This is a genomic window from Brevibacillus sp. AG (assembly GCF_028369215.1).
Taxonomy (GTDB): domain Bacteria; phylum Bacillota; class Bacilli; order Brevibacillales; family Brevibacillaceae; genus Brevibacillus; species Brevibacillus porteri.
Genome location: NZ_JAQMYO010000007.1, coordinates 288,357 through 346,027 on the forward strand (window position 1 = coordinate 288,357; position 57,671 = coordinate 346,027).

Below are 57,671 nucleotides of genomic sequence, written 5' to 3' on the forward strand. Positions count from 1 at the left end.
TCATCAACAAGCACCTTTTTCATATCCGTTTTCTTAATAGATGGATCGATACTGCATTCGTTCACGAGGGCCTGTAATGTTTCCTTGAGCGCATCGTTGTCATAGGCCGGATGGGAGAGTAAAAATTTCAAATCGTACAAGTCTTTAAACCTCGGCCTGACGATTGTTTGATGCAGCTTCCAAGCAACCTGGATAGACAGGGGCACAGTGTACGGAACAAGAAAGCTTTCTCCAAAGACAGGTTGGTACTCGAGCGGAACCGGGTCTGCATCCATTTCCAAGTGAAACGAAATATCCAGATTCAGCTCATTATAGTCATCCGCTTCCCTTGGTTGACCTTTGAAATAATAGGCAATATCCGTATTGATCGTCGGAAAATCATCTGCCATAGCGTAGTCGATATATCTCCAAAATGCATTCTTTCGAAAACTTCTAAACACGACGCCATCGTTCAGATCCATTTCGGTTACTTGAATCATCCATTGTGTAAATACTTCATGGGCATGTTCGACGTCCCTGATTTTCCCCGCATACAATAAGTCGATATCATCTGCATCCCGAATCTGGCGGTTGTCCAAATATTGTCTGGTTAGAAGGCTGCCTTTTAATACAAAGGGCATATTCACTAGAGCAATTCTTCTCAACAGTGCTTCCAAAACAACGAGCTCTCTCGCTTCATATTCCAACTCTGCTACATCATCATACGTAATCATCATGATCCTCCATCTAAAAATTAGGAAATCCAGCCGCTGTCCAGTTCTTCGCGGCTGTCATAAATACATAGTTCATATTGTTCTTTGATTAGCCCGATCTGATTTGCTTGCAAAATGGTATGTATCTTTTCTACTCGATCGTAAAACTGTTTCGGGCTCTCATATTCTCGGACGGTGATAAATCTCACTTTTCCATTCGCATTCAAAGAGTTTCTCGAAATATGTCCACCATGACCCTCACATAAATTTCGTAACGTGGCGACATCATCGACCTGTACTTTGCCATGCCATTCGAAGTAAGGCTTCGAGTTTATGATGGGCTGGTGAAAATACGTTTCTTCTTTTGGAGAAATCTCTACTTTTTTTCGGACGATGGTAAAACCGTTGTTTTGAAACGTAGCTGCAATCTTTTCCATCTCTTTATTCACTTCATGAAAATCAGGTCGTTTGATTACTCCTGTTATCATCGGTTGATTGATGTAATTTCCCTGATCCAAGACGATCATGACCGGCTTTACTTGTTCCGATTGGCAGAGATCGATAAATGCTTCCTTTTCATCAAGCTGTAGATCGTTAAAGGTAACATGAAACTCAAATTCCATTGCTTCACTCCCTGACTTTCCTTGTATTGCACAATCAATTTATTTCCTTTTCTTCCTATTTGTATCGACATATCATTTCTATTTCTTAACCGTTTTGTTTATAACATAAAAAAGTAGAGATACGCTGAGGATCTTCTCTCAACATATCTCTACCTCGAATGAGTCCTAGTTGCTAACCATTTAGCTTGGTGGTTACTGAAAAGTCCAGAGAGTGTACTTTTATTGACCAATGCCCCAAGATTTCATCGATTCTTACATCTTGAACCCTAACCTTTGAGCCTAAAGAGCTTTGACCCGTAAGTTTTGAAATCTGAACGTTCATCTTTGAGCTTTCATCCTCGTATTCGCCAAATAATTTGTAGGATGGCCTAGTTAACCCACTAGGCAAGGGACTCTCGTTTATCAGCTATTCAAATGACTAGCAGACCACACTGTTAATCCACAAGATTGATTTTGGTCATCGTATTGGATTCACTTAAGATAAAATCGACTTCACACTCAAACTCATCGATTTCTTTACTAAGCGTATCCATTTTCTCTTTCAACTTCAAGGGGTCTACGAGCTTCGCTTCATTTTGCTCTTTAAACGGTTTAGAGATCGCTTCCATTTCCGTATCCTTCACCTTGGAGTCTTTGCCAAAGTTCGCTTCGAGCAGCCTTTCCAATCGCAGCTGTACTTCTTCATTTTTCTCTTCAACCTGCGTGACGGCGTGGTTGTAATCTCTTCTCATTTTCTCCAGCAGTGATTTCTCATATTGAATGGATGTTTTTCGCTCGATTGCTTCTGCCACTGTCATTCTCTTGCCACTAATCGTTACCATCGTCTTTGCGTTGGACTCGACGATCAGCGACTTAATGTTTTGTCTTCTTTTTATTAGATCAACAACGGATTGGTAGTTTCGCTCTGTCGTTTCCTCATATAGTTCTGTTGACGTGTAACCAGATACTGGCTTAGGTCCAATTGCGGAAGACATGAAAGTCGTTTCATTGATTCCTTTTTGGATTCTTTTATCGAGTAATTTTAATTCTGAGAGTCCTCTTGTAATAGACATTTCCATCGTGTCATTCCTCCTCGTGGAGTTTTGATAGAAGAATTGTTTATGTATATAAGGGGTTACATTTGGTAGTTTACTATACAACTATATGTAAATAGCTGTCAAATTTCTTAGGGGATTGGTTTGAAAATTTCCACTTAAACTATCGTATCTAAATGATATGCAATTGGCTTCTGTTCAATTTTTTCTAATAACAAGGTTTTTCTTGTCATAACATCATCGAATTGTTCCAGTGACAGTTTTTCCTTTAGTTGTTGCATATCTAAACGATCCAATTCTTTTAAAAGATACTCTTTGGATTTGTGAAATACCTCCGAATGGGTTAATAATATCACTCCATATGCAATCATTACTATGGATTTTTCAAAGATACCAAGGTTCATCGTTGTTTCAAATTCACCAAGGGTCCTAGATAGCGCTTCAGTACTCCTCATGATTTCTGCTCTATATCCTTGGTACATTTCATTGAATGCCTCAAACAACTCCTCGTACTCCCAATACATATAAAATCCTCCGTCTATTCTCATGCAAAAAGACTCATTCCCCCTCATCATTCAAGTTGGAATAAGCCTTTCGCAATTTATGAACAGTATCAAAGCTGCAAATATAATCGATACAGCATTCGCGCAGCTTCCCCGCGAGTGACAGCCTCGCCAGCTCTAATCTGTTTATTAGCAGGAACATCGATCAAGCGCTGTTTCACAGCCAAAGCCATCGTTGGTTTCGCCCATTCGGAAATCGTGTGTTGGTCTGTGAATTGATTCAAGTAGTCCTCTGTATTCGAAGGGTAATAGTAATTCTTCTTTTCATGTAATGATCTTGCGCCAATCGCAGCCATTTCTTCCCGGGATATGGTATGATCCGGCCTAAACGTGCCATCCGGATAACCTTTCACGATATCCTTTTTTTCGGATGAAGCGATAAATGGAACATGCCATTGTGGCGGATTCACGTCTGAAAAGCTCTCCGTCGCCGTTTCGTCCAAAGCGTAAAAAGCTCTTACCAGCATCGCCGTGAACTCAGCACGGGTAAGTGGTGAATCAGGCTCAAAGTTGCCATCTTCTTTCCCGGTTACGATTCCTTTCGATCCCAGAAATTGTACGGCTTGCTGTAGCTCAGGATCCCGGTTGTCAACATCAGGGAACGTTTTGGTATTATCGTCCACGAAATACGTTCCGGAACGGTTTATTTCAGCTTCCATACCGTTATTGTACGGATTGAACTTTCCACCGATAGGCTGCGTGCTTTTCCCATTCGAATAGAACACGCTATTATTTGTCGCGTCCGCCTGATTTGCAGGCAGAATGAGCCGGATGTTGCTTGATACGTTCGAAAGCTCCTGCCCTTGTTCATCTAAAAATTGTACGTGATATCCGCCGTTATTGTTTTCGACCAAGCGAATAACGATAACCGGGAGCGAATGGAACAGGCGATTTACAGTCGCAAGGTTCAACGTCAGTTTCGCATCGCCCGTATGGACGGTAAGATAGTCGACATCCTTACGATTCGTGAAGCTATCCTTGTAAAGCTTGATTGTAAAACCGTTTTGGTCAGGCAACGACAAAATTTCCCCATTCACGACCAACTCTCTAGCAAGAGCAATGTTGTTTTCCGATAGCGTCTGCTCCACCGCAGTCTTAGCCTTTCGCGCATTGTCAGCTACGCGGTCAATCAAGTCAGAAGTAATGACGAGTTGGCCGTCAACAAGCTTTGGCTTTTCGCTGCTTGCGGCTGTAATCACAAGCTCTCCTGCTTGGGTCAGTCCCTCCACAATAAACGGACGCTGTCTGTCAGCGACAGGTACTGATCGGACGGCAGTGTAATACGTCTCGGACAACGTGTTACTGTCGACGACATACAACAAAAAGAAAGCGGTCATGTCCGGAGAACCAGCTCTGCTTGCAGTTGCCCGTACAATGGTCTGCCCGGGTTTGTTCGCTTTTACGACCTGTGTGCCATTCACATTCGATAAGGTTCCTATACTCGGATCGTCAATGGTGTACGTCATTTTTGTCCCGGGAAGCAAATTATTTACCGCAATGAACTGTTTGTTCCCAGGTTGCAGCATCGTGATATACGGATAGAGACTCATTTCCGGCGTAGTTCGTATCACAGGCTGAGCTGTTGTTCCAGGGCGATTGCCCGTTGGTTTGTCTGCTGTCCTAGGGCGTTCGGCTGTTGGTTTGTCTGTTTTCACTGGGCGATTGCTAGTTGCCGTTTCTCCCGTGAAAACAACTAGCTTCGGCAAGGCAATCGAATCTGCCCAAGCCCACAAAGTCTGATCCTTTTTTACTACATAGTAATACCTTTTGGGTGGGGAAAAGTCGCTATGGTGTATAGAAGCGATGTCTGTAAGCTCTGGGAAAACTTTATGGTTGTTGTCCACTGACCAAAGCTGATCGTCCTCTCGGAGGGCATAAGCTTCGTCGATATTCCGATCTCGAATGGAATCCAATTGGACCATCGTTCGCGCGTCTTTTGCTGCATGCAAATACAAGGGATGCTTATTCGTGTCAGCGGTTGACCAAGACAAGACTGTGCCATCTTTCATATAAGCATAGCTGGTAGAAATGCCCGGCTCTATCTTGACGATATCAGCAAATCCGTTCATCTGCTCTGGACTTGTGTTTTTCGAGCGGTTATTCGGCAGATACGAGTTTGCCTTCCACCTCCAAACCGTACCGTCCTTTTTCACAGCGAATACGATGCCATTCGCCATTTTTATGGATACGACATCATCTAGTAGCTTTGTTCGGACTGTAGTAGGTGAGCCACCCTTAGTGGTACCTATTTCACTTCCCAAACTCCATACGGAACCGTCTGATTTTAAGACGAACAAGACTTTGTAGGCACCCGTATAATGGGCGACTAGTGACGTTCCATTTTTCAAGTCTTTGATTTGCTTCGGAGCACTTGCAGAACTCGTTTCAAGGGTAGTGACGGGGGCGGAGTCCCAATACCACACCGTACCGTCTTTTTTTAGCGCCGCATAGTTAACAATATAGTTACCCCGGGCCGACTTCCTTTTGACTGTCATCTCTTTGACATCCTGCAAGCCCGGAATTTGCATCAACTTGGCTTCATAGAATGGATCTGAAGCACTCAGAGGATGTCCATAGATGTACCAAGTCCATACGGTTCCATCTTTTTTCGACAGTAGCACATTATCGTTCAGGATGTGGTAATCCTCCCCGATACGTGTATACTGCTGTTCGTAAACGTCTCTTGTGTCGTTCCCTTTGGCTTGAACCGTATTAGATTGCGCCGTCAGGATTAACACAAGGCTTAACAATGCTGCCATCCATCGTTTCATAGTTTTCCTCCACCAATACTCTCCTTGATAGTCTCCTTGCTCTGTCTCTTTAGATTTCCATAATTTGCACCACGCTTTATATTAACAGAACAAGAAATATTTACAATGAACTACCTAATCAGGAAAAGCAAAAAGCCAGGGCCTACTCTCCCTGGCTGTCATACGTTACAGAAGTCCTTCCTTTTTTCCTTTTTGTACCGCGTCATCCCGATTCCGCACTCCGAGCTTGTCATACAGAGCAGATGCATAGTTACGCACTGTCCCGTCTGACAAATACAGCTTGGAAGCGATTGTTTTATAGCGCATGCCTTGGGAGAGCATCTGCAAAATCTCCAGCTCCCGCTTCGTTAAACCATAAACATTCTCGTCTTTTTCGCTTATTTTCGGTGCAACGAGTAAATCTTCCTGTTCGTTTACTGGCTGTGCATCCAGCATTTTATGAAGTAGGTCTTGTGCAATCATCGTACCGCCGCGATGGACTAGGCGAATCGTTTCCGTTAGCTCGCGTGATTCAATCGATTTCAAAAGATAGCCGTCTGCACCACTGCGCATGATTTCTTTGGCTTTTTCAGTATCCTGAAACGTAGACAGGACAAGAACACGAATACCCGGCCATTTTTCCTTTATTCGTTTTGTCGCAGTGATCCCGTCCATATTCGGCATTTCCAAGTCCATCAGCACTAGGTCTGGTTCTAGCTCCTCGCACAGCTCCACAGCCTGCGCCCCATCCTCGGCTAACCCGACTACCCGCAGGTCCCGCTGTCCCTCGAGTATGGTGCGCAAGCTTTCCCGAATAAACGAGTGATCATCGACGATAAACAAACGAATGATTTCATCCGCGCTCTCTACCAGCCTCGGCACAAAACAAGTAATGATCGTTCCTTCTCCCCGCTCTGAGTATACGGATACTCTTCCTTGCAAATGAGCGGCCCTCTCTTTCATCGTCGTGATCCCGAAACCATCCTTCCAATTTTCCATCCCGTGACCGTTATCCTGTACTTCCAGCCTCGTCTGTTGCGGCTCAAAATAGAGAGAAACGACGATGTCCGTAGCCTGCCCGTGGCGTACCGCATTCGTCAAAGATTCCTGCAAGCAGCGAAACAAGGTCATTTTCACCTGCTTACCAACAGGATACTCTTCTCCGATCGCACGAAACCGTACATTCACCTTTGCATGTGTCTGAAACTCCTCCGCAAGCTGCCTCAGCGAATGAACCAAGGGAAGCGTCTCTTGCGGTGACCCCATCTGATGCAAGTACCCTCTCACTTCCTTCATGCCGTTTCTCGCAAGCTTCAAGAGGGAGTCGAGCTTTTGCGTCCCTTCCTGCGACACCACATCCTGACGCAAGGTTTCCAGCCCCATGATGATCGAGACATAGGAATGCCCCATTGTATCATGTAGGTCCTTGGAGAGTCGGTCCCGCTCCTCCAGCAGAGTCACTCTCTCGATTTGGGTGAGGTATTGCTCCAGCACACTGTTTTGCTTGCGAATAATTTCATTTTGCCGATGGTTGACGATGAGCAAATGAAAGGCAAACCCCAACACATAAGCAAGCCCGACTTGCGGAAAAATCTCGAACACATCAATTTTCCCCGAAAAAAGCACAATCAGCAGTGGAAGGAAAACAATCGTAATGGGAGCCGACCAGCGAAACGATTTCTCCGCACTATTGGCGGCAATCAAAAAAGCTGGCATCAAAAAAGTAAGGTACGCCTCCGGAAACAAAGACGTGAGATAAATCGATAATCCGCCAAACAATAGCATTTCAGCTATCAGATAGTAACGATAGCTCAGCATTAAACAAATCCACGGGACGGAAAAAACCATAATCTCCCAAAGTATAACCATCCATAAGGGCAGAGTGAGATGATCTCCAAACTTTACAGTCGTAACGGTGAGTGAAAAGCAAACGATCAGACGTAAAAAAAGCATCACCCAGTCATACCAGGCCCATTGTTTTACGATATCTAACAAACCATCATCCCCTAATTGCTTTGAACATCAAGCGCGTGTACCCACCAACTAATTGTACCAGTACGTTCCCGAGCTTGGAGCACCCGATCATGAGTATGAATCCTAAACTCATTATTTGCAATGCCTTCAGCTCTGAATCCACTACGCTCCCGAAAAAATGTAGCTCCACGAAAGGATAGAGCAACGGTACGATCGCAAAACATACGGGTGCAATGTAGATGAGCACTCCGATAATCAGGCAAATGCACCCTAGGACGAATTTTTGCATCAGCCAATAAACAGATATCCAGTTTCTTACATTCGTTAATTCCGCCTTTGCCTGCATCCATTGATTTCCCGCTGCTCTTTGTCTCATTGCCAACGGTTCTATGGAAATATCGGTATAAATCTTCGTCTGAATACGTTCATGCTGGACAAAGGTTTGAGTTGTACGCAACACATTGGTGAGCAAAGGAATTCCCACTACGGTAAATGACAAGGCCAAGCCAAGCATGATACTGACCAAGTAAAAACATAAATAAAATACTCCCGAGACGAATGTAAACAGCAAAAAGATAACATTTTGAACGTTACGCATAATCGCTCTTTTCATCTAAACTAACTCTCTCCTATCTATACCTTTTCCGACACATTGATGACGGTCTGCCCTTACCGTAATCCGCTGCACGTCACATGAGCCAGTACCAAAATGTCATATAACTGGCCAAGTCATGTCACTTCATCACAGAGACAGCAGCTTTTTTGTAAATCGGAAAAGTGATGACAAGAAGTAACTACCGAGTATGACACGAGCTTTGCCATACTGTGCTCAAGCGCTCACTCTTAGAGTCGGTGCGTCAAACCATGTTGCCAACACAAAAAGGAGAATCACACATGAAAAAAGTGATACAAAAAATGAGTCTCGTCGTTTTTCTTCTCTCCACAACCTTGATTTCCGCATGCACGCAGTCGCTCGGTGCTGTGGAATCCACTCAGACTGCTTCCATTGCTGCCCAAGGACCGGTGGATGCCAAAGAAATAGAAGCGTTTGCCGATCCACTGTTTGCAGAAAAAATGAAAGAATATAATGTGGCTGGTTCCAGCTTTGTTGTCGTCCGTGATGGCAAAGTCATCGTGAACAAAGGCTACGGCTTTGCTGACAAGGAAAAGAAAATCCCTGTTGATAAAGACACGGTGTTCCAAATTGGCTCAGTATCGAAAACCTTTACCGCCTTGGCTACCATGCAGCAAGTCGATGCGGGTAAAATTGACCTGCATGGCAATATAGAGGAATATCTCGGTGGGCTAAAAATTCCTAATAAGACAGGAAAACCCGTCACCATGTACGACTTGCTCACCTACACAACCGGCTTCGCATTTCCTGACGAAACTACCTTTACCGGTCCACAATACATCGGGCAGGACATCTCTATGGATGAATTCCTTTCAAAGCACACACCGACCGTCATCCGACCACCTGGCGAAACCTATACGTATGATAATACAGGATTCTTGCTCGCTGGCTACGCCGTGGAAAAAGCAAGTGGAATCCCCTTTGCCCAGTATATGGATGAAAAAGTGTTCAAGCCTCTCGGAATGACCTCGACCAGTGAACGTTTGAAGCCTGAGCTCATGAAGAGAATGGCTGCCAATTACGATCTTAATGGCGAGCCACGTCCGCTAGAAGGAACCGCTCCAACTGATGGTCCGCAGGGAAGCATTATATCAACAGCAGAAGACATGGCAAAGTACATGATCATGCAGCTGCAAAACGGAAAATTTGACGGCAAGGAAATCGTCAGCCAGAAAAGCATGGAATTGATGCATACGCACCAGATTTTCGCGGATGACATCCCGATCACAACCGTAGGCTTTGAAAACTATTTTCCAGAGTATACAAATGGTCAGCACGTTGTTTTGAAGGGCGGAAACATGCCAGGCCATTCTTCCCTGATGGTATTGATCCCGGAACATAAAACCGGCTTTTTCATGTCCTACAACAATGATTCAATGGTTAGCGCTGATATTTACAAAGAATTCATGGATCATTATTTCCCAGAAACAGAAAAAAAAGCTGAGCCTGTTTACTTGCCCTTGAGTGAAGCGGATGCGCAAAAATATTTCGGGCTGTATCAAAATACGCGTGCCTATTGGACACGCACTTCTATTACCTATGAGAATGGATCACTCGTGCTTGAGGGTGAGGAAAACGGAAAACAAAAGCTGCGAATGATTCGCCCATTGCTATTTGTAGATGAGGTAGGCGAAAAAGTCGCGTTCAAGGAAGACAAAAACGGTAACATCAAATACTTCTATCATACAACGCCAAAAGGCGTTAGCCTTGCTGGCGAATCACAAAAAATGGAAATGGAAAAGACCTACTCAGACGTCCCTAACACTAGCAGCTATAAGACCCATATCAACAACCTCAGCGCCCTTTCCATTATGGGAGCGAAATCAGGAAGTAAATTTGATCCTACAGGGACCATGACACAAGGCGAATTTGCTGACGCCCTGATCAAAGCAGAAGGCCATTACGTAATGGCCGGGATGGAAGACGGGCTTAGACAGCAATTGGCCGCGGGCATCCCTAATTTGAACCCATCGGCACCAATCACAAGACAAGTCGCTGCTACCATGATCCAAAATTTAAAGCAGCTTGAACCTGTGGCAACCAGCAAAGTGACGCTGCAAGACACAGCCGACGCATGGGCAGCAGATGCGATCACTGCTCTTGTTTCACAAGGCATCGTCGATCCTGACACGAAGGTAAACGCAGATGGCTCTTTCACATTCCGCGCAAAAGATTTACTGAAGCGTCAAGAAGCCAGTGCCTTGCTTGACTTAGCATTTGGTTACTATTCATTGCCGATTAAACGATAAGCATCCTTTTCCTCTTTTTGGGATAAAGTAGGGACTTGTTGTATACCCTACTCCTTTGAGGGAGGTGACTGGTCGTGGAAAATAGCGATAAACACAGGGGACAAGCTGAGCAAAGAGATTCAAGTGACTTGAATGAGAAGGAAATCGAGCTTCAGCATCAATATCAAATGTTCCCTACCCCAGATGAAAAACGTGCTTCAAAAGTAATTACAGAGTTGAAAGATTAATAGCTATTCTCCCCCACTTTAAGGCTGTCGAGAAACTCGGCAGCCTTTTTCATTTGCTCCGTAATCCGTTGAGCATGCCGTGAGCGAGTGCAAAAATGTCATATGACACAAAGTAACTACCGAATATGGCGCTAGCTTTGCCATACTGTGCTCAAGCGCTCACTCTCGGAGTCGATGCCCCAAAACGTATTAGCATAAATCAAAAGGGGAATCTCGCATGAAAAATGTTTTTCAAAAAATGAGTCTCACGGTTTTTCTTCTCTCCCCGACCTTGATTGCCGTATGCACGCAGCCGCTCGGTGCAATGGAAATAAATCAGACTGCATCCATTGCTGCCACCACCATAAAAGGACCGCTGGATGCCAAAGAAGTAGAAGCGTTTGCCGATCCACTGTTTGCAGAGAAAATGAAAAATTCAATGTGAATGGTTCCAACTTTGTTGTCGTCCAAGATGGCAAGGTTATCGTGAACAAAGGCTACGGCTTCGCTGACAAGGAAAAGAAAATCCCTGTTAATAAAGACACAGTGTTCCAAATTGGCTCTGTAACGAAAACCTTTACCGCCATGGCCGTCTTGCAGCAAGTCGATGCGGGTAAAATAGACCTGCATCATAATGTAGAGGAATATCTCGGCGGGCTAAAGGTTCCCAATACGACCGGAAAACCGCTCACCATGTACGACATGCTTACCTACTCAAGCGGCTTCGATATGCCTGACATCACTACCTTTCTCGGTCCACAATACACCGAGCAGGACATCTCGATGGATGAATTCCTTTCCAAGAATAATATGCCGACCGTCATCCGACCACCTGGCGATGTCTATTCGTATGATAATACTGGATTCTTACTCGCTGGCTACGCCGTGGAAAAAACAAGTGGAGTCCCTTATAACGAGTATATGGATGAAAAAGTGTTCAAGCCTCTCGGAATGACCTCGAGTAGCGTACGCTTCAAGCCTGAGCTCTTGAAGAGAATGGCTGCCCATTACGGTCCTAATGGCGAGCCACATCCGGCAGATGGATTCATTCCAACTGATGCTCCGCAGGGAAGCATTCTATCAACGGGAGATGACATGGCCGAGTACATGATCATGCACCTGCAAAATGTAAAATTTGACGGCAAGGAAATCGTCAGCCAGAAAAGCATGGGCTTAATGCATTCTTACCAGATTTTCGCGGACCACAACAGTCGGCTTTGAAAACCTTTATAGAGATCTGACAAATGGTCAGCACGTTGTTTTCAAGGGTGGAAACATTACTGGACATGCTTCCCTGATCGTATTGATCCCTGAACAAAAAACTGCCTTTTATATGTCCTACAACAATGATTCGGACATGAGAGCCGAAATTTTCAAAGAGTTCATGGATCATTATTTCCCGGAAAAAGAAAAAGCGGAGCCTGTGTATTTGCCCTTGAGTGAAAAGGACGCGCAAAAATATATCGGGCTGTACGAAAATAAGCGTGCTTTTGGAACCGTACTTCTATTGCCTACGAGAATGGCTCACTTATGGTGGAAGATGCAACGATTGGAAAACAAAAGCTGCACATGATTCATCCACTACTGTTTGTAGTGAGGAAGGCAGTAAAATCGCATTCAAGGAAGAGAAAAACGGTAACATCAAATACTTCTATTATTCCACGCCAAAAAACGTCTCACTTGCCGTTGCCCATTCACAAAAAATGGATAGGAAAGAGACTTACTCAGACGTATCTAATAGCAGTAGCTATAAGACCTATATCAACAATCTCAGCGCGCTTTCCATTATGGGAGCAAAAACAGGAAGTAAATTTGATCCTACAGGGACCATGACACAAGGCGAATTATTGACGCTCTGATCAAAGCACATGGCTGGTACGGATTTCCCGGGGATGAAGCCATCAATAGACAGCAATTGGCCGCGCACATCCCTGATTTGAACCCTTCGGCACCTATCACAAGACAAGCCGCTGCTGTCATGATCCAAACTTTGAAGCAGCTTGAACCGGAGGCAACCAACAAAGTGAAGCTGCAAGACTCAGCCGATGCATGGGCAACAGATGCGATCACTACTCTTGCTTCACAAGGCATCGTCGATCCTGATACGAAGATAAACGCAGATGGCTCTTTCACATTCCGCGCAAAAGATTTGTTGAAGCGTCAAGAAGCAAGTGCCTTGATTGATTTAGCGTTTGGCTACTATTCTTTGCCGATTAAGCGGTAAGCTTTTGGGATAAAGTAGGTAACTTCTCCCTTGAGGGAGATGACTGTTCGTGAAAATTAGCGATAAACACAAGGGACAAGCTGAGCAAAAGAGTCAAATGAATGGATTGAGAAAGAACTCGAGCTTCAGCATGAATATCAAATGTTCCCTACCCCGGATGAAAAACGTGCTTCAAAAGTGATTACCGCGTTAAAAGATTAATAGCTACGATGAAAAGAAGAATATTCCCTCCCCCCATTTTAAGGCTGTTGAGAAACTCGGCAGCCTTTCTTCGTCTCGAAAGAAGAGTCCGCTTATGGGAGATGGATTCTCGCGAGTACCTTCATCTCTTCGTAGCTCTCGTGAATTCTGAGAGTGCCCCTTTCACTTCATCTATGATTGCCTCACACTCTGTTTGTGCCTGTACAAATCATCCTACCTTTTCCTGTACCTGCTTTAACATCTTCCTATTCCCCCTTTAATTTTGGGCAAGCAAAAAAGCTCATTCCTCATCATGGTTCAAGTTGGAATAAGCCCTTTGTATGTAGGTCTACACGTGTTTGTCAGTTTGAGGCCTAATCAGGCTGTATTCTATAATTTACTCAATACTTCCTTTATTCGAAAAGACAGATCTGCCTTCTCATCTTCTGATAATTGTTCACCTACATCATTTATATCGAACTGCTCTAATTCGCTCTTAATATTTTTAATATGTGAATATGCACGAATATTATTTAATAATAGCAATTCAACTAAAGTTGTTTTGACGGTAATGTTTTCGCTTAACGTATTCTTACAATCCCTCTTAAATCGTTCCAAAATATTATTAACAAATTCTTCTTCACTGTGTGTTTCAAAATTTTGATCTTGAAAATACTCCTTAACATTATTTATTACTTCAAAATAATACCATCTCACTACAGGATAATAATCTAATGGTTTTGTATCTATTTCTTGTAAGATTCTATTTCTACGGTTAAGTAAATCCTTAAATTGCTCATCTGTTACTTCGTTGTTAAGCTTATTTAAATCTAGTGAGAGCAAATCTTCTTTTGTTCTTTCTTTTGCAATATCTAGTACCCTTGATTTCTTTAGTAATAACTCTCCATATAAAATGTGGATAATTGCCTTTTCCATCTCTCCGTGGTTTTGAAGTGATTCATATACATTGAATGTTCTTGCAAGTGATTCAGCATCACTCATATTTGCATTTTTATATGAAGTATAATCTTCCATAAAAGACTCAAATAATTCCTCGTATTCCCACTTCAAACTCATACTAGAATTACCACCTTTTAAATTATTTATCGGGTTTAGGAAGTTCTTTAGGAGGTACTAAATCTCCACTATTATGAATTACCTCAATTTAAAATTTTGGATATTTTTCTTGAAATTTACCAATTATACTACCTCTGCTACCACCATGTCTTTCTTATACTCATTCTGGCCCTTCGCATAGCTCTCGTCTTCCGATCTGGTCCACAAACCGCCGTTAAACAAGCTTTCTTGTTTGTATTGGACGTCCTTCGCGAATGGATCGAGATACTCGTCGTAAAGCCCTTCTCCCAGCTTCCCTATATCTGAAAAGATTTCATCGCCCGACTTCTTGCCCGAAAACGTATCTCCCACACAATTCAGCGTGTTGTTTACGCCTTGCTCTATGCCATTGCGTTCTCTCAGTGTGCCAACTTCTTCGCCGCTTACAAATTCATATATATCTTGCGTATTCTCTTCTCCCGCGAGTCCTGTCAGCAGCATGTCCCCGGCATCTACTGCGGTATTCCACACCCCCGCCAGTGTATCTCCAAAGGCATCTAACTTCTCTTTTACCTCAGCAACCTGGTAGTAGAAGGCTCTGCGGGCCATAATGGCAGCCACACTGCTTCCCTACAATCCCCTATTCAAATTCGAAATTATTTTGCAATATAACGATGATGAAAAAGAAACCACAATACGGGCGATTAGCTCATATTGTGGCGTATATTTACACAAAGTTAATGACAGACTCTGGGCCGACAGTCTACTATCCCTTAAAATGCCCAGTCATCCTATTTTCATCTTCTAAAACAAAAATCCTATAAGTTTTATCTTTGACGATTAGTTTATTACCAACAGTAATGTTAACATCATCAAACTTTGCCTCTATGTTGGTTTTCAATTCATTCAGATCTGGTATTTCGTTGACAAATAAATAAAGGTCATTGATTTTTAAGCACTCAATGTCAATATCCATTTCTATTTTAGATATATCTTGATCTTTACGTTCAACGTTTTCGACTCTACAAATAATTTTGTCTCCATTATCCATACCTGCTTTACCTTTACCAAACCGTCTTTCAAACTCTTCTTTCTCTTTTCGAGCAGTTTCTAATCCAAAACGAGATATTAAAAGTCCTTGTACTATTTCATATTTCATACTAAAAAGTGAAGAAAGCTCGTAGTAGTTTGGCAGCCCCTCTTTGAAAATATGAACCAATTCACATATAAGGTCAGTAAAGTTACTCTCCTTTATTATTCTCCCTAATTGACCTCTCTCGTCGTTCTCAAACCAGTCAAATCCATTATCTGTGTCTACAATCACTCCAACGAAGTAGGGTTTAACATATAGGAACTTTCTTTCCTCACTATTATTTGTATACATTAAAACTACCTCCCATCAATTCAGCAGATTATTTCATCCATGCCATATTTAGCGCCGCTTGATCTCTTTGCCTTAATAATTCTGCGTACTCTGGTTTCATGAGTACATTTTGTTTTGCTTTATTCAGAATCATTTATGTATCCATAGTATCCCAATTCCATCCGTTTGGTCCGCGTTTTATACTTAGTGCTGCTCCATTCGGTAATGTAGCTCTTATTCCTGCCATATCAAAACCTCTTGCTGTCTCCGAATCCTCAAAATACACCATTATTAGGATGGTTAATTCGAGCTCGGGTATGAGGTACAAAATCATCTGCATATAAAAACAGGTCAATCATGTGGTATCTGACCATAATCGACCTGTTTAATGTATCGGAATAGCACTTTTTAGGGTATAAAGACAAAGCATTGATGTGCGTACAAATAAAATGAAAAAGTCTTTATTCGAATACAACTTGAGTTAAGTCTACTTAGATTCATCTGCCCTACTCATCCGGCACTGGGTGGGGCTTTTGAACAGCCGCCGCTTGTTTGATTGGATTGCTTGGATAATAAAGGAAGATAAAAAACCACAACACGGCGTTTAGCTCGCATTGTGGCGTTGTTGTTTGTATCATTCTAAAAACACATCGTTGAAAAAACAAATTGATCTATAAATTTTGAAGTTTAGATAAGACTTCCTTAATTCGCATAGAAAGATCCAACTTTTCATTTTCCGACAATTGTTCCCCCACATCATTCATATCGAATTGCTCTAATTCATTTTTTATTTTCAAAAACTCCCCTTTAGCATTAATTCTATATCTGATAAGTAGTTCTGCAAGTGTTGTTCTAACAACTATTTTTTCACTTAATGTACTCCTACATTCACGCTCGAATCGTTCCATTATTTCCTCAACAAGCTCAATTGCATCTTTCTTCTCATTAAATAAAATCCCAAAGTAATTTTTAACTTCCTTATCTATTTCAAAGTAGTAATATCTTGTATTCGGACTATAATCTACAGGTATACTTTCAATTCCATCAAGCACCATATCTCTTCGTTCTAATATGTCCTGATAATCATCTGGAGCTATTTCAAGTTGTAACTTATTTAAATCTAGAGAATTTAATGCATCAATTATCTTTTGTTTCGATTTAACAAAAATTTTCGAATGTGTTAAATGAATTCTCCCTTCCGCAATAAACAATACTGCTTTTTCCATTTCACCTCTTTTATCCATACCGAAGTATGCCTCACATGTGCAAGCAAGAGCTTCAGGACCACTCATTCTCTCACTTTTAAAATAAAAATAGTTTTCATAAAAAGCTCCAAATAAAGCCTCATAATTTCGTTTCACTTTATGTCCTCCCAATAATTTCCTTATGGTTCAACTATCTTGCTAGCCATTCAACGTTTCCCTCTCCTAATATATGTAAACTGGTCGTCACCAGATTTTGAACTCTACACTGTTAATAGTCGGAACTTCTACTCGCTTAGTTGCGATGAAAAATTCTTTGACCGTCCCTCACACTAACTATCGTTTTATTCTGCCAAATTGTTGCGATAAATTTTAAAAAAGCTGTGAGAAAGCGAAGATAACAAAAAACAGATAATCATGGTGGTATCTGACCATAATTGACCTGTTCGATGCAATGCTATTACGTTAAATAGGTTATAAAATTCAAGCTTCATGTGCGTACAACAAAATTGAAGAATCCTTTATGCGGGTATTACATGGGCTATATGTGTTATTGATTGAATAATGGGTTTATTCGGCACTGGGTGGGGGTCTATTTCATCAACCGCCGTATTAATACCAAAGAACGAAAAAGACCACAACACGGGCGGCTAGCTCGTATCGTGGCTTTGTTGGTTGTATTGTACGATCTTGTTCGTAGAGTTGTAAACTGATTTACACAATATTTTTGGCACAGTCTAAATTACTATAGCTCTAATTTATTGAAAATTTTTAAGTAATACGTTTGTAGCCTTTTCAAGCTCGTTTAATATTTCCTCTTTTTCAGTCTCCCCAAATCGAGAAATAGCCACTTCCAACCCATGCTCAATTAAATTCAAGAACTCCTTATAGCTTAAATACGATAGCTCTTCAGGATAACCAGGAAATTCCTTGCTTAATACCACTTCGTCCATTTCACATTTTTCAGGATCATCATTATCATACGTATTGTATGTAGCTATCATACAAACATCATCAAAAATAACCCCTTCCTTTGTAATTATTATACCTATACATTTTAATATCCTTGATTTATTAATAAAAATTCCATTAATAAAATCATTATGCCACTCATCAGTCATGGTTATTCTACTCATAAACACTCTCCTAACTATACCTATTAATCAAAGTTTGTAACTGGATGGAAATTGGTAATTTCTCCATTTCTAAAATACCCTACAAATTTCATTCCATTTGATGCTTCACCGCAAATCAAATATCCATTTAAATATCCTTTTTCCATTGCCTCCAAGCCCCATTGATACATTTGTTCATCACTATATACTAAAGGGTCGTAAACTGTCTTTGGATTACCTATTTCTTTATATTCATCTAAATTGTCTATGGATACACTTGCCTTCATCACACGCTACACTCCCGTTCTCATACGTTTTTTGGCTACTTGCGATTGTAAAAATGTACACTTACTCGACTAATTAAGTAATTATCGGACGCTCTCCGTTTCAACGTGATAAACGCAAAAAAGCACTTGAAATCACCAATAACAGTGTTTTCCAAGTGCTTGAAGTGTGTGTTTTCTAAGATTTCAAAGTTTGGGCAAGTTAGCAGTATCCCTGAACCACAATCGAATACTGTACGGAGATTATGACACATGCTTTGTTTGGAGTCAACAATAACGCTTAACCCTATGAGATGGTTCGCTCTCGTTTGTATCTCCCTTCATCGGTGTCATTTGTGGTAATCCTACATGAGAGCGTCGTCTCGCCCGGTTCTCGTGGGTCTGCTGTATAGTATGATCGTATCCTAGTCGAGTACACCTAATTCGCGGCGTATTTCAATCTCCAGTTCACGTAACCGCTTTTGCTTGGTAACCAGTTCCTCAAACCATTCCTTGTCCTTCATGGCTAGAGCCATGTCAATCATTTCGTCGTAGTCTTCTGAACACATCATCATTCGCTCTTTGTATTCGCTCATTTGTCCAGCCTCCCATTGTTTACGTGATGATTAGCTGACCTGCCTTGCCTTGTTCCACAACTGGCGGCTAATGATACGAGGAAACACATCTTTCTGCCTAATGCCGTTCTGCTCTTTTTGCCCGTTGTACATGTTGAACCCTGTGTACGTCTCATTGTTCAAAATGTTTTGTACCTGTACGACTGTCCAAGCCTTTCCTGTCTTGGTATGGATACCAGCGTTGTTCAGCAACTTGGCGATGCGATAAGGGTTTGTTCCTTCTACATATTCCTGAAAGATGTATTTTACGGTGATGGCTTGCTGTTTATCCAGTTCAATGTTTCCGTTCCACAGCCTGTAGCCATAAGGAATACCTCCGCCAGCATATTGATTCTTTCTAGCCGTAGCGATTCGTCCGTTTCGGGTACGTTCATTGATGGTTGCACGTTCAAACTCAGCAAAACCGCCAAGCATTTGCAAGAAAATCTTCCCTTGCGGAGTCGAGGTATCCATTCGCTCCGTCACACTAATGAACGCCATGCCGTGTGGTTCCAGTTCCTCTTCGATCAAGTCCAGCAGATGATTCAATTGACGATGGATACGGTCTGATTTCGTCACGACAATCCCGCCAACCTCATGTTCGGGCTGCTGAATGTAATGCAGCATATCTTGATAACCGTCTCGTTCTATTGTGCTGCCACTAACTCCTTCGTCCTTGAAGATCGCTGCCAGTTGCCAGCCCTGACTCACGCAAAACGCTTCAATCTGCCTTACCTGTTCACTAATAGATGTGTTCTCCATCTGACTGTCCGAGGAGATACGCACATAGCCTACCCATTTCTTGACCTTCGTTTCCTTCATGTAAATGCCTCCTGTTTTTTGTAACACCATACGACCTTACGGAAGGCATTTACAACCCTCTTTATCCTTTTTGCCGCTCGTTAACCGTGATCGTGGTAAGACATTTTTACATTCATTTTTAGATGCCACGCCTTCTGCGGTAGTAAAAAGGAGCGAAACAAAGCGTGTGCTCTGTCTGCTCCTGTCTTCATCCTTGAAACTTGCTTCTCGCTTGTTGCAATATCTCGACCAACTGGTCTAACGAGCCATCACTTTTCTGCTTCTGCATACCCCTGAGTTTGCCGTTCTCCCGAATCAGTGCCGCGACATTCATCTGCACTTTGGTGATGGCATCTTCAATGGCTCTAATTTCAGCAGGGTCAGGCTTGTCCTTCTGTTCCTCCTGCTGAATACGCATTAGCATACGCCGTATCCGTAACTCTGAAAGCCGATACTCGCTATCCACCTGTACATTCGGGTCGGTTGAAACCTGATGGTACAACTCTTGTTCTTCCTCCGTTAGCGTATCTAGCCAGATCGTTTCATACAGTCCATGCTTCAAGGCGTTTTTGTTGCCTTTTAGACGTTCGCTATGCTTCGCCCTGTCCTTCGGGCCAGTAGATTTTCCACCATGCAACCTGCAACGTCCATTCTTTAGAGCCGCTTTTTTACAAGCTTCACCACTTTTCGTCTTGGCTCCGCATTGTTTCTGTTCCATTTTTATATCCCCTAACCTCATTTCATGGGGTATCGTTTCCCCGACCGGGGGAGGGCAACTTGCCACCAAGCTGTTTATCTATCTGTTTCAATACATGTTCACTATTCTTGTTCATCTTCTTCAAGGAATGACTCCTTTAATGCTTTCCTTCTACTTTCTTCCCTCTGTTTCTTATGCAACTGAAACTCCTCAAGCTGTTCCGTTTTAGCAATAAACGTAAAACAGTCAAAGTACATACGTGTTAGTTCTGCTTTCGTTTCGATCTCGTGAAGTAACAGTTCCCATAAGAATTCTTCATGTTTCGTCATTGTGCTATTTCCTCCGACTGTCGTATTTGGTTGCTCTCGTGGTTTCGTGCCTGCTGCGGTAAAATGTCCTTGCTTGTACGATTGAATAGGTGCGTCACCTAAGAGCGTTGGGCTGCATATGCTATGCCTTGGATTGCTGTACCTTGCGTTCCCAGTATCTGCGCTCGTATTCTTTTTCCTTTAATCGGTTCTCCGGCTTCTGCCGCCATCTGCGCCGATACTCACGCTCATACTGTCTTCTATATTCCCGACGTGCTTCCAATGCTTCCGGACTTAATTTCACCATAATGTTCATCCCTCCTTGGGTTACACTTTTCCTGTAGCTCTGTTGAGCGTTTCCTGTACTGCGTCTTGAATGGTAGCTACCAACTCTTCTGTAGAGCCGATCCCTTCGATTTCAATTTCGTCATCCACGATTTCAATTACGATTTCGTCGTCACCAAAGAACTTCTCTGTTGCACTCGTAACAAGTCCTTTACTCTTGGCGAGTTGTAGAGCTTCTGGATTTGCCGGTACCGGAACAGCAGATAGTTCTAGCAGTTCTTGCTTCTTGTACAGAGTGCCGCCGCCTTGTCGTGGTTCAAACTCCTTACCTTGGAAGCCAACCGAAGTTGCTTTCATGAAACCGCCTTTATATAGTTCATAGACGGTATCCGCTAAGGGGTACAGCCCTTTCATCGGAAATTCAATGTCAAATACCAATTGTTTATTCTCTACTCGCACATCCAGCGCCCGTCCAATCGGGGGAACCGTGTAGTCATGCGCCCAGAGGAACACAGGGTTTTTCTTGTAATTTTCAAGTTGCCAGCCAGTAGCACGAATGACGTCCCGATCTCTGTCCTCTGTTTCGGTTGAGCCTATAAACCTAAGAACTCTATTTTCTGTTGAACTCTTTAACTGCTTGACCTGTACACGAATTGAATGTTTCATCTGGTTATCCCTCCAGTTCTGCAAGCTGAGCCATTTTTTCAGATAATATCTGCCTTGTTTGTTCCAGACGTTCTTCTGCATCCTGAATCATTTTCGCCGCTGCTGCCTTTGCATCTTCAAGTTCTTGTTGCTGCCGATCTAGAACTGCCTCGTTATACTGTAAAAGCTGCTTGCAATCTGATGCTTCTTGCTCTAGTCTGTCTATGAGTTCTAGTGCTTGCTGGCGTGGCAGGCCATCCTTCTGACCTGCTACCGCATCCAAATGCTTCGCATGTTTCAAGAACTGCTGAATCTCTTTGCTAACCTGAAAATCTGTAAGTCCTGTTTGCTGCAACTCTGCCGCCTGTTCACGTAATTCCCTTGCTTGCTGACAGTAACTGCGAATATCATCCATAAGCTGCTCGTATGCTGCTCGAGCCTGGGCAATAGATCTCACTTCTTTTTTTGCTCCCTGTGCTAGTTGCTGGTTCTTCAACTCTTCTGCCACTACCTGTTCACGTTTTGCCATTGGTTACATCCTCCTTTGATTTTGGGCATGCAAAAAAAGCTCATTCCTACTCATGGTTCAAGTGGGAAAGAGCTTTTGAAAGTTTATCAAGTGTTTGAATTATTTAGTGTTTGGTTTGTTGGTTGTATTGTACGATCTTGTTGTTGGGGTTGTAAATGGGCTTACACAAAAATGTTGACAGATGCTATAAGTTCTTTTTTTTCATTATAATTTCAATGGCAACTCTATTATAATTTTCGAGTCCCTCATCCGTGATATCAATGGGGTCTTGCTTAGACATATAATCGGCGTTGGCTAGTGGAAAAGCTTGTCCCCCTGCAAGTATTTCGCCATGACGTCTGTTTACCTTACCTCCTTTTTCAAACAATTTTATTATTGGCTCATACAAATCTGAAAATTGGCTTGCATGTGCTTCTCCTCTATCAGCCAAAACAGCCCACTCAAGATAAGAAACACACATAGCTGTTATCAAGGAATTATTAACTTTTGCTAGAGACGGACAAATTTCAGACAGTTCAAGTTCCATATCAAATCCAAGTATATTAGCCGCGTTAAAAAAAGGATATGGAGTTTTTAAAGAGTATGTTTTTATTAGTACTGATGCTCTTCTTATATATTCTTTTACTAACGCCATATTCCACGGTTCTTCTACGCTCCCAACTTTCTCCCAGTCTATTTGATTTAATCGTTTAGCAGCCTCATCGAATCTGTTCATTTATGTTCCTCCGTCTTTAATATATAAACCCTTAATAATATTTTGATGGGTCAAAACCTGGAAAAGTTCCGTAATCGGGCTGAGGTGGAGCTTTTTCGTGCGCCCCTTTAGGATTACCCGTAAACTGCTCCAAGGTATCGCTCCAGGAATCTAATCTCCGATAAGGTTCAGGTTTCTTCCCTTCTTTACCCATCATTAGATCTCTTTCCTTTAGTTCATGATCAAGTAACTGCTTAAACCAAGCCTTTTGTTCTTCTGTAAATTCTCTTTTTTGAGCCAAAGACCAAAGGTAAGCTATTTCATCATCTGGCGAGAAATATTCTGTTTTTATTAAAATTCCTCCTGCTTTCGGTATTTGATGTTTTTCTAAAAATAAATGTTTTTTCAATTCAATTATCTTTTCAATATCTGTTCCAGTATTTTTTGATACTTCATTAACATCATCTAATCCATTATTCCTAATTTTCTCATACGTCTTAACTCCATAATCACTAATAGTATCTTCAAACAGAATCAATTCATCCAATTTGGTAAAAGATGAATTTTGCATTTCATGCTTATCAATTCTTACTAACTTACCATCCTTTGTAACAATCTCACAATAATCATCAAACACAGTCACTTTTTTCGCATGTTTGCGAATATCTTGCACGTTTTCTCCAAAAATAATCGCCTTTATTTCTCTTTCAGTGTTTAAATCAGCTTTTTCCGTCCCCTAAGTTGTAATCTTAAAGTAGGAAATAAAGAAGGTGGCAACCGTTTTACCAATTACCACCATTATATCAACTTGCCTGACGCTCTGTCAGATTAGCCGCCCGATACTCTGTCTTGTTCTTCATCATGCTGTAGATGATATTTACGAGCCTTTTCATGACACATATGAGGGCTTGCTTCTTCGTCTTGCCCTCCGCTAGCTTCCGATGATAGTAGTCATAGAAGATAGGATTCCGTTGTTTCTTGTTGTCGCCTTTTGCTACTTGGATTTGTTGGACGGCTAGATTGTGGAAGATAGCGTTCAGTACCCGATTTCCTTATCCGCTTGCTTGGTCTTTCCCTTTTCCTCCCGAACTAAAGCGGACGGGAGCAATTCCTGCAAAACGGGCTAATTTGTCGGCTTTGGAGAAACGGTTAATATCCCCGATTTCCGCCACCAATTGGGAAGCGGTCACAACATCAATACCATCCATCGACTCTAGCTTGTAATCCAGTTGGGACATAACCTGACGAAGTTGACCTTCGGTTTCCTTAATCAGTTCCCTGCTTCTTTTCATGTCCTGTACCATATTCACAACAAGGAAGTCTCTGGATTCTTGGTAGTTTCGCTTTGTCTCCCCGTCCTTCTTCACCAGTTCCAATACTTCCTCTGCCTTACGGTAGAGCAGGTGTTATGGCTTGCCTTACGTAGATAGGTTGCCAGTTCATCAGCCCCCACCGATTCCAAGTGATGAGGAGCAGGGTACTTCTCCCAGAAGGCAAGGGCGGCTTTTCCATCAATATCACAGAAGAACTTCTTGTAAGACGGATAGTGGTAGCTTAGTTGTTGGTGCAGTTGGTTTTTCAATGAACTGGCATGTTTGACCAGTGCGTTTCTTCTTGCCACCAGTTGCCCGATTGTCCAGTAAATGTCCTGCGGATTCGCATCTGGCAGTTCATCCAATCTGGATAGCAATACTTTGGCGATGCAATACGCATCCCAACTGTCGCTCTTTTGAGTAGTAGCATAACTCTTACGCTCATTATAGGAGAGAGCAGAGTTGACCTCTTTGACGATTTGTTTCTTCTCGACAAGGTGAACAGCTAATGCTCTGCCGTTGCCGCCCGTGTCTTCCAATCCATAGACAGGAGTCATTCCTTTTTTGCAATGCTTCTTGACTGTCTTCATCAGGTCATCGAAACTGCTTGGCTTGTTTTCGATTTGGATTTCATCCAGTTTCGTATTCCAACAGTCGATGATAACGGCTGTATGGTGGGCTTTGTGCAAGTCAAGCCCGACATAGATGTGTTTTTGCTTGTAGTGCATAAAAGAAATCACCCCTGTGTACGGATTCTTTGATGTATAGGAGTAAAATGGGGGCAACCTCAGTTCGAGCGTTAACCTTACGGTTCGCAATGGGACGCAAGCCTCTCCATTCACTTCCTGTTACAGAATAGCTTCATGCAAGCCATCTGCCTGTATATCTCCATAGCGGTATGTGCCGCTATAAAAATCACGTTTGTCCAAAACTCGTTTCACTTGTACTTTGGTAAATAATCTGCCTTGCCCAGTTGTAAATCCTTCTTGATTCAAGGTTTTAGCTATCTGGGTCAATGACCATGTGGGATGCTGTTCCTTGATTTCAAATACTCTGCGGACGGTTTGGGCATGTCTTTCGTCTACTTGGATACATTTCTGACCTTTCTTTGCCTTGTATCCGAAAGTAGCCCTTCCACCTGCATAGCCGCCCTGTTGGGCTTTCTTGCTTCTTCCTCGACTTAGCTTCATGGCGATTTCAAGACGTTGGTAAGCGTCTAGCAATTCCATCAAGCCGTTTATCAGGAAGTCATTCGGATCTTTCTTGTAAATGCTGTAGGTGGGTTGTTCGATGCTCCGAACGTCCACCCCGTATTTTTTGAACTCTCGGTGAACCACTACTTTCACGATATCAGACCGCCATAAACGGCTAGTATGGAGGATAACAACTGCATCAATGGTTTTACTGGCTAGAGCGGTTAACATGCTCTGAAAGCCAATTCTCTCCACCTCAAGAGCATCCTCGTTTACCTTTGCCCCACTAATACCTTCATCTATGTAGATATGGATAAGGTTTAATCCTTGCTCGAGACAATACGTACGGATTTCATCCTGCTGATACCCTAGACTGTATCCGTCTTTTGCTTGTCCGCTAGTCGAGACTCTTACGTAACCGATGACGTTCTTCATGTTGTCGCTCCCTCAGTAAACTGCATCTCACTCGTAATTAACGCCTGTTCTAACTTGAGTTGACAACATTCCGTACGTAAATCCATCTCAATACGATTAACGGCTAATACAATATCCTCTATGGCTGTACGCTGACAACGAGACCCTTCCCGAATGGTAAAGTCCAAGATAGCAGATTGATAAGTGATGCAGGTTGTTAATTTCTCATGAACAACCGCTTCTCTCCTCTGCAACTGTTCCAGTCTGTGGATTAAGTGATTCATACCATCTCCCCCTCCGTAATAGTAATTGAGATTAATGTAACGCCTAATAGATACAAATAAATTATATATCTACTAAGCGATACAATCAATCACTTTTATTAGACCCTCCCAATCCGTATACGTATAATAAAGAGAGGTTGATGTTTGGAAAGAAGGTTAGCTATGCCTATTATCGTGAAACTCAAGGAAATACTGGCGGAAAGAAACATGTCCCAACGCGAACTAGCCAGACTTACGGGATTAAGACCAAATACAATCAGTCATCTATGCTCAAATGAAGTCGATAGAGTCCATCTCAGCACGTTTGAAGTCATATGTAAGACGCTTGACATCGAACTTCATGACCTTATCGTTATGGAAGATGAGTAGCACATTGCCGCACTCCTTATTGCCGACTATAGGCTCGTAGAACCACGTTATCGGCAGATACACCCCCTTCTCTACCAGCACTTCGTAGAAACTTGTAAAACCTTATGTGTTCAGAGCCACCCGACAGGGCAGGGCGGAGAAGTGCGGCGGCGGAACTCTTTCTTTGATTCTTGAGTAAAGTATCCTTAAAAGAGTTATCCGCCGCTTTTACCAATCCCCTTCAAGAATCAAAAATCCCCCTAAATCGCAGACCGCCAATGGCGTGTCTGCTGTTTCTTCTTTAACTGATTCTTTTTTAATTCTTCTTTAATTGAGTATTGTTTATGATTATTATTAGTGAGACTGTCGGACGGTTCGTAACAGACTTTATGTCTTTCATCCAGACTCCCTGTCCTTCTTAACCGACTCTATGTCTAAATCGTGGACACATTGTCTACAGCACCATTTATGCATCCTTCAACAGACTATATGACGGTTATTCGGACAGAGAGTCTGCTGAAAAGACAGACTCATCATTACCCGTTCACATCGGGCGGAAAGCGTTTCGTAATCTCAGCTTTAAGGAACTGAGCATAGCTGTCCAGAATCTCCTTCTCAGCGAATTTATCTATGGGGAGTCTTCTCTGGTTGAGTCTCTGAAGTTGGTCGATAAACGCCTTGTACTCGTCACGTTTAACCAATCCCTGAATACAAAGTGTCAATTTTCGCTCGTCGACTTGCTTCCGTACGCTTCCGATAACCTCATGGGTCTTTTCCGACATAAGCAGATACGGATGGCAATGTAGATAATTTGGCAGGGAATAGGTGTTATTCTTACCCTGACTGACCAGAATCATCTTCTTGCCTGCCAATTCCTTGATATGACGTTCTACTGACTTAGAACTACACCCGATGTTTCTTGCCATCATTTCAATGGTCGGATAACACTGACTCTTGTCGCTCATATAAGCGATTAGGTCAATCAGAATTAACTTCTCATACGGACTCAAACCGAAGCACCGATGGATTTTATGCGGCACTTTGGTAAATCCCTTATGCTGTGACGTGAACTGACTCTCTTGACTCACCGCGTCCATGTACTCATTAGCAGCTTGGTTATTCTTAATCAACCAGAAGTTACTCATTTTCATTACCATCCTTCTCATAGTTTTATGCCGCCGTATGGCGGCTATGAAGTTGGGAAGGTGGCTAGCTATTCAACGATACCTCGCCCAATATATGTAAACTGGTCGTCACCAGATTTTTGACTCTTACACTGTTAATAGTCGGGATACCTTGTCGTTTAGTTGCGATAGATGTCTCTTTGACCGACTTATGCCCTTTCACCTTAACTACCGTTCTATGTACGCACATAGTTGCAATCATTTTGAAAAAACCGCAAGAAAACGAAGATAACAAAAAACAGGTCGATTATGGTGGTATCTGACCATAATCGACCTGTTCGATACAATGCTATTACGTTAAATAGGATATAAAATTCAAGCTTCCATGTGCGTACAGTCAAAATGAAGAAACCTTTATACGGGTATTACATGGGTTATGTGTGTGATTGCTTAAATGATAGGTTCATTCGGCACTGGGTAGGAGCTTTTTGAACAGCCTCCGCCATTTACATCAGAGAATGAAAAAACCACAACACGGGCGGCTAGCTCGCATTGCGGCATTTTTGGTTGTATTGTACGATCTTGTGGCCTAGTTGTAAACCCGGTCTACTTTCCCGAGAAATTTTCTTCAATAAAAGGGTAATTAAGCAGGCTTAAATTTTCCTTAGTAATATATTTAATACGATATTCATCTAAATTGCTATTTATATATAAAACATTATCTTTTCTTTTCATTACTGGAAATGAACTATCATCAAGTAAAAGCAAATCTCCATCAATAACTCTTAAAGTTCTTCCAGTTAATTCAAGAAATTTCCTCCACCCAATATTAAACGTCTTTGAAATCATCTGAACACTAATACGCATATTTGTATTAACGCCATGATATCTGAAATTCATCTCCTGATACTCTTCCATATCATCATCTTCATCATCTAGATCAATGTCTATCGAAAAGTAATCGCAACCAATATATACATATTGAAAACCAAGTTCATGTCGCATTTTTTTAAACTTAACTTCCTCACCTAATACATCACCCGCTAGCTCATATAATAGATCACCTATGCTGTTTCTTTCCAACTTAGTATTTATAAATAATTCGTAATCCATTCTTCCTACCTCCCAAAAGCCCTAGTAATTTGACCATCCTTAACGATTATGAGTTCATCCAGGTGTTTTAAATTTGCCTTGGGGTTTGTTTGCCTCAAAATAGTCTTTAATAGCTCATCTATATTTTCAGCAGGATAATCATCTAGATTAAGCACAATTCTTTTGGCTTGATTTTTAGTCTTGTCTTTTATTTTTTTACAAACACTATCAATTGGAGTATCGACATCAGGAGCATAGCAATCAAACACTTTCCCCTCAATTAGGAAATCAGGATTTTTCCCTTCTTTTAGACCATAACCATTTCCTCCATCAATTTCATCCAACATTTCAATATCGTAACCTTGTTCTGCAAATAAGTCGGCAGCTTCATTTTGTCTTATATTTCCTCTGCCACCTTCAGGATTTGCATAATTTCCTCTTGGTTTTCCACCTTTAGGCAACGAAGGTTCAGTTAACTCGTTGTCAATAGTACCTTTACCCGTCCCCTCAGTATCCCTCTGCTCTTGTTCTCTTCTTTCCCTTTCTTCTCTTTCTCTTCTTTCCCTTTCTTCTCTTTCTCTCCTCTCTCTTTCTTCTCTTTCTCTTCTCTCTTTCTCTTCTCTCTCTCTTCTCTCTCTCTCTTCTCTTTCTCTTCTTTCTCTTCTCTCTCTTTCTTCTCTCTCCAGGTCTTCATTCCCATCCTTACGACGATGATTCCCTCCACCACCGCCTCCATTACCAGGCAAATCGTCATGCCGCATCCAATAAACCATAGGTTGACCCGTAACAGCATCTCTGAGAACTACAATTCTTCCATTAAACACACCCTTCATCTGCTCAATGAACTTATCAACTATTTCTTTTAATTTATTCAACGACTCTGCAAAACTCTTAGCCGCCGTCTTTAGCTTTCCATCCTTAAGAATGACGTGCATTACTTCATTGTTACGAGAATCAGGCAAAAGGGCACCTTTCCCATTTCCCTCTTGATCACCAGACTTTTTCTTGCCATTCGGCCCATCCAGCTTATCGGCCATTTTCGCAGTCCGCATAACAGTTGTACCTGTACCAGCACTAAGAACGGTTACCGCTACCTCTGCTACCACCATGTCTTTCTTAAACTCATTCTGACCCTTCGCATAGCTCTCGTCTTCCGATCTGGTCCACAAGCCGCCGTTAAACAAGTTATCTTGTTTGTATTGGGCGTCCTTCGCGAATGGATCGAGATACTCGTTGTAAAGACCTTCTCCCAGCTTCCCTATATCTGAAAGGATTTCATCGCCCGACTTCTTGCCCGAAAACGTATCTCCCACATAATTGAGCGTGTTGTTTACGCCTTGCTCGATGCCTTTCACGATGCCATTGCGTTCTCTCAGTGTGCCTACTTCTTCGCCGCTTACAAATTCATATAAATCTTGCGTGTTCTCTTCTCCCGCAAGTCCTGTCAGCAGCATGTCCCCGGCATCTACTGCGGTATTCCACAACCCCGCCAAAGTATCTCCAAAGGCATCTAACTTCCCTTTTACCTCAGCAACCTGGTTGTTGAAGGCTCTACGGGCTATGATGGCAGCCTGACCGTTTTCCTTCAAATCCTGTTCAAACGCACTTAATATCATCGGAAACGCCTGACGAACGGTCGCCTCCAGCTTAATTTCCTCACTACTGGATTTGTTTTCCTCCAATAGTTCTATCGTATTCGACGCCGTTTTCATGTTCAAGCTCTCAGTCCCGGACAAATACACAGCCGCACCACTCAAGCTCAGCGCACCACTCGCACTGATATTCACATCCGAGGTACTGTTCAGACTGATGCCTACATCCTTGTTCATCGAGATGTAGAGCATCCCTTCCTGAGCAGTCATCGTCAGCTCTTTATCCCCGAGCGTAAACTCTTTCCCCTGCGGATTCCCAAACGACTTCACACCGGGGTCCTGCATTTGCCGATCCTGCTTCTCGGCGGCTGCTCCTTTTGGCGCATGACGTACGGAGTTCATGACCATGCCGTCGTCTTCATCGGCGCTTGGGAAGTACAGCTTTACTTTCGAACCGAGCTCTGGCATGAGGTACAAAATCTGGTTGCCTTCCGCCGCGTACGGGAACCACTGAGCTTTGCTTGGCTCTTGCTTTTTGTCCATGTTCAGGTGGAGCTTGACCTGATTGCGTCCGATTTGAATCACTTTTCCGTCGATCGCCGCACCGATGATGGCCTTGTTGTACAGCTTCGATTGCTTGACGGCTTCAGGCACGGCGCATACGTAGCTCCATCTCAGGAGTCCCTGCTCCAGCTTCCCAGTCACTTTCGTAATGACAAACGTTTGGCCTTCCCGCTGCACCTCATCCCCGATTTGTAGCAGGTCTTCGTACTCGAATGCGTACGTCGTGTAATGATACTCGCTGACGGACGAGGAGCCGTTTGCGGCTTTTTTCATGTACGGCGCGATGGCCCGGTTGACCTCGTACGAAGATTCTTCTTCCAGCTTGATTTGCTTGCGTCCCTCGGGCATGCCGATCCACAAGCGTACCTTATGCGCACTCAAATCCGGTACGAGGACGGCTCCGACATGGGACGCGATTCGCTTTAAAAAGGTCCAGTCTGTCTCCTCGTACTGCATGATGTATTTGCCCTGCTTACGGTCGTCGAAGGCTTGATCGATGACATCTCCACCGTGATAGACGGACATGATCTCATCTACGACATCCCGGTACAACCGATTCACTTCTTGAAACGAACGTATTTTCACGCTCATGTCCAAAGCATATGTATGCGACACGGCCTGTAGCGTGACGTAGTGAATGTCGCGTACGACCTTGATCTCCACATGATCCAAGCGCCCCATGAAAATCGGCTGCTTCTGCCCGCCTTCCACTTTGTATAGCTCGATGGGATCGTGGGTGCCGGCACGATTGATGATCTCGTCCTCTTTTTCTTCCGGGACAATTCCTGTGATCGTGAGCCTGGCATGCGTGCCTGTCTGATGGACGAACTCCAGCTGATCTAGCCGGATCGGTCCATATGGCCAAACGAATTTTATATCCTGATAGGTCATGACCCCGCTTGTACGCTGCATGTTCTCTCCCCTCCTTCTCTAGCAAGCAATGGGAAGCGTCAATCCTGACCGTCTGTTTCAATCGTGATGATGCCTGACAGATTGCAGACTAGCTGCGACTTGCTCAGCAAGGCATGCTCGTTGTCGATGAGCACATCGTGCTTTCCATCTGTCCATTTCGAGGTCGTCTGTGGCACACACAGTCCTCCTCCTGCCGCTGTGCAAAACCCAAAGCATCCGATGTTCACACCAGGGACATGATCGGCAACATTCATGACAGGCTTATCTAGGCTATAAACGCCATGGCACAAGGGCAAATTCAATATGCCGGGGTCGGTTCCCTTGCTACACTTGAGGGTCGCTCCCCGCACGACATATGAGTACTCGGGGCTGAACAACCCCATTGCAAGTGCTTGAAGTAACGCTAGCATCTTTAGACCTATCCCCCTTTCCAAAAAAATCCTCTGCAAGCAACTTCCATATTCCGTCTTATTTTTACATTCCATCTAATAATCGGGATAAACTGGAAAGTAATTTATGGGTCAAACGTCCCGTTTCCTTATTTTTCTAAATAACCCAAAAAGGCCTCCACCAACTCTGCAATGGTTGGGGAAGCCTTCCTGAAAGAAAAAGCATTCTCGTTATATGGTTACACTCTCTTCGATGACCAGTTCACCGTTTGTCGCATCGAGACTGGCCTCTACGCCCAGAGGGAGAGCAATGTTGCATGCGCCATGTCCGATCTGAATGTTCCAGATGGTCGGTTTTCCGTACGGCACGACGATATTTTGAAACACATCCCAGACAGAGAAGCCTTCGCGCTTTTTCGGCTCACAATCGGTCCATGTCCCGATGACGACGCCCGCACAATCATCAAACAAGCCGCCTTGAGCAAGCTGTGTCAGCATGCGGTCAATCCGGTACGGCTCTTCGTCGATATCCTCGAGGAACAACAGCTTGCCTCTCGTATCGAGCTGGTAAGGCGTCCCCATCAAAGCAGAGACGAGGGCGAGATTCCCGCCGACTACGGGTCCAGCTGCCTGACCTTCGACGAGACAGACGATTTCTTCCCCCGGCGGATTAATGATCGCTCCCAATGGCTCGGGGCGAGTCATGGCACGCAGCAAATATTGCTTGGACCAGTCATCCAGTCCATGTGCGATGTCTGAGGTTGCCATCGGTCCGTGAAGGGTAGCCAGATTCGCACGCTGTCCGAAGACGGTATGCAGCGCCGTAATGTCGCTGTAGCCGATAAACAGCTTCGGGTTTTGGGCGATGAGGTCATAATCGAGCAAGGACAGTATTTGCGGGGAGCCGTAACCGCCGCGCATGCACATGATCCCGTCCACTTCCTCGTCGACGAACATGGCATTCAGCTCAGCCGCCCGTTGCTCAGGGGTTCCCGCCAAATACCCACCGTACGCTTCTCGGCACGTATCCGATATTTTCACCTTGTATCCCAAACCTTGCAGCTCTGCCATTGCTTTGTTCAGTACTTCTTCTGTAGCAGGACTAGAGGTTGCCACTACTCCGATTGTATCTCCCGCTCGCATTGCTTTCCCTTTGTTCATCTGTCCAGTCTCCTCCTCCGGGTTCTCTCCCCATTATCGTACATCTGTGTCACATGGTGCATAGCCATTTTCGCAGCTTGCGACTTGCAGACGGCTGACTGATTCCGAGCGCTTCCGCTACCTTTGTCGTCGTCTTATGCTGCTCATACGCCCGGTGCACGAGCTGGCGTTCCACCTCATCCATGGCATCCTGCATCTGCATTACACGATCGACCTTGATCCCTTTGTTCACACTAGTCTCTTGGTTATGAATATAACGCGGAATTTGCGCGGGTGTAATGAAGACATCGTGAGACGTGACGACGAGCCGTTCCACCACATTTTCCAACTCTCGTACATTGCCAGGCCAATCGTATTCACTGAGGATGCGATAGCAGGTATCTGCGAGTTGTCTTTCCAAACAGTACTTTTGCGAAAAGACATTGAGAAAGTAATGAACAAGCACGGGTATCTCTTCCTGCCTTTCGCGCAGCGGTGGAATTTCCAATGGTACCACGTGAATGCGATAGTACAAATCCTCGCGAAACTTGCCTTCCTTGACCATTTGCCGCAGGTTTTTATTCGTGGCAGTGATCAGCTTTACATCTACTTTTCGCGAAACAGAGCTGCCTACGGGCGTAATGGTTTTTTCTTGCAACACATTCAGCAGCTTCACTTGCAAGGAGAGTGACATTTCCCCGATCTCGTCCAAAAACAGCGTGCCTCCATTTGCCTTCTCAATTAAACCTGCCTTACCATCTTTGAACGCTCCTGTAAAAGCACCCTTTTCATAGCCAAACAGCTCTGACTCCAGCAGTGTCTCAGGAATGGCTCCGCAGTTGATATGCACGAATGGCTTGTCCACCCGCGGACTGCACTCGTGGATGTATTTTGCCAGCACGCCTTTTCCGACACCTGATTCTCCTAACAGGATCATGGATGATTCTACCTGCGACAGTTTTTTGGCCATCATCGCGACCTGCTCCATGGACTGACTGCGGTAGATCAAGCTCGTCTCTCCTTTTTGTCTGTTGTTCTCCTTCGTCATTTCACTCTGCAAGACCGTGCTGACGTACTTGACTTCATGTAATTCCTGCTGGAGTTGCTCCTGGCTCGTGATATCAATGAACGTATGGATCACTCCGCTAAAATTCCCGTCCTGATCCCAAATCGGTGTGCCTTCCACAAAAAGCTTGTGATTTTTGCGGGTGGTTTGAATCGTGTGTACCTTTTTCTTGTCGCGAATGACCCGCATCGTAATCGTTGGAGCAAAATAGCCGAGGTGATGAAACTCCTCGATACGCTTGCCCATCATCTCCCTGGGATCGATTCCGAAAAATTCTTCATATCGTTCCGAGCCATACAAAGTCCTGCCTTCTGCGTCTGTTACGTGCACGATATCAAACAGCGAGCCTATCAGGGCTTCATAATCGATCATGGCGCTCTCTACCTCCCGTGCCCCCCGCATCTTGTGGAGTGACACGTACATAGCGATTCGTCGGTCTGCCTACCCCACCATAGCTGACATCCATTCTGACACTCCCGCTCTTCTCCAGATAGTCCAAATACCGTCTGGCCGTCACTCTCGCGATCCCTACGCGTTCGGCCACGTCATCTGCCGAGAGCGGCTGACTCTCTTTCTCGATCTGGCGCATGATTTGCTCCATCGTGACAGCGTGCAGTCCCTTCGGTAGCACTGCCCTGCCTGTAGTGGCATCGTCTTGTTCTTTTTCTGGACTTTTGCGGAATAACAGCTGGTCGACCTCATCCTGGGATGCGGTTCCCTCCCAATCAATCCGTCGGCGAAACTCTCGATAGTTGTCCAGCGACTGCTTGATCCGTTCAAACTGAAACGGCTTGATAATATAGTCCATCGCCCCATTGCGCAGCATGGACTGAATCGTGGTCTTGTCCTTTGCAGCTGTCACGACGATGACGTCCACAGCATGTTTGGCGGCGCGCAACTCCATCAGCGCCTTCACCCCGTCCTGGATCGGCATGAAAATATCAATGATCACCAAGTCAGGTGTGAGCTCATTCACTAGCTTGAGTCCATCTGCCCCGTTGGCTGCAATTCCGACCACGACAAAGCCCGGGACGCGCTCTATGAACTGCTTGTTGATTTCCTGTACCATCGGATCGTCTTCCATTATCAGTACACGAATGTTGTCGTTATCCTTCTCCATGGCTCTCCACCTCCCCCATCGGAAACGTAATGAGAAAGCTGGCCCCTTCTCCTCGTGCCGAATGGCATACCAGCTCGCCTCCCCCTTTATTGACCAATTGCTGCACCAGATGCAGACCAAGTCCACGGTGCGCTCGTTCTTTCGTAGAATATCCCCGTTCCAGCATACGTTGGCGCGTCTCTTCGTCCATGCCGATTCCATTGTCCTCCACCAGAATGGAGCAAATCTCTTCGTCTTGCTCGATACTGATCATGATCTCCTTATCCTCGCGTTCGATTCGCTCCAGTGAATCAAAGGCATTCTCGATCAGATTCCCCAAAATGAGCACGAAATTATGATGATCCATGTACGGTGGAAAGCATTCCAGATGACTCCTGCGATCAATGACGACACGGATGCCCAGCTCTCTTCCGCGACTTACTTTGCCAATCAAGAGCCCAGATAAATTCTCATCCATGATCCGCGTCGTTAAAAAGGAGGTAAGCTCCTCCTGCTGCTCGTTGACCTCGAACAAATACGCGAGTGCCTTTTCATGCTGATGGAGCTGGAGCAAACCTGCGATGGTATGCAAATGGTTCATGTGCTCGTGATTTTGTACCCGCAGTGCACCTACGAATTCTTTTACGCCTGTCAGCTCCTCCGCCATTCTCGCCACTTCTGTTCTGTCCTGAAAAATCGCAATGGCGCCGACGACCTTTTCCTCGACCTTGATCAGAAAACGGTTGGACCAGAGCAGTGTATTGCCGACGTGAATTTCCGTGTTGGTAAAATTCTGGCGTAGCTCCAGCACTTCTGGTAATCTGGTGTCGTGCAGGACAGACCGTATGTGTTTGCCCAGCACCTCTCCTTCTATGCCAAAAATTTGCTTCGCTCTGTCGTTAAAGATCGTGATTCGCTCCCGATTGTCGATGGCGATAACTCCCTCGTGCATGGCATGGAAGGTCGCGGTTCGCTCTACCAGGATTCGTGCGATTTCGTCCGGCTCTAGGTCGAGCATCTGCTTTTTCATGTGACGGGCCAACTGATAAGAGCCCCACACCCCGAACAATAAGGAGAAGAAAAAGGTCAGCGCGATATTGTTTCGCTCACTGTACAAGATCCCCCAAACATCCGGCATCACACGTCCGACCAAGACAACACCCACCTGCTGATGCTGGTCATCCATGATCGGCACGTAGGCCCGCAGAGCCGTTCCCATCTCTCCTTTGACTTTTTGAAAATAGGAGTGCTCGGCATAGGCCTCATCAACCGCAGGGTCCATAAACACGGTACCAATCCGCTCATCTATTGGGTCTGAGTAACGGACACGCTCCCTATTCAGTACGACGATATACGTCACATCATTGACGACGCGCAGGCTGTTTGCTGTCGGTTGGATGACCTTCCACCCGTCTGGTTCCTGAATGCTTTTTTGTACATTGGGAATCGTCGCAACCGTGCGCGCTGTGGTCATCAGCCGTTGTCCCAGTTGGGTTTCCGTAATCCGAATAATCCCTCCGGCCATGATCAAGTTTCCGATGATCAAGGAAAAAAGAACGATTCCTACGGAGAGTAGCATTATCTTCCATTTGATTGTTAATCGTTCAAACAGGTTCGTTCTTTCCTTTCCATTGGGTTTATACTCAAATTCATTAAACGTAAGCAGGTGTATGAAAATGAAATCGTTGGTAACCAGTACATTCATTGTCCTGCTCGGACTTGTGAGCGCTGTCATTATAGGCTTCAGATCAGATTTCCTGATGGAAAACAGAGGATACGACGAAGAACAGGTGGGGCTGTCCAATCAAATCATTATCAAGTTCAGCCATGTGATTGCGGAAAACACGCCAAAGGGTCTGACTATCGAACGCTTTTCCCAGCTAGTGAAGGAAAAGACAAACGGACGTGTTGAGGTCCAGGTCTTTTCCAATAGTATCCTCCACACCGAGAAAACTGAGATGGCTGCACTGCAAAACGGCGAAATCCAGATGATCGCCCCTGCATTCTCCTATCTGTCAAACACGATTCCCGAGTGGGCTGTCCTTGATCTGCCTTATCTGTTTCGATCGCAAGAGGATGTCGAAACGGTATTCAATGGGGAAATCGGCCAAATACTATTCGACAAGCTTGAAGATTCTGATATGAAAGGACTGGCCTTCTGGGGAAGCGGCTTTAAGCAAGTGACAGCCAATCGTCCGTTGGTCATGCCTTCCGATTTTGTCGGCCAACGTTTGCGTATCATTCCAGGCAACGTGATCGAAGCTCAGTTTCGCACGCTTCAGGCAATCCCTGTAGGCTCTTCCTTCAATGAATTATACAGCATGCTAGCTGCCGGAAAAGTAGACGGCGAAGAAAATACAATCTCCAATGTGTACACCAAGCGGCTTTACCAAGTACAAAAGCACATGACCATCAGCAATCACAGCTATCTGGGCTACGCCGTCGTGATTAATAAAACGTTTTGGAACAATCTCCCCGCCGATATTCAGCAGGCCATATCGGAAGCGATGCAAGAAGCGACAGCTTACAATAATCAATTGGCTGTTTCGATGAATGACAAACAGCTGCGCTTGCTCCAAGAAAATGGGGGAATGCACATCCACATACAGACAGCAAAAGAACGTGCGGCCTGGATCACAGCGTTGCAGCCAGTCTACGATCAGTTCGCTCCGAGTATCGGAGAACCATTGATGCAGAAAATCAGAGAGCTCCACCAACGCCGGTGAAGCTCTCAATCAATCTCCTCGCTCTGCTCCTTGCGCATGGGCAAAATCAGCGTAAAAACTGATCCCTCTGACGTGCTTTTTGCGAGGAGGAGATCTCCGCCAAGAGCCTTCGCCATCATGCGAGAATAGGACAGCCCCAAACCGAGCCCACGTACTTTGTCTTTTTTATTGCTTCCCCGAAAGAAACGCTCGAACACAAGTGGCTGTTCCTTTGCGGGTATTCCCGGCCCATCGTCTTTGACGTCGATTCGTAAATCCGTGTCCGTCTCGTAGAGAGTGAGCGCTATGCTCCCATTCTCACCAACAGCCTGTTTTGCGTTGTTCAAAAGGTTAATCAAGATTTGCTGTACACGGCCCGGATCGACATAGATCATCGTCTGCTTTTCTAGAACCTCAACGGTAAACGTGACGTGACCGAGGTCGTGGACAATCCGCCATTGTGAGGCGATCTCGCGGATCAGCTTGTTCACGTTTTGCTCTTCCTGACAAACGGTGATCGCTCCTACGGCAAATGAATTGAAGTCTAGCAAATCCTCTACCATTTTTTGCAGACGCTTCGTTTCCTTCAAGCAGATTTCCAAAAACTCCTTCTGCTCCTCACCGGAAACCACCTCGTCGTTAATTGCCTGGATTAATCCACTAATCGACGTAACGGGGGTTTTCAGCTCGTGTGTTACTCCAGCCAAAAGCTCTGTTCGCATACTTTCCAGCTGCCGAAGACGGTCGGCCATTTCCGCAAACGTATGCACCAGCTCGTGAATTTCCTTTTCCTTGATCGTTTTATTGATCAAGACGTCGTAGTTTCCTTCTACGATCTGGCGAGCGGACATCACCACATTTTGAATCGGCTCAGACAGCTTCCGCGCATGAAAATAAATAACCGCCCAGCCAAGCACACCCAAACTGCCCAGCATGATAACCAAATATTGGATTTCTTCTTTACCTACTTTGATATCTGTTTCTGGGAAAAGCAAGATCACCTTGCCAATGACTCGATCATTGTATTCTAAATTTTTCCTCACTACATACAGTGTCTCACCTGACGGATGCCTCACTTTATCCCACCTATCTGCCTGCTCCAACAACTCAGGTGCTGCCTGCTGCAAGGGAGGGGGAAGCTTGGTTGGTCGACTGTAAACGACCTCTCCTTTTACATCTTCAATGAACAAAATCAGGTTGCGATCAACACCCATAAACTTACGCCGATTATCCAATACCTGATGAAGTTTTTCCCCCACCAAAATATTCCCAACATCATCGACGACTCGATCAGCCACTTCCTCTGCAAACAATCGCGTGACCTCGATCTGCTTTTCAATCGCAGCGTACTTGATCCAATAAGCAGAGACAGCCCCAATGATGAGCAACCCGATCACGAGGGTAAGCAGATAGCGTGTGGTCCAATAACGCAGCAGCGATACAGGCTCATTATTTTTTATAAACACAGAATTGATACCCAACCCCTCTTTGCGTCTTGATCTCGCCCTCATGAACCGGCCAATTCTCCAGAGTCTTTCTGACTCGCTTGATCGCCAGGTCTACGGCACGGTCACTTCCCCCGTAGTCTATTCCCCATACTTGTTCAATCAATTGCTCACGGGTAAAGGTCTGATTCGGATTTTGTGCCAGAAAAAGCAGCAAGGACAGATCGCGCGGGTGAAACGTCAGTTCGAGACCGTGCAACGTCACGTGATGGGACTGAAAGTTTATTTTCAAGCTTCCAAATAGTCGGGTCTCTTGATCTTTCACCAAAATAACAGAGCGCCGCAGCACCGCATTTACTCGCGCCACTACTTCGTCCGCGACAAAAGGCTTCGTTATGTAGTCATCTGCTCCTTGATTCAGTCCCTTGAGCTTTTGGTCTGTCTGGCCGAGCGCAGTCATGATAATGACCGGACAGGAGCTCTTTTCGCGAATATACTGGAGGATTTCCCAACCATTGCGTTCAGGGAGCATGACATCCAATAGAACCAAATCCGGCTTTTTTTCATCAAAAAGCTGCACGGCCTCGATCCCGTCATTCGCTTGCCAGACCTCATGCCCTGCCTTTTGCAAGTAAGCCTTCAGCACGCGCGATATCACTAGTTCATCTTCTACCAATAAAATACTTTTCATATCTTCCCTACCTGATTTACAGACATATAATCATTCCTATTCGCGAATTCTCGCATGGTCCTCTATACTCTACGTACTTCTATTCTATCAGTTTACAACCTTGTATTAAAATTTGCCTTTGATGTTTTTGGAAAATAGGAAAAAAGCCTTGCATCCCATGTAAAGGAGCAAGGCTTTTTTTGTGAGAAACGTCCCCACTATAGAGGAAGTTAATTAGATTTTGTCATCTTCGAAAAAGATTTCTTCATCGCTAGCATCAGCAGAGAAATCGTGCAGGTTGTCGCCATCCTCGTCAACGATTTCGCCATCAATGTCAGCATCATCGAACTCATCCCAAATGTCTTTTACTACACTTTCAACGAGGTCTTCGAAATCGGAATCATCCATATCATCGTACTCGTCTTGGAACTCATCCAGGTCAACCTCAATTTCTACATCGATATCATCTTCATCGCCCTTCAGCGTGAACTTCCACTCGATATCTTTGAAGTCATCGTAGTCCTTGTCGAGTTGATCTTCCAGGTCGTCCAGGTCATCTTGGACATCATCGTCATCATCTCTGTTGCTCTTGCTGTTTTTCAAATCAGTAATCTGTTTGTTCAGGCTGTCAATTGTGCCTTGCATGCTTCTGATTTGAGCATCACGTGCAGCCAACTCGTTTGCGTGTTGGGAGTTAGGCATGTCTTTTACCGTAACGGTGTACTTCGTGCCATCCCATGCTACATCCTTGTTGAATACGCCAGCCATCATGCGAAGTGGAATGTACGTGGTTCCGTTTACGATGAATGGTTCGATTGTAGTTGGAACAGCTGCGCCGTTATAAATAACTTTAATGTTGTTGTACTTAGCTTGCAGATTCTTCGTTCCAGTCGCTGCTTGAGAGCTCGTCGGAATAAGCGTGGTAGTCAGAATCAACGCTGAGGCAATCGCCAGATATTGCTTCTTGAACATAGAAAATCCTCCATTCTCCCGGTTGTCTATTTCTTTCGTGTCACTATGTACATTTCCTACTTTACCTATTGTTCGTGTCGAGAGTATGTCAACAATTGATTTTTTCCTTTCCAATTTGAGGGGATTTCTGTGACCAAAAGGACCAAAACAACCAATATGACCGCATTATTTTCAATTTTCCAGCCAATTTATACAATGCGAAAAAGAGGAATAAAGCGTTTTCAAAACCTGGAGGAGGAACGAATTTCATGCGGATCAACTTTAAAAATCTGACCGTACAGGTTGTAATTGCCATCATTCTCGGTATCTTAGTTGGTCATTTTGCACCCAAATTTGGCGCAGAGCTGAAGGTGTTGGCCGATATTTTTGTCAAACTGATCAAAATGGTCATCCCACCGATTGTCTTCTTCACTGTCGTAAATGGAATCGCCAGTATGGGAGACATGAAAAAGGTCGGAAAGATCGGCGGCAAAGCACTGCTCTATTTTGAAATCGTTACCACAATCGCATTGGCGATCGGACTGTTGGTTGTCAACCTGATCAAGCCTGGGGTAGGCTTTGACAAAACGGGTCTGACCAGCGGGGACGTCTCCAAGTACACGGAGGCTGCTGCTCAGAGTAACAACGGTTTTATTGATTTTATTACGGGGATCATCCCGGAAAATGTCGTCGGGGCTATGGCAAAAGGCGAGCTGTTGCCTATTCTGTTCTTCGCTGTCCTGTTTGGTCTCTCACTCGCTGCCATGGGGCAAGCGTCCCAGCCTGTCATCAAGCTGTTTGATAAGCTGGCACACGGATTTTTTGGTGTCGTCAACATGATCATGAAGGTTTCTCCGCTAGCTGCATTTGGCGCAATGGCGTACACGATTGGCAAATTCGGCATCGGTTCGCTGACCAGACTGGGCCTTTTGATGACGGCTGTCTACATCACGATGTTTTTGTTCATTATTCTCATACTGGGCGGGATCGCGCGCTACTACAAATTCAGCATCTTCGCGTTTATCAAATACATTCGAGAGGAAATCCTGCTCGTGCTTGGCACCTCCTCCTCAGAGTCCGCTCTTCCGAGAATGATGGATCGGCTGGAGAAGTACGGTTGCTCCAAATCCGTTGTCGGTCTGGTCGTGCCGACGGGCTACTCGTTTAACCTGGATGGTACCTCCATCTATTTATCTATGGCTGCCATTTTTATCGCCCAGGCCTATGGCATCGAGCTCAGCTTCTGGGAACAGGTCACTCTTTTAGGAATCCTGATGATTACGTCAAAAGGGGCTGCCGGTGTAACAGGTTCTGGTTTCATTACACTCGCCGCTACCTTGGCAGCCTTCCCAGTTATTCCGGTCGAAGGCATTGCGCTCTTGCTCGGCGTTGATCGCTTCATGTCAGAGGCTCGTGCCATTACGAATCTGATTGGAAATGGCGTAGCTACCGTGGTCATAGCCAAGCATGAAAATGAGTTCCATCCGGGACGCGTCCAACAAACAGACGAAACCGCCATCGAGTCGGACAACGATTCAGAAGCAAAACCGATCACGGCCTAGTCCATATAAAAAAGAGGTTCTCCTACTTCAGAGAGAACCTCTTTTTGCTTTAGTCATTTGGCCATGTCTTACGAAGCTCAACCTCGAATTGGCGCAGGTGATTAATTCGCTTCTGTGCTGCCTGATACTCCTCCTGCCAGCCCTCTTTCTCGCGCTCTCTAATCAGCTCCGCCTTTTTCTCCAGTTCCTTTACCTCATTGCGCAATGCGATCACGATGTCTAATAGCTCATCCATATCCATGGACCGCATGTCTTGAATAAAGACCCATTCAGCTTCTGTTAATCGATACTGTTTGTTCGCCATGTTTCATCATCCTTAAAATAACCTCTATACGAAGCCCACTCATGAGGAGTGACCTTGTTTTAGAGGAAAGTTAATATTCCTGTCCGTTTATAAGTGTGTCATTTTTTAATGAAATTGTTTCATTTTGAAGAAAAATGACGTCATTTCGTGTATAATAGTGGATGTAGGTATGAATGTCGACAATAATCCGCATAACAGGAGGGATTATTACTAAAATATCACCGGAATGGATATAATTCCAAATAATTATTGACGACTTGTTGCTCACTGAAAAAAAGAGCAGCTATCTATGCCAATACAGTGTTTTGCGCAAAGGAGGTTCTTATATGTTCTCTATTCGAGAATCCGATTTACCAGGAATTGGTAGGAAGTACCAGGTCGAAACCAGAAGTGGCGACAAGCTGGTTATCGTCATTCACGATGACGGCCGCCGGGAAATGTATCACTTTGACCGTGATGATATGGACGAAACAATCTCCATGGTTACCCTTGACGATGATGAGGCGAGACAAATTGCTGCCATCGTAGGCGGCTTGACGTACAAACCATCTGCACTGGAAACAGTCGAGGTTGCGTTAGACAAACTCATGATCGAATGGTACAAAATTGAATCGAACGCTCCTGCCATTGGCAAGACGATTGGGGAACTCAACATTCGTCAAGAAACAGGCGCTACCATCATCGCTGTTATCGAAAAAGACCATAAACAAACGATTAATCCCGGCCCCGAGTATGTCCTTTGTACAGGATCTACGTTGGTCGTTGCAGGTGAACGGAAGCAGGTGAAGGCTCTCAAGACTATTCTCAGCAACGGAGGTGAGTGATATTGGAGCACATCGTTTTTGAAGTCGGTCTTGCCCTCGCACTCATAGCAATTGCGGGGTTCCTCTCCATGAAGTTAAAATTCTCCATCGTACCCTTCTACATTCTCGTCGGGATGATCGTGGGTCCACACGCTCCCGACATCGGCTTGTTTGATCTCCGCTTTATTGAAAGCGCCCCGCTCATCGAATTTATGGGCAGACTTGGCGTACTCTTCCTGTTGTTTTACCTCGGACTGGAATTTTCGGTAGGCCGTCTGATCAAGGCTGGTCGATCCATTGCCGTAGGCGGTACGATCTACATCGTGATTAACTTTACCCTCGGCCTCGTATTTGGTTGGGCCGCTGGCTTCCCTCTCAAAGAGGTATTGATTATCGCCGGTATTACCACTATTTCCTCCAGTGCCATTGTGGCAAAAGTACTGGTGGATCTCAAACGTACAGCAAATCGCGAAACAGAGATGATCTTGGGGATCATCATGTTCGAAGACATATTCTTGGCCGTCTATATCTCGATCGTGTCCGGCTTGGTGCTAAGCGGTGCAACCTCTCTTGCTGGCGTACTCTCATCCGCATTGATTGCACTCGGCTACATGCTCCTCCTCATTATCGTAGGCCGCAAACTCGTACCTTTCCTGAATCGGGCATTGAACATCAAATCAAACGAAGTGTTTATGATTACGGTGTTTGCCGCTCTGTTTCTGATTGCGGGTTTTTCCGAAACGATCCATGTTGCCGAAGCCATCGGAGCTTTACTCGTAGGTCTCGTCTTGGCAGAAACACAACACATGAAGCGCATCGAGCATCTCATCTTGCCGTTTCGTGACTTCTTCGGAGCCATGTTCTTCTTCAGCTTCGGTTTGACAATTGATCCATTGGAGCTGGGTGGAGCCGTATGGTTGTCCATTGCGGCAGTCGCCATCACCCTTTTCGGTAACGTCGTAGCCGGACTTTTGGCTGGACGCAGTGCCGGATTGTCTCCCAAGGCTTCTACCAATATTGGACTAACCATCGTCTCTCGCGGTGAGTTCTCCATTATCATGGCTAATCTCGGAAAAGCGGGCGCACTCATGGAAATTTTGCAGCCATTTGCGGCTCTTTACGTTTTGATTCTCGCCATTTTAGGTCCATTGTTGACTAAGGAATCCAAGCATATTTACAAGTTGCTCAATACTGTGTTTCGTCTGGATCGAAAGGCACCACTCAAAGAACCAGATAACAAAGCAGACGCTGGATAATAGGAGAGACATGACTACCGACAGCAGATATGCCTGCTGTCGGTTTTTCTATTTGATCGCAGACAACATGTTCTCCATTATTTCTTCACTCATCGGGCCGATGTATTTATTCTGGACCACGCCGTTCGAATCAATGATGTAGCTGGTCGGAATCGAAATGGCTTTGTACACATTCGCCACTTCTTTCTCGGGATCGAGCAAGATTGGGAAGGTAATCCCATACAGCTTCACAAAATCCGCTACCGCTTCCGGGCTCGTCTCCGTATCAGTCAAATTGACCCCGAGAATAACTACGCCTTGTTCCTTATTCTCTTCGTAGTAACGCTGCATGTCCGGCATTTCTGCACGGCAAGGAGGACACCACGTCGCCCACAGATTGAGAATGACTTTTTTCCCCCGTAAATCGGACAGCTTGACCGTACCGCCACCTATCTGCTGCAGTTCAAAATCCGGAGCGGTATTTCCTTTTTCAATCCCAATCTGCCCGTTGCCTTGCTCGCCAGATGAAGCGATGGGCTCCTGCCTGTTCAAGAATTCCGCATCAAAAATGCCCCATCCCAAAAGCCCCAAGAGTACGACGATCGCCCATGCATTATGATATTTCTTCATCGGTCGTTCCCCCTATCGGCTTCACTCGTCTGGACAAAAAGAGCAGCAAGAGAGCGAATGCATAGTACATGAGCTGATAGCCGGAAAGTCCTGCAAACATAGATTCTCGATTCGGAACAAAAAAGTGCACATAGACTTGGCTAATGGCAAACCACATCACGGGTGCAAGCCAAGCCACAAGATGAATGAGTCCTTCCTTTGCCCGATGCAGCCACCAAAGAAAGAAGGCGCATATCGCGACCTGTTGTACGTGATACCACATGCTGCTCTGTTCTAACACGACCGTGAGCAGCTGGTAAACTCCAGTTGCAGCAAGAAAACCTATCGCCATCCCCAAGGCGACGAAATGAACAGGAATCGCTTTTTTGCGTACCGTCTTGGTGAGGTAGATGACAACTGCCACGACTGCCAGCATGGCTCCGTTTTCTCCCCCTGAAAAATAAAGAATGGACGAGGGATTTTCCACCACTTTTGAAAAATGAAACAGGACGTAGCTGAACTTCCAAACGAGAAATGCCAGCACCAGCGCATTACTCAACAGCTCAATAATGGCTGATTTCATTTTTCGGTTATGTGTAAGCTGAGCGGAAATGGCCACAAAGCCGAGCGAAAGCGAAACAATGACCGCCAGCATGCTCATTTTCAACAAAAAGGGACCCATTTGAAAAGCATCGGACATTTTCGTTTCCTCCTTCTAGAAAATGTCTTACTCTAAGGAAGACAAGTATCCAAACAATTATCACCATATCAGGAAATGGGGAATAAAGGAATGCTCACGAATATTTTTACTTTGCAGGAGCGCTATGCCCTTGCTTTTTCTACGCGAACAGAGCATCCACAAGTGCGCGTATATCGCGATGAATCGGTCCCAGACATGTATAGCCATAATTATACAGAAATTATGTCGATTCCCACGCAAGACTGGCTACGAGCTTACATTGAGCAAGAGCTAAGACATGCCAAAGACCAGCAGCTCGGCCACTTGAAGCTAGAACTGCACCCGTCGCTACCTTTTTCAGAAGAATTCGTGTCTTTTGCCACTCAGCTTGGGTTTGAAGTAAATACGATGCTGTACATGCTTGCACCGTTGGATGTTGCCGATAAACTGGCGCCGAATCCACAATGCTCCGTTTTACGTGGGGATTCAATCGAAGTCATGGAAGCAGGCATTCGCTGTCTTACTACTAGTGATTCCGTCACGATCAATCCTGATTTTGCTGTCCGAAAAGCGAACCGGAAAAAAGAGATTTATGAAAACGGCGAGATCATACCGTATGTATGCTTTGTCGATCAGGAGCCGGTCGGTGCATGTGAATGGCATCTTTACAAGGAGCTCGTTCGAATGGAGGAATTTTTTATACTGGATGACTGGCAGCGTAGAGGATTCGGCACGGAAATCATTCGGGTCATGATGCAGGACGCCAAAAAACTCGGCGCCACCCATATGTACTTGACGACCTATGCAGATGATACGCCGCAAGAAATGTACAGCAAGCTCGGCTTTCAAGAGGTCGTGAGGCATTTGGAAATGATCTGGCTAAAGAACTAAAAAAGCTCCCACCAAGTAGCTTAGTGAGAGCCATCCTATTTTCAGCGTTGATCTAGTCTTTTGTTAAGCAGCGCTTCTGCCTCCCGATCCCTTCGGTCGGTTTCGCCGTTTTTGGTCCATTGTAAAAATCGGTCGTCCAAAAGCTCTGCCAAGATTGCCCGTTTGTCCGCTTCGCTCACCGCCAGCGAGAGTACTTGTCTTCTCATGCTGCCGAGAAAAAGCGTGTAGTCCTCGTATTCCGGTCCCACCCACTCTTCGAGCTGGCGGCGCATTTTCTTCGCCAGACCCGGGTTGTTCCCACCCGTAGAGATAGCAATCTGCAAGTCTCCACGTGCAACGACGGATGGAACGGTAAAAGAACAGAGGTCTGGGCGATCAACGATATTGATCCACTGCTGCGGACGGCACGCTTCGTATACAGCCAGATTGACGGCGGGATCACTCGTCGCCGCGATAATGAGCACTGCCTCTCCTACGTCCTGTGGGGTAAAGGGTCGCAGTGCTACCATCAGCTTCTTAGCGTGTGCCCATTCAAGGATGGTTGCCGTACAGGAGGGACTCACAACGGTGACATCCGCACCAGCAACAAGCAGACTACCGATTTTCCGCTCGGCTACCTGCCCGCCACCGACCACCAAGCAACGCTTGTTTTGTAGATTGACCATCATGGCATAGTGCGTCACCAGCGTTCCCTCCCCTCGGCTTCCTATTGTTGCACTTGCTCCATTCCAAGCGTAGCTTCAAACCAGTTGATTTTCTCACGCATCTTCACGACATCACCGACCAAAATGATAGCTGGATTCGTGATGTGACTGTTTTGGGCCAAACGTTCCTCAATATCAGCCAAGGTACCCGTGACCACCGCTTGCTGCGGGAGTGTTCCCCAAGAGATGACAGCTACTGGCGTATGCGGATCGCGTCCGTGCTTGATTAACTGGGTGCGGATCAACGGCAGATTGGCTACCCCCATGTAAAAGGCAACGGTGTCGATGCCATTCGCGAGAGCACGCCATTTTTCTACAGCCAACTCCGGCTTGTCTTCTCGCAAATGTCCCGTCACGACAGCGAATGACGAGCCGTGATCGCGGTGTGTTACCGGAATACCCGCGTACGCCGAGGTTGCAATTCCAGCTGTTACTCCCGGGACGATTTCAAAGGCAATTCCTCGCTCAGCCAAATGCTGCGCTTCTTCTCCCGCACGACCAAACACGCAAGGATCGCCACCTTTTAACCGAACGACAACTTTTCCTTCCAGCGCCTTTTCCGCTAACAGCTCGTTAATGGATTCCTGTCTCATCGTGTGATGATCCGGCAGCTTGCCGCAGTAGATGCGTTCTGCCGTCTGTGGCGCATACTCCAGCAGAGCTGGATTTGCCAGACGATCATACACAACCACCTCTGCCTTTTGTAGACATTCCATTCCTTTTACGGTAATTAGCTTTGGATCGCCAGGGCCAGCTCCTACGAGATAGACTTTGCCCGCGCCGCTCATCGGTCACTTACTCCTGCTGATGCAAATGTCGCCATCTCACGAACCATCCGTGTCGCTGCTTCCACGATTGGAAACGCCAATGTTGCTCCGCTTCCTTCGCCCAGTCGCAAATTCAGGCTGAGCAATGGCTCCTTGCCTAATGCTTGCAGGACAAAGTCATGCCCCGGCTCCTCAGAACGGTGACCCGCGATCAAGTAATCAGCAACGAGTGGCTCCATGCGAACAGCCAGCAAAGCCGCTACCGTAGCGATAAAGCCGTCCAGCAGCACAGGGACACGGCGAGAAGCTGCTCCCATGATCGCCCCTGCCATTGCTCCGATTTCCAGTCCGCCGACTTTTGCCAAAACGTCCAATGGATTGGTTGCATCCGGGCGATGCAGCGCAAGCACGTCACGAACAACTGCCTTTTTACGCTGCCAGCCTGCGTCATCCAGTCCTGTTCCTCGTCCGACGATTTGCTCAGGAACAGCTCCAGTTAAGGCTGACAGAATCGCGCTGCTAGCTGTCGTGTTGCCAATCCCCACTTCACCGACGATCAGGACTTTGGCGCCTTCCCCGATAATCGCTTCTGCCATTTCAAGGCCAACTGCGATGGAGCGCTGCGCTTCGTCTGCTGTCATCGCTGCTTCTTTCAGCATATTGCCCGAGCCTGCTCTGATTCGCTTGTTGTAAACACCCGGTGCTTCGACCTCGACCGCTACACCGACATCTACGATTTTTTGGATGGCTCCGATTTGTCTGGCGAAGACGTTGACTCCAGCTCCGCCATGAACCATATTCAGCACCATTTGCGCTGTCACTTCCTGCGGATAGGCAGAGACACCTTCCCGTGCCACACCGTGATCGGCCGCAAAAACAAGCACGCCCGGCGGTGTCACAACAGGCATCGTCTCACCTGTCATCCCAGCCAGCTCAATAGCCAATTGCTCCAAGCGACCAAGGCTGCCAAGCGGCTTGGTCAACTGATCCACATGCTGTCTCGTTTGCTCACTTGCTTCCTGATTTCGTGGCTCAATCGCCGGATAAATGACTGACATTACACCTGCACCTCTTTTTCTTGAAAAGCCTTCATGTACTCTTCGATCGTATCCAACTTCACATGGCGACGAACGGTATCCGCCAACAGATCGTACCCCTGCTCTCGTAGAGCGACAAAGGATGGGCGATCCGTGATGGGTGGGAGACCTTTTTTCTCACGGATGGTATTCAGCAACAGAGTGCGGAAGTGGTCATTGTGAAACAGCCCATGAAAATACGTGCCGATCATCTGACGCTCCTCCTGACAATAGCCCTCCGTACGCCCCTCCATCTGGATAAAAGGAAACTCATTGCTCGAATAAGCAGATTGCCCCATGTGAATCTCGTAGCCTTCCACCGTCAGTTTTTCCTTCGCAAATACTGCTTCACCGCGGGACAAAACTGTCGTTTTCTTCTGCTCCATCGTCGTGATCATCGGGATGAGACCCAGCCCATCAAGCTGCTGCAACGGAGACTCGACCCCAGCAGGATCGTGAATAGAATCTCCCAGCATTTGATAGCCGCCGCACAAACCGACGATATACGTCTTCCCTTTATGATGAAGGTCTTTGACCGCCGCGGCAAGACCTGTCTCTCGCAGAAATTGCAAATCCTCAAGTGTATTCTTGCTGCCCGGTAAGACAATCAGGTCGGGTTCACCCAGCTCTTCCAAACGTGTCACAAAGCGCATCCGGCAATCCGGCTCTACAAAAAATGGGTCCACGTCTGTAAAGTTGGAAATTCGCGGGTAGCGCAAAACCGCAATGTCAATCTCTCGCGGTGTCTCACGCTGACCTTGATAACGGTGCAAAATCAGCGAATCCTCCGCATCGATCCACAAGTCTGGAATAAATGGCACGACACCAAGGACAGGCTTGCCTGTGTATTCCTCGAACCAGTCCAGCCCCGGCTGCAAAAGTGTCAAATCACCGCGAAAACGATTGATGATGACGCCAATCACGCGGTCCCGATCTTCGGGTTCGAGCAGCTGGAGGGTACCGACCAAGCTGGCAAACACACCCCCACGCTCGATGTCAGCCACCAAAATGACGGGCGCGTTCGTGAGACGAGCGACCCGCATATTGACGAGCTCGCGGTCATTCAGATTAACCTCTGCCGGACTGCCAGCTCCTTCAATGACGACCCGCTCATAGGAGCTGGCGAGTCGTTGATACGCTTCCTCAATGATCCGCAAGCCCTCGTGATAAAATTCCGTGCGATAGGCAAAAGCTTTCATGTTGCCATATGGCTCGCCGTTGACGACAATTTGCGATTCGGAATCTCGCGTCGGCTTGATCAAAATGGGGTTCATGTCGGTCGTCGCCAGAATTCCTGCTGCTTCTGCCTGAACGCCCTGTGCCCGGCCGATTTCTTTCCCATCTAGCGTCACGTAGGAATTCAACGCCATATTTTGCGATTTGAACGGAGCTGTCTTGTAGCCATCCTGGGCAAAAATCCGGCACAGCGCTGTAGCAATCGCACTTTTTCCTGCATCCGAGCTAGTACCTTGCACCATCAACGGGAGGGTTTTAGGCACGAGCGGCCACCTCCGCGCAACGGTTCAGCCAACGCTCAACCAGTTCGGGATTGGAGCCAAAATGCAAGTGAGTATAGCCTGCGACCAGATTCCCCTGGGCATAGCCCTCCGGCTTCGTACCGCGAAGTCCTTTTGTTTCGTAGGCTGTTGGTAATTGTTGATCCGAAGCATACGTCGAGTAATGGAATTCATGCCCTTTTGCATGTTCTTCGGTGCCGAGCAAGAAATTGCCTTCCTTGCCGCGCACTTCCCGATAGCCAAGCGCTGCAAGCTTTTTCTGCATGGTCACCTTGCCTGGGATGAGCCCCACCATCGGATAGCTGTCGCCCTCGGTCGTCACGATTGCCTCTGTCAAAAACATGTAGCCGCCGCACTCAGCCAAGGTAGGCAAGCCTTTTGTGATCGCAGATCGGATCGATAGTTTCACCGCTTCATTTTGCGATAGCTCTGCCGCAAATTCCTCCGGGAAGCCTCCCCCAATGTACAAGCCATCCGCGTCCTCAGGCACTCCCTCTCCGGCCAGTGGAGAAAAGAACGCGAGCTTCGCGCCATATGCTTCGAGCAGCTCCAAATTTTCCGGATAATAAAAATGAAAAGCAGGGTCCTTCGCTACAGCAATGGTGACATCGGCAGATGCTTTTCGCGGAGCAAACAACGTAGGTTCTGCTTGCAGCGGCTCTGCCTTTGCCAGCTCCCAGATTTGCTCCAAATCGACTGTCTCCGCAATCAGATCAGCCAGCTTTTCAAACAGCGGTGTCAGCTCTCCACGCTCAACAGATGGCACCAATCCGAGATGACGTTCCGGTATTTCCAGCTCGTTCTCCCGTTTCAGGTAGCCCACGACCGGAATCCCGCACTCCTGCTCGATCGCTGCCTTCACGATTTTGTGATGGCCTTCACTGCCGACCTTGTTCGCGATAACACCGACGATTCTCGCCTGTGGATTGAGCAGTTGAAAGCCTTTGACAATCGCAGCCGCACTGCGAGCCATGCTCTGACAATTGACCACCAACAGAACCGGGGAGCCAGTCAGGATGCTGATTTCGGCCGTGCTGCCTTTATCGCTGGTCGCTTCCTTGCCATCGTACATGCCCATAACGCCCTCGATAATCGAGATGTCTGCACCCTCGCTGCCACGGACAAAAATCTCTTTCACGATCTCGTGCTCCAGCATAAAGCTGTCCAGATTGCGCGAAGCTCTCCCCGTTACAGCCGTATGATACGTGGGATCGATGTAGTCAGGTCCGCACTTGAAGCCCTGTACGGTATGCCCTTTTCTTTTCAGAGCAGCCATCAGTCCGATGGTAACGGTTGTCTTACCCGCTCCACTGCCTGTTCCGGCAATCACAATACGGCGGCTATCCGTCATGCGCGCTCCTCCTCATGATAGGGCATCAATCCGACCGAAATGGTGGTGTTGCCCGACTTCTTCTTGGTCAAAACGAGTTCGTCTGCGCCAGCATACAGCTTCGCGGCGGGCTCGCTTACTCCGTACGCTCCAGTGAATTTGAAGACGGTATCAGACGGATCGCTGATTTCTACCTGATTCAACTCTTCAGGCGAATACCAGACGAATGGCCAGCCGTATTTTTCGCAAACGGCGATCAGACCCGCTTCATCCTTTTTCAGCTCGATGGTCGCCAATGCTTTTACACTTTTGATTGAAAATTGCAGTTCATCCAGCGTTTCCTTGATGACTGCCTCGATCTCCTCTGCGGAGGTTCCACGGTTGCAGCCCATCCCGAGCACGATGACCTTCGGACGATAAAGGACACCGTTGTCCAAAATCGATTGTTCCTCCGGTGTGAGCAAGCGATGAGAAACGACTAGAGCAGCTTGCGGCTGATCGGCTTTTGCCTCAGCGATTGTCGCGTATTCCTTGATGGATGGTGGCATCGGTGTGTCATGCATCCACCAGTCACGTTCACCGGATTCATTGATGACAGCTACGCGCTCCTCATTTACGACCGAAGCACTGACAGGGGTCAGCTTTTCAGCGGAATCCCACTCCCAGCCAAAACGTCTACCGAATAGATCGACCGGAATCGTCTTTTGTACGTCAGATGCTGTCGTGATAATCGGACGAGCACCCATGACTGCCGCTACCTCGCGAGCCAGCTCATTGGCACCGCCCAAATGACCGGACAGCACACTGATGACATTCTCCCCACGGTCATCGACGACGACGACACCCGGGTCTTTCTTTTTATCTTCAAGCAAAGGTGCGATCATCCGAATAACCGCACCCAGAGAAATAATGATGATTAAACCTTTATAAGCAGGCCAGAGAGCTGGAAACAGCATCCGCACGCTGTTTGAAAAAAGCTGGATGCCGCGCGCTTCCTCGTCTCCCCGCTCGAACTTGCTCATGTAGTACAGATCTGTTCCAGGAAATTTTTGTGCCAAATCACGCGCCATCTCTACTCCGTGCTTGGTGATGGCGACGATCGCATAGTCTCCGCGCTGTTCGATGACAGGGATTTCTCCCTCGATCAGTTCGATGATCTTCATTATTCCTTCACACCTTTTCTGAACCCGTGTGTAAAGGTTTTGTCGTACAGCTTGGAACGGTACTGCTCGCTCTTGTCGTGGATGTTCGGGTCCAATGCCCAGCCAGCCAAAATCATTGCGTGTTTGCGAATGCCGTTTTTCCCCATGTCTTCGTCCAAGTTTTTCAACGTCGTGCGAACGATCAATTGATCCGGCCAGCTCGCACGTTGTACGACTGCGACAGGTGTGTCCTCGCTCCAGCCAGCTTCGACCAGCTCGCGGACTACTTTTTTCGTCAAAGTCGCGCTAAGGTATAGAGCCAACGTGCAATGATGCTCAGCGAGTGCACGCAGTTTTTCTCTTTCAGGCACTGGTGTGCGACCTTCCGCGCGGGTGAGGATGATCGTCTGTGTCAGATCAGGAATCGTCAGCTCGGCTCCTACTGCTGCCGCTGCCGCAAATACGGAGCTCACACCCGGTACGATTTCTACCTCGATGCCTTTTTCCTTTAACAGTGCGATTTGTTCCATGATGGCGCCATAAATCGATGGATCGCCCGTATGCAGGCGTACGACTGTTTTTCCACTGCTAATCCGGTCTACCAACTGCTCTACCATTTCTTCCAATGCCATACCCGAGCTTTGCAGTACTTCTGCTTCGGGGTTGCCCATAGCTACCAATTCCTCATTCACGAGAGAGTCGGTATACATAATGACGTCTGCCTTTTGCAGCAGCTTCAAGCCTTTTACCGTAATCAAATCAGGGTCGCCGGGACCCGCTCCTACTATGTACAGTTTCATTACTTTTTCACCACCATCAGTGTAAGATAGCTAAGCTCTGCCCGCTCCAGTTCACGCATATCGGTCCAAACCATTTCCTCGGAGGAAGTAACCTTGGTTGCTACCGCTGCCTTATCAGCCAGCCCCATTTCTTTCAGCAAGCCAATGATCATTGGCAGTACTTTTGCTACCTTCAGGAACACGACGGTATCGTGGTTCTCAAGCGCTTTGCGCATGGCTTCCTTGTCTTCTGTTGCCGGGATGATTCCGATCTGCTCGTCGCCATCCGCCAGTGGCAGATTGAAGCGGGAAGCTGCTCCCAAAAACGAAGACACACCTGGCACCGACACGACTGGCACTTCCGGATGCTCCTCATGCATGACGCGCATCATGTGGATAAACGTGCTGTAAAACATCGGATCGCCTTCCGTTACAAAAGCGACGTCCTTGCCTTCAGACAAACGCTCCCAGACGATCTCCACCGTGTTGTTCCACTCGCGCTCCAAAATTTCTTTGTCCCGCGTCATCGGGAATACGAGTCCGAGCATTTCCTTGTCTGGGGACTGCACATACAGCTCCGCAATTTGATGTGCGTAGCTTTTGCTGCCCATCCGTTTTTTCGGGTACGCAATCACTGGCGATTGCTGCAATAGACGAAATGCCTTGACGGTAATCAATTCAGGGTCGCCGGGACCTACGCCCAGTCCGTACAATGTTCCGATCTTAGTCACTTGATGTCTCCTCCTTGTTCTTCTGCCTGCTTGGCCCAAGCCGTAATGATGTAGATCGGATTCAATGCTTCAAAGCGCGTCAGGGACAAAATCGGCTTGCTGCGCGATAGCTGCGCCAGTGTCACCGATGTCTCGAATCCTTCCTGCGCGAATGCTTGTGTCGCTTCGTACAATGTCTCAATGGTCGCTGCGTTCACCACAATCCGGCCATTCGGGCGCAGTCGTGTGCAGCAGATATTCAACAGCTCACGCAATTCTCCACCGCTACCCCCGATGAATACAGCGTCCGGGTCTGGGAATTGATCGAGGCCATGTGGGGCGCGTGCATTGACCACTGTCAAATCCGTGCGAAACTTCGCCATGTTCTGGCGGCAGTTTTCCAGATCGTCCGCGTTCTTCTCTACGCCGTACACTTCACCCTCACGCGCAATTCGTGCCGCTTCAATGGCGACAGAGCCTGTGCAGGTGCCGATGTCCCAGACGATGCTTTTGGCATGCAATTGCAGCTGGGCAATGCTTAATATACGCACTTCTTTTTTCGTAATGAGTCCCTTGTCCGGCTTGCGCTGAGAGAACTCCTCGTCTGCGATTCCGAACGGCCATACCGGGCTTGGACGGCGTTTTTTCAAAATCACGACATTCAGATCAGAAAAGACACCCTCCGCCATTTCCTCAAGGGAATACCAGCCCGTCCGCTCTTCGGCACTGCCCAGATTCTCCGCCACAAACGCATCGTACTCAGTCATCTGAAACGAAAGGAGGTACTTGGCAATCGCTGCTGGCGAGTTCTCCCGATCCGTCAACAGTGCGACCTTTTCCTTTCCGTCGATCCGCTGTGCCAGACCTTTGATACTACGCCCGTGTACACTGGCAAGTGTCGCATCCTGCCATGCTTCACCCATTTTGGCAAAAGCGAGCTGAATGGAGCTGAGGTGCGGGTAAATCTCCACGTTCAGTTTTTTGGCAAGCAAGCTGCCGATGCCGTAAAAGAGCGGGTCACCTGACGCTAGAATGACCGTCTTGCGCGTTTCTGTGCGCAGCTCCTCCACCATGGCAGTCAGACCGCCCTTCAGCACACGCTTTTCCCCTGTATACTCCGGGAAAAAGCTGAGGTGTCGCTCTCCTCCAACCAACAGTTCACTTTCTTCTATCCAAGTCCGGTACAACGGCAGCAGGCTCTGCTGTCCATCATCCCCGATTCCAATTACTTTCATCGCCTGTGTCATTGATCGTCACCCTTCCCAACAGGGACCCTTTCATTGTGATGATGATGGTTTCAACCTCGATGCCGCCGCCCACTTCCTTTAGTGCAGCGCGACAGCAGTTTTCGCACATGATCTCGAAAAAGGCGGGCGTGTCCACCATCATATCGCCTACCTGTGAAGCGGTGTTGGCTCCCAAAATTTCGTCAATACGCTCCTGCGAAGCTCCCGCATCTGCCGCCATTTGGGCGAGGAAGCCGAAGTCGACGGGTGCGCTTTTGGAATGAACCATCATGACGCCCTGCGCTACCTTGGAAAACTTGCCCATCATCCCGACCAAGGTCACTTTGCGCATCTTTTTGTTTTTGCACTGCTTGAGGGAAAAGCCGACGAAATCGCCCATTTCCACGAATGCTTCTTCCGACAGCTCTGGATAAGTAGCGACCCCGTAGGATTCACTCTTTCCACCCGTCGACAGCACAATATGATCGCAGCCGGCTTCCTTGGCGACGTTGACCGCTTGCGCTACGCTTGCCTTGTAGGCAGAAGTGGAAAACGGCACCACGATTCCACGCGTCCCCAAAATGGAGATGCCGCCGAGTATGCCGAGTCGTCCATTCAATGTTTTTTTGGCGATTTCCTCGCCCGCAGGCACGGAGATGACGATTTTGATCCCGCGCTTCGTCCCGTACTCATCCAGAACAGCCTGCGCGGTTTCCCTGATCATTTTGCGCGGGACGGGATTGATCGCTGCCTCGCCAATCGGAACGGGCAAACCTGGCTTGGTCACCCGTCCCACACCGAGTCCGCCATCCAAAATAATGCCGGGCTCATCCGACCATTCTACGGTAGAAAGGATAAGGGCACCGTGTGTCGCGTCAGGGTCGTCTCCTCCATCCTTGATCGTGCCTACTGTCGCCCTCTCCAATGAAAATTCACAGCTCTCCATCTGAAAGGTGACGTCCTCGCCGATTGGCAGGCGAATCGTCGCTTGGCTTTGCTCTTCCTGAGTAATCAGCGCGATCAAAGCAGCCTTGGTCGTCGCCGTTGCACATGATCCAGTCGTATATCCGTGGCGGAGGGGTTTTGCCTCTTTTTCGTCCGTTGCTGCTTTGGCTGCCATCTGCTTAGCCCAACCGTTCCGCCATAATCGAAATGGCATTCAATGCTGCTACGGTTACTGGGCTTCCGCCTTTACGTCCCATGTTCGTGATGAATGGGATATCGAGCTTCGCCAGCTCTTCCTTGGATTCTGCCGCAGATACGAAGCCAACTGGCATCCCGATGACGAGTCCTGGCTTTGCTTCGCCTTCCTTTACCATACGGATCAGCTCCAGG

Annotated in this window: 57 protein-coding genes and 2 pseudogenes (2 of these 59 cut by a window edge); 9 read left to right on the forward strand and 50 right to left on the reverse strand. The window is 46.3% G+C overall.

The annotated features are described in order from the left end of the window. The 7 genes from POF51_RS20095 to POF51_RS20125 form a co-directional block, all read right to left on the reverse strand. On the reverse strand, positions 1-716 hold the 5' portion of the coding sequence (locus POF51_RS20095; protein WP_244521714.1) for a nucleotidyl transferase AbiEii/AbiGii toxin family protein. Its footprint begins 181 nt before the window's first position; the window shows 716 of its 897 coding nt (coding positions 1-716); the start codon lies at positions 714-716; its stop codon lies beyond the left edge, outside the window. 17 nt (positions 717-733) lie between these two features. Beyond that, complete coding sequence (locus tag POF51_RS20100; RefSeq protein ID WP_017247354.1) at positions 734-1,315, reverse strand: hypothetical protein; 582 nt, start codon at positions 1,313-1,315, stop codon at positions 734-736. Between the two features lie 434 nt (positions 1,316-1,749). Next, positions 1,750-2,373, reverse strand: a complete 624-nt coding sequence (locus tag POF51_RS20105) for a hypothetical protein (protein WP_271755973.1) — start codon at positions 2,371-2,373, stop codon at positions 1,750-1,752. A 134-nt stretch (positions 2,374-2,507) separates the two neighbouring features. Continuing rightward, a complete protein-coding gene (locus POF51_RS20110; RefSeq protein ID WP_271755974.1) occupies positions 2,508-2,897 on the reverse strand; it encodes an Imm3 family immunity protein in 390 nt (129 codons plus the stop codon). Between the two features lie 65 nt (positions 2,898-2,962). After that, positions 2,963-5,683 (reverse strand): S-layer homology domain-containing protein, encoded by a 2,721-nt coding sequence (locus POF51_RS20115; protein WP_271755975.1) that lies wholly within the window; start codon positions 5,681-5,683, stop codon positions 2,963-2,965. A gap of 165 nt (positions 5,684-5,848) precedes the next feature. Further along, positions 5,849-7,657, reverse strand: a complete 1,809-nt coding sequence (locus POF51_RS20120) for a helix-turn-helix transcriptional regulator (protein ID WP_083261600.1) — start codon at positions 7,655-7,657, stop codon at positions 5,849-5,851. A gap of 4 nt (positions 7,658-7,661) precedes the next feature. Further along, a complete protein-coding gene (locus POF51_RS20125) occupies positions 7,662-8,249 on the reverse strand; it encodes a sensor domain-containing protein (RefSeq protein WP_069846218.1) in 588 nt (195 codons plus the stop codon). 281 nt (positions 8,250-8,530) lie between these two features. Here POF51_RS20125 and POF51_RS20130 point away from each other — a divergent pair, with 281 nt between their 5' ends. The 3 genes and pseudogenes from POF51_RS20130 (at position 8,531) to POF51_RS20140 (ending at position 12,949) form a co-directional block, all read left to right on the forward strand. Then, positions 8,531-10,519, forward strand: a complete 1,989-nt coding sequence (locus POF51_RS20130) for a beta-lactamase family protein (protein WP_271755976.1) — start codon at positions 8,531-8,533, stop codon at positions 10,517-10,519. Positions 10,520-10,593: 74 nt separating this feature from the next. Continuing rightward, positions 10,594-10,746: a hypothetical protein gene (locus tag POF51_RS20135; RefSeq protein ID WP_167403238.1), complete on the forward strand. Its 153-nt coding sequence runs from the start codon at positions 10,594-10,596 to the stop codon at positions 10,744-10,746. Between the two features lie 217 nt (positions 10,747-10,963). Beyond that, positions 10,964-12,949, forward strand: a pseudogene (locus POF51_RS20140) (serine hydrolase). A 570-nt stretch (positions 12,950-13,519) separates the two neighbouring features. Here the strand turns inward: POF51_RS20140 and POF51_RS20145 are convergent. The 18 genes and pseudogenes from POF51_RS20145 to POF51_RS20230 form a co-directional block, all read right to left on the reverse strand. Further along, the gene (locus POF51_RS20145) at positions 13,520-14,206 is read right to left on the reverse strand and encodes an Imm3 family immunity protein (RefSeq protein WP_271755977.1); all 687 of its coding nucleotides are present in this window, start codon (positions 14,204-14,206) and stop codon (positions 13,520-13,522) included. A gap of 123 nt (positions 14,207-14,329) precedes the next feature. Beyond that, entirely contained in the window at positions 14,330-14,806 is a 477-nt protein-coding gene (locus POF51_RS20150; RefSeq protein ID WP_069846225.1) for a hypothetical protein, read from the reverse strand. Between the two features lie 145 nt (positions 14,807-14,951). Continuing rightward, positions 14,952-15,569 carry a hypothetical protein gene (locus POF51_RS20155; protein ID WP_069846228.1) on the reverse strand — a complete coding sequence of 206 codons (618 nt, stop codon included), beginning with the start codon at positions 15,567-15,569 and terminating at the stop codon, positions 14,952-14,954. Between the two features lie 650 nt (positions 15,570-16,219). After that, positions 16,220-16,909, reverse strand: a complete 690-nt coding sequence (locus POF51_RS20160) for an Imm3 family immunity protein (RefSeq protein ID WP_069846231.1) — start codon at positions 16,907-16,909, stop codon at positions 16,220-16,222. Between the two features lie 599 nt (positions 16,910-17,508). Next, complete coding sequence (locus tag POF51_RS20165; protein ID WP_069846233.1) at positions 17,509-17,886, reverse strand: hypothetical protein; 378 nt, start codon at positions 17,884-17,886, stop codon at positions 17,509-17,511. Positions 17,887-17,909: 23 nt separating this feature from the next. Continuing rightward, positions 17,910-18,152 carry a CdiA family toxin C-terminal domain-containing protein gene (locus POF51_RS20170; RefSeq protein WP_069846236.1) on the reverse strand — a complete coding sequence of 81 codons (243 nt, stop codon included), beginning with the start codon at positions 18,150-18,152 and terminating at the stop codon, positions 17,910-17,912. 401 nt (positions 18,153-18,553) lie between these two features. Next, on the reverse strand, positions 18,554-18,724 hold the full coding sequence (locus POF51_RS20175) for an IDEAL domain-containing protein (RefSeq protein ID WP_139135917.1): 171 nt from the start codon (positions 18,722-18,724) through the stop codon (positions 18,554-18,556). A 30-nt stretch (positions 18,725-18,754) separates the two neighbouring features. Further along, positions 18,755-19,564 carry a recombinase family protein gene (locus POF51_RS20180; protein ID WP_244521715.1) on the reverse strand — a complete coding sequence of 270 codons (810 nt, stop codon included), beginning with the start codon at positions 19,562-19,564 and terminating at the stop codon, positions 18,755-18,757. A gap of 187 nt (positions 19,565-19,751) precedes the next feature. Then, on the reverse strand, positions 19,752-20,261 hold the full coding sequence (locus tag POF51_RS20185) for an HGGxSTG domain-containing protein (protein ID WP_242774763.1): 510 nt from the start codon (positions 20,259-20,261) through the stop codon (positions 19,752-19,754). Positions 20,262-20,362: 101 nt separating this feature from the next. Then, entirely contained in the window at positions 20,363-20,569 is a 207-nt protein-coding gene (locus POF51_RS20190; protein ID WP_271755978.1) for a hypothetical protein, read from the reverse strand. A 121-nt stretch (positions 20,570-20,690) separates the two neighbouring features. Beyond that, positions 20,691-20,855 carry a hypothetical protein gene (locus POF51_RS20195; protein WP_271755979.1) on the reverse strand — a complete coding sequence of 55 codons (165 nt, stop codon included), beginning with the start codon at positions 20,853-20,855 and terminating at the stop codon, positions 20,691-20,693. 20 nt (positions 20,856-20,875) lie between these two features. Then, positions 20,876-21,499, reverse strand: a complete 624-nt coding sequence (locus POF51_RS20200; protein WP_271755980.1) for an HK97 family phage prohead protease — start codon at positions 21,497-21,499, stop codon at positions 20,876-20,878. A 4-nt stretch (positions 21,500-21,503) separates the two neighbouring features. Further along, positions 21,504-22,007, reverse strand: a complete 504-nt coding sequence (locus POF51_RS20205) for a hypothetical protein (protein ID WP_271755981.1) — start codon at positions 22,005-22,007, stop codon at positions 21,504-21,506. A 184-nt stretch (positions 22,008-22,191) separates the two neighbouring features. Continuing rightward, entirely contained in the window at positions 22,192-22,722 is a 531-nt protein-coding gene (locus tag POF51_RS20210) for a hypothetical protein (RefSeq protein ID WP_271755982.1), read from the reverse strand. Positions 22,723-22,753: 31 nt separating this feature from the next. Continuing rightward, a complete protein-coding gene (locus POF51_RS20215) occupies positions 22,754-23,374 on the reverse strand; it encodes a hypothetical protein (RefSeq protein ID WP_271755983.1) in 621 nt (206 codons plus the stop codon). A gap of 130 nt (positions 23,375-23,504) precedes the next feature. Then, positions 23,505-24,742, reverse strand: a pseudogene (locus tag POF51_RS20220) (IS110 family transposase). Positions 24,743-24,862: 120 nt separating this feature from the next. Continuing rightward, the gene (locus POF51_RS20225; protein ID WP_271755984.1) at positions 24,863-25,642 is read right to left on the reverse strand and encodes a recombinase family protein; all 780 of its coding nucleotides are present in this window, start codon (positions 25,640-25,642) and stop codon (positions 24,863-24,865) included. Beyond that, positions 25,639-25,905: a hypothetical protein gene (locus tag POF51_RS20230; protein WP_271755985.1), complete on the reverse strand. Its 267-nt coding sequence runs from the start codon at positions 25,903-25,905 to the stop codon at positions 25,639-25,641. The genes POF51_RS20225 and POF51_RS20230 overlap by 4 nt, the downstream gene beginning before the upstream one ends. A 162-nt stretch (positions 25,906-26,067) precedes the next feature. Between POF51_RS20230 and POF51_RS20235 the strand changes: the two genes are divergently transcribed. Then, on the forward strand, positions 26,068-26,274 hold the full coding sequence (locus POF51_RS20235; RefSeq protein ID WP_054977408.1) for a helix-turn-helix domain-containing protein: 207 nt from the start codon (positions 26,068-26,070) through the stop codon (positions 26,272-26,274). A 515-nt stretch (positions 26,275-26,789) separates the two neighbouring features. Here the strand turns inward: POF51_RS20235 and POF51_RS20240 are convergent. From POF51_RS20240 to POF51_RS20275, 8 genes are all read right to left on the reverse strand, one after another. Further along, positions 26,790-27,398, reverse strand: a complete 609-nt coding sequence (locus tag POF51_RS20240) for a helix-turn-helix domain-containing protein (protein ID WP_271755986.1) — start codon at positions 27,396-27,398, stop codon at positions 26,790-26,792. Between the two features lie 585 nt (positions 27,399-27,983). Continuing rightward, positions 27,984-28,490 carry a hypothetical protein gene (locus POF51_RS20245; protein ID WP_271755987.1) on the reverse strand — a complete coding sequence of 169 codons (507 nt, stop codon included), beginning with the start codon at positions 28,488-28,490 and terminating at the stop codon, positions 27,984-27,986. Positions 28,491-28,495: 5 nt separating this feature from the next. Further along, a complete protein-coding gene (locus POF51_RS20250) occupies positions 28,496-31,537 on the reverse strand; it encodes a late control protein (protein WP_271755988.1) in 3,042 nt (1,013 codons plus the stop codon). A gap of 38 nt (positions 31,538-31,575) precedes the next feature. Further along, positions 31,576-31,947, reverse strand: coding sequence for a DUF4280 domain-containing protein (locus POF51_RS20255; RefSeq protein WP_069846252.1), 372 nt, complete (start codon positions 31,945-31,947; stop codon positions 31,576-31,578). A gap of 210 nt (positions 31,948-32,157) precedes the next feature. After that, a complete protein-coding gene (locus tag POF51_RS20260) occupies positions 32,158-33,087 on the reverse strand; it encodes a S66 peptidase family protein (RefSeq protein ID WP_069846254.1) in 930 nt (309 codons plus the stop codon). 49 nt (positions 33,088-33,136) lie between these two features. After that, positions 33,137-34,504: a sigma-54 interaction domain-containing protein gene (locus POF51_RS20265; RefSeq protein ID WP_069846256.1), complete on the reverse strand. Its 1,368-nt coding sequence runs from the start codon at positions 34,502-34,504 to the stop codon at positions 33,137-33,139. Beyond that, positions 34,491-35,252, reverse strand: a complete 762-nt coding sequence (locus POF51_RS20270; RefSeq protein ID WP_271755989.1) for a response regulator — start codon at positions 35,250-35,252, stop codon at positions 34,491-34,493. The genes POF51_RS20265 and POF51_RS20270 overlap by 14 nt, the downstream gene beginning before the upstream one ends. Beyond that, on the reverse strand, positions 35,239-36,810 hold the full coding sequence (locus POF51_RS20275; protein WP_271756018.1) for an ATP-binding protein: 1,572 nt from the start codon (positions 36,808-36,810) through the stop codon (positions 35,239-35,241). The genes POF51_RS20270 and POF51_RS20275 overlap by 14 nt, the downstream gene beginning before the upstream one ends. 97 nt (positions 36,811-36,907) lie before the next feature. On the opposite strand from POF51_RS20275, the gene POF51_RS20280 reads away from it, so the two are divergent. Then, complete coding sequence (locus tag POF51_RS20280) at positions 36,908-37,957, forward strand: DctP family TRAP transporter solute-binding subunit (protein ID WP_069846265.1); 1,050 nt, start codon at positions 36,908-36,910, stop codon at positions 37,955-37,957. 5 nt (positions 37,958-37,962) lie between these two features. Here POF51_RS20280 and POF51_RS20285 read toward each other — a convergent pair whose 3' ends face one another. From POF51_RS20285 to POF51_RS20295, 3 genes are all read right to left on the reverse strand, one after another. Continuing rightward, complete coding sequence (locus tag POF51_RS20285) at positions 37,963-39,417, reverse strand: HAMP domain-containing sensor histidine kinase (RefSeq protein ID WP_069846267.1); 1,455 nt, start codon at positions 39,415-39,417, stop codon at positions 37,963-37,965. Continuing rightward, positions 39,386-40,072 (reverse strand): response regulator transcription factor, encoded by a 687-nt coding sequence (locus POF51_RS20290; RefSeq protein ID WP_017247369.1) that lies wholly within the window; start codon positions 40,070-40,072, stop codon positions 39,386-39,388. Before POF51_RS20290 ends, POF51_RS20285 begins: the two co-directional genes overlap by 32 nt. 213 nt (positions 40,073-40,285) lie before the next feature. Beyond that, on the reverse strand, positions 40,286-41,023 hold the full coding sequence (locus POF51_RS20295; protein ID WP_069846269.1) for a copper amine oxidase N-terminal domain-containing protein: 738 nt from the start codon (positions 41,021-41,023) through the stop codon (positions 40,286-40,288). 248 nt (positions 41,024-41,271) lie between these two features. Between POF51_RS20295 and POF51_RS20300 the strand changes: the two genes are divergently transcribed. Continuing rightward, positions 41,272-42,564 carry a dicarboxylate/amino acid:cation symporter gene (locus POF51_RS20300; protein ID WP_106836450.1) on the forward strand — a complete coding sequence of 431 codons (1,293 nt, stop codon included), beginning with the start codon at positions 41,272-41,274 and terminating at the stop codon, positions 42,562-42,564. A 49-nt stretch (positions 42,565-42,613) separates the two neighbouring features. On the opposite strand, the gene POF51_RS20305 is transcribed toward POF51_RS20300, so the two are convergent. After that, the gene (locus POF51_RS20305) at positions 42,614-42,868 is read right to left on the reverse strand and encodes a hypothetical protein (RefSeq protein ID WP_017247372.1); all 255 of its coding nucleotides are present in this window, start codon (positions 42,866-42,868) and stop codon (positions 42,614-42,616) included. 326 nt (positions 42,869-43,194) lie between these two features. Here POF51_RS20305 and POF51_RS20310 point away from each other — a divergent pair, with 326 nt between their 5' ends. Then, on the forward strand, positions 43,195-43,692 hold the full coding sequence (locus tag POF51_RS20310; protein WP_069846275.1) for a cation:proton antiporter regulatory subunit: 498 nt from the start codon (positions 43,195-43,197) through the stop codon (positions 43,690-43,692). A 2-nt stretch (positions 43,693-43,694) separates the two neighbouring features. Further along, a complete protein-coding gene (locus POF51_RS20315) occupies positions 43,695-44,927 on the forward strand; it encodes a cation:proton antiporter (RefSeq protein WP_271755990.1) in 1,233 nt (410 codons plus the stop codon). Between the two features lie 48 nt (positions 44,928-44,975). On the opposite strand, the gene POF51_RS20320 is transcribed toward POF51_RS20315, so the two are convergent. Both POF51_RS20320 and POF51_RS20325 read right to left on the reverse strand, forming a co-directional pair. After that, on the reverse strand, positions 44,976-45,536 hold the full coding sequence (locus POF51_RS20320) for a peroxiredoxin family protein (protein ID WP_069846276.1): 561 nt from the start codon (positions 45,534-45,536) through the stop codon (positions 44,976-44,978). Further along, positions 45,520-46,215, reverse strand: coding sequence for a hypothetical protein (locus POF51_RS20325; protein WP_069846277.1), 696 nt, complete (start codon positions 46,213-46,215; stop codon positions 45,520-45,522). Before POF51_RS20325 ends, POF51_RS20320 begins: the two co-directional genes overlap by 17 nt. Before the next feature lie 90 nt (positions 46,216-46,305). Between POF51_RS20325 and POF51_RS20330 the strand changes: the two genes are divergently transcribed. After that, a complete protein-coding gene (locus POF51_RS20330) occupies positions 46,306-47,085 on the forward strand; it encodes a GNAT family N-acetyltransferase (RefSeq protein ID WP_271755991.1) in 780 nt (259 codons plus the stop codon). 41 nt (positions 47,086-47,126) lie between these two features. Here the strand turns inward: POF51_RS20330 and POF51_RS20335 are convergent, their stop codons facing one another. The 11 genes in view from POF51_RS20335 to POF51_RS20385 are tightly spaced (at most 23 nt apart) and all read right to left on the reverse strand, a layout consistent with a single transcriptional unit that may run on beyond the window. Beyond that, positions 47,127-47,768, reverse strand: coding sequence for a precorrin-2 dehydrogenase/sirohydrochlorin ferrochelatase family protein (locus tag POF51_RS20335; protein ID WP_139135919.1), 642 nt, complete (start codon positions 47,766-47,768; stop codon positions 47,127-47,129). 23 nt (positions 47,769-47,791) lie between these two features. Beyond that, entirely contained in the window at positions 47,792-48,577 is a 786-nt protein-coding gene (gene cobA / locus POF51_RS20340) for a uroporphyrinogen-III C-methyltransferase (RefSeq protein ID WP_271755992.1), read from the reverse strand. Continuing rightward, complete coding sequence (cobT, locus tag POF51_RS20345) at positions 48,574-49,614, reverse strand: nicotinate-nucleotide--dimethylbenzimidazole phosphoribosyltransferase (RefSeq protein WP_271755993.1); 1,041 nt, start codon at positions 49,612-49,614, stop codon at positions 48,574-48,576. The genes cobA and cobT overlap by 4 nt, the downstream gene beginning before the upstream one ends. Further along, positions 49,614-51,131, reverse strand: coding sequence for a cobyric acid synthase (locus POF51_RS20350; protein WP_069846285.1), 1,518 nt, complete (start codon positions 51,129-51,131; stop codon positions 49,614-49,616). The genes cobT and POF51_RS20350 overlap by 1 nt, the downstream gene beginning before the upstream one ends. Continuing rightward, positions 51,124-52,500, reverse strand: a complete 1,377-nt coding sequence (locus POF51_RS20355) for a cobyrinate a,c-diamide synthase (RefSeq protein WP_069846288.1) — start codon at positions 52,498-52,500, stop codon at positions 51,124-51,126. The genes POF51_RS20350 and POF51_RS20355 overlap by 8 nt, the downstream gene beginning before the upstream one ends. Next, positions 52,497-53,642 (reverse strand): cobalt-precorrin 5A hydrolase, encoded by a 1,146-nt coding sequence (locus POF51_RS20360; RefSeq protein ID WP_069846290.1) that lies wholly within the window; start codon positions 53,640-53,642, stop codon positions 52,497-52,499. The genes POF51_RS20355 and POF51_RS20360 overlap by 4 nt, the downstream gene beginning before the upstream one ends. Further along, positions 53,642-54,421, reverse strand: coding sequence for a precorrin-4 C(11)-methyltransferase (gene cobM / locus POF51_RS20365; protein ID WP_069846293.1), 780 nt, complete (start codon positions 54,419-54,421; stop codon positions 53,642-53,644). The genes POF51_RS20360 and cobM overlap by 1 nt, the downstream gene beginning before the upstream one ends. Next, positions 54,421-55,131, reverse strand: coding sequence for a precorrin-2 C(20)-methyltransferase (gene cobI, locus POF51_RS20370; RefSeq protein ID WP_069846295.1), 711 nt, complete (start codon positions 55,129-55,131; stop codon positions 54,421-54,423). The genes cobM and cobI overlap by 1 nt, the downstream gene beginning before the upstream one ends. Then, positions 55,128-56,357 (reverse strand): bifunctional cobalt-precorrin-7 (C(5))-methyltransferase/cobalt-precorrin-6B (C(15))-methyltransferase, encoded by a 1,230-nt coding sequence (locus POF51_RS20375; RefSeq protein WP_069846298.1) that lies wholly within the window; start codon positions 56,355-56,357, stop codon positions 55,128-55,130. Before POF51_RS20375 ends, cobI begins: the two co-directional genes overlap by 4 nt. Beyond that, entirely contained in the window at positions 56,320-57,456 is a 1,137-nt protein-coding gene (locus POF51_RS20380) for a cobalt-precorrin-5B (C(1))-methyltransferase (protein WP_017247387.1), read from the reverse strand. The genes POF51_RS20375 and POF51_RS20380 overlap by 38 nt, the downstream gene beginning before the upstream one ends. Before the next feature lie 4 nt (positions 57,457-57,460). Next, positions 57,461-57,671, reverse strand: partial view of a precorrin-8X methylmutase gene (locus POF51_RS20385; protein ID WP_017247388.1) — the 3' portion only. 440 nt of this gene lie beyond the right edge of the window; 211 of the gene's 651 nt are visible here — the last part of the coding sequence; its start codon lies off the right edge, out of view; the stop codon is at positions 57,461-57,463.

Excerpts from the sequence above, each read along its gene's own strand:
- POF51_RS20155 (WP_069846228.1), bottom strand. The coding sequence starts at position 15,569 with ATGTATACAAATAATAGTGAGGAAAGAAAGTTCCTATATGTTAAACCC.
- POF51_RS20230 (WP_271755985.1), bottom strand. The coding sequence starts at position 25,905 with ATGAATCACTTAATCCACAGACTGGAACAGTTGCAGAGGAGAGAAGCG.
- POF51_RS20295 (WP_069846269.1), bottom strand. The coding sequence starts at position 41,023 with ATGTTCAAGAAGCAATATCTGGCGATTGCCTCAGCGTTGATTCTGACT.
- POF51_RS20245 (WP_271755987.1), bottom strand. The coding sequence starts at position 28,490 with ATGGATTACGAATTATTTATAAATACTAAGTTGGAAAGAAACAGCATA.
- POF51_RS20185 (WP_242774763.1), bottom strand. The coding sequence starts at position 20,261 with ATGGAACAGAAACAATGCGGAGCCAAGACGAAAAGTGGTGAAGCTTGT.
- POF51_RS20240 (WP_271755986.1), bottom strand. The coding sequence starts at position 27,398 with ATGAGTAACTTCTGGTTGATTAAGAATAACCAAGCTGCTAATGAGTAC.
- POF51_RS20355 (WP_069846288.1), bottom strand. The coding sequence starts at position 52,500 with ATGACGGATAGCCGCCGTATTGTGATTGCCGGAACAGGCAGTGGAGCG.
- POF51_RS20280 (WP_069846265.1), top strand. The coding sequence starts at position 36,908 with ATGAAATCGTTGGTAACCAGTACATTCATTGTCCTGCTCGGACTTGTG.
- POF51_RS20290 (WP_017247369.1), bottom strand. The coding sequence starts at position 40,072 with ATGAAAAGTATTTTATTGGTAGAAGATGAACTAGTGATATCGCGCGTG.
- POF51_RS20195 (WP_271755979.1), bottom strand. The coding sequence starts at position 20,855 with ATGGTGAAATTAAGTCCGGAAGCATTGGAAGCACGTCGGGAATATAGA.
- POF51_RS20300 (WP_106836450.1), top strand. The coding sequence starts at position 41,272 with ATGCGGATCAACTTTAAAAATCTGACCGTACAGGTTGTAATTGCCATC.
- POF51_RS20115 (WP_271755975.1), bottom strand. The coding sequence starts at position 5,683 with ATGAAACGATGGATGGCAGCATTGTTAAGCCTTGTGTTAATCCTGACG.
- cobT (WP_271755993.1), bottom strand. The coding sequence starts at position 49,614 with ATGTCAGTCATTTATCCGGCGATTGAGCCACGAAATCAGGAAGCAAGT.
- POF51_RS20130 (WP_271755976.1), top strand. The coding sequence starts at position 8,531 with ATGAAAAAAGTGATACAAAAAATGAGTCTCGTCGTTTTTCTTCTCTCC.
- POF51_RS20190 (WP_271755978.1), bottom strand. The coding sequence starts at position 20,569 with ATGACGAAACATGAAGAATTCTTATGGGAACTGTTACTTCACGAGATC.
- POF51_RS20255 (WP_069846252.1), bottom strand. The coding sequence starts at position 31,947 with ATGCTAGCGTTACTTCAAGCACTTGCAATGGGGTTGTTCAGCCCCGAG.
- POF51_RS20235 (WP_054977408.1), top strand. The coding sequence starts at position 26,068 with ATGCCTATTATCGTGAAACTCAAGGAAATACTGGCGGAAAGAAACATG.
- POF51_RS20325 (WP_069846277.1), bottom strand. The coding sequence starts at position 46,215 with ATGTCCGATGCTTTTCAAATGGGTCCCTTTTTGTTGAAAATGAGCATG.
- POF51_RS20170 (WP_069846236.1), bottom strand. The coding sequence starts at position 18,152 with ATGAAGGCAAGTGTATCCATAGACAATTTAGATGAATATAAAGAAATA.
- POF51_RS20305 (WP_017247372.1), bottom strand. The coding sequence starts at position 42,868 with ATGGCGAACAAACAGTATCGATTAACAGAAGCTGAATGGGTCTTTATT.
- POF51_RS20310 (WP_069846275.1), top strand. The coding sequence starts at position 43,195 with ATGTTCTCTATTCGAGAATCCGATTTACCAGGAATTGGTAGGAAGTAC.
- POF51_RS20210 (WP_271755982.1), bottom strand. The coding sequence starts at position 22,722 with ATGAACAGATTCGATGAGGCTGCTAAACGATTAAATCAAATAGACTGG.
- POF51_RS20175 (WP_139135917.1), bottom strand. The coding sequence starts at position 18,724 with ATGAGCGAATACAAAGAGCGAATGATGATGTGTTCAGAAGACTACGAC.
- POF51_RS20125 (WP_069846218.1), bottom strand. The coding sequence starts at position 8,249 with ATGAAAAGAGCGATTATGCGTAACGTTCAAAATGTTATCTTTTTGCTG.
- POF51_RS20100 (WP_017247354.1), bottom strand. The coding sequence starts at position 1,315 with ATGGAATTTGAGTTTCATGTTACCTTTAACGATCTACAGCTTGATGAA.
- POF51_RS20375 (WP_069846298.1), bottom strand. The coding sequence starts at position 56,357 with ATGACACAGGCGATGAAAGTAATTGGAATCGGGGATGATGGACAGCAG.
- POF51_RS20225 (WP_271755984.1), bottom strand. The coding sequence starts at position 25,642 with ATGAAGAACGTCATCGGTTACGTAAGAGTCTCGACTAGCGGACAAGCA.
- POF51_RS20180 (WP_244521715.1), bottom strand. The coding sequence starts at position 19,564 with ATGAAGGAAACGAAGGTCAAGAAATGGGTAGGCTATGTGCGTATCTCC.
- POF51_RS20165 (WP_069846233.1), bottom strand. The coding sequence starts at position 17,886 with ATGAGTAGAATAACCATGACTGATGAGTGGCATAATGATTTTATTAAT.
- POF51_RS20145 (WP_271755977.1), bottom strand. The coding sequence starts at position 14,206 with ATGAGTTTGAAGTGGGAATACGAGGAATTATTTGAGTCTTTTATGGAA.
- POF51_RS20330 (WP_271755991.1), top strand. The coding sequence starts at position 46,306 with ATGCTCACGAATATTTTTACTTTGCAGGAGCGCTATGCCCTTGCTTTT.
- POF51_RS20320 (WP_069846276.1), bottom strand. The coding sequence starts at position 45,536 with ATGAAGAAATATCATAATGCATGGGCGATCGTCGTACTCTTGGGGCTT.
- POF51_RS20270 (WP_271755989.1), bottom strand. The coding sequence starts at position 35,252 with ATGGAGAAGGATAACGACAACATTCGTGTACTGATAATGGAAGACGAT.
- POF51_RS20200 (WP_271755980.1), bottom strand. The coding sequence starts at position 21,499 with ATGAAACATTCAATTCGTGTACAGGTCAAGCAGTTAAAGAGTTCAACA.
- POF51_RS20205 (WP_271755981.1), bottom strand. The coding sequence starts at position 22,007 with ATGGCAAAACGTGAACAGGTAGTGGCAGAAGAGTTGAAGAACCAGCAA.
- POF51_RS20110 (WP_271755974.1), bottom strand. The coding sequence starts at position 2,897 with ATGAGAATAGACGGAGGATTTTATATGTATTGGGAGTACGAGGAGTTG.
- POF51_RS20265 (WP_069846256.1), bottom strand. The coding sequence starts at position 34,504 with ATGATCGATTATGAAGCCCTGATAGGCTCGCTGTTTGATATCGTGCAC.
- POF51_RS20380 (WP_017247387.1), bottom strand. The coding sequence starts at position 57,456 with ATGGCAGCCAAAGCAGCAACGGACGAAAAAGAGGCAAAACCCCTCCGC.
- POF51_RS20260 (WP_069846254.1), bottom strand. The coding sequence starts at position 33,087 with ATGAACAAAGGGAAAGCAATGCGAGCGGGAGATACAATCGGAGTAGTG.
- POF51_RS20360 (WP_069846290.1), bottom strand. The coding sequence starts at position 53,642 with ATGAAGATCATCGAACTGATCGAGGGAGAAATCCCTGTCATCGAACAG.
- POF51_RS20250 (WP_271755988.1), bottom strand. The coding sequence starts at position 31,537 with ATGCAGCGTACAAGCGGGGTCATGACCTATCAGGATATAAAATTCGTT.
- POF51_RS20105 (WP_271755973.1), bottom strand. The coding sequence starts at position 2,373 with ATGGAAATGTCTATTACAAGAGGACTCTCAGAATTAAAATTACTCGAT.
- POF51_RS20275 (WP_271756018.1), bottom strand. The coding sequence starts at position 36,810 with ATGCTACTCTCCGTAGGAATCGTTCTTTTTTCCTTGATCATCGGAAAC.
- cobA (WP_271755992.1), bottom strand. The coding sequence starts at position 48,577 with ATGAGCGGCGCGGGCAAAGTCTATCTCGTAGGAGCTGGCCCTGGCGAT.
- cobM (WP_069846293.1), bottom strand. The coding sequence starts at position 54,421 with ATGAAACTGTACATAGTAGGAGCGGGTCCCGGCGACCCTGATTTGATT.